The following is a 56,853-nucleotide window of genomic DNA, read 5'->3' as shown; positions in this document are numbered from 1 at the left end:
TCCGCCCCCAACCCGAATGAGCAAGCGCTTGCGTTTACCGCACGACGAGCGCGCCGACGCCACCGTTATAACGCACGGTGATCTTGCGCTCCGCCGCCTCGTAATTGACCGACTGCCACACGCCGCTCTTGCCGAAGAATTCATCCGTCCCGCTCAGGCGGGCGAGGCGCGCTGGGACGCTGATGTCCCCGATGCCCGCTTTGCCTTCCACGCGCACCGCCGCATCCGCCGGGAGATGCACCTGCACCTCGCCGACGCCACCGTGCACGGTGATGTCCGCCGCCGCGCCCTCGCCGATGTCGAGATCGATCTCGCCCGTGCCCGCGCGCACCATCAAATTGACCGTCGCGCCCGCCGGAATCTTCACATCCAGCTCGCCGACGCCCCCGTTGATGCTGGCGCTGTAGAGTTCCGGCGAGGCGGGCAGCACCACATCGATTTCGCCCGTGCCGCCGTTCATGGTGAATTTGCCCGGTTTGAGCGTCGCCAGCGAGAAATCGCATTCGCCGACGCCGCCGTGAATATCCAGATCAATCGGAATATTCGGCGAGAGGCCGACATTCCAGCGCAGTTGATTCTGTTCGCCGCGCTTGCTCAGCCACGTCAGCGCATGGCGGAACCATTCACCCGGTGACGTGACTTGGCTCAGGCTAACGACCTTTTCCGGCGTGCCGTCGTGGGCGAAGCGCATCTCACCGATGTAGGTGATCTCCGCGTCGATCAGCTTGTCGGAATCTTGCAGCATGTAGATATTGGATTCGCCCGCGGACAGGTCGAGACGGACGCGCGCCGAGGTCGCATCGCCGACGACGTCGGTGAAGCGTTCGGTTTTCACTTCGACATCTTCGCCGGAACCGACCGACCGGAAGAATTCGCCGATCTGGTCGCCGAGCTTTTCAAACGAGAACGACCATTCGGTCTTGTACTGCTTGCCGGGCTGCTGATTATCGCTCATGATGGTTTGTGTCTCCTCATATGTTCTAGTGTCGTATACAGATTAGCTGCCCAGGGCGCAGCTGGTGATGAAATTGCGCCCCATCCCTCAGGGGGAGACACATAGGTCTGCCCCTACAGGTGGATATTGGCTACTGGATATTCAGACTGCCGGTGCCGCCGTCGTACTCAATCGTGATCTGCTGCGCGGCCGCGTCAAAGTTGGCCGTTTCCCACGTACCGGAGTCGCCGATGAAGCCGTCTTCGCCGCTCGTGCGGGTGAAGCTGCCCGGCACATTGACGCTGCCCGTGCCCACGGACGCTTCAAGGCGCACGGCCGCATCATCCGGCACGTCGATGGTCATGCTGCCCGTGCCGCTTTGCAGCACCAGACGGACAGCCGCGTCGTCCAGCACGCGGATGTGACCCGCGCCCGTGCCCGTTTCAACGCGCACTGTGTAAGCGTCCGTCATGCTGGGCAGGACGAGATCCACGCTGCCCGTACCGCCATTCACCCGCAAATCGGTGAGTTGGAAGGTACTCAGGTCGAGGTTCATACCGCCGGTGCCGCTGCTCACATCGAGGTCGAGCGGGATGGCCGGGTTGAGGCCGATGTCCCACTGCACACCGTTCAAGGCGTCGCCGCCGAGCCAGTCGAAGAAGAAGATATTGCTGTAGGTGACCGAGCCTTGGCTTTCGAGGTTGACGACGCCCTGCGCGCCATCGGTCGAGGCGTCATAGGTGAGGTCGCCGACATATTCGAGATCGGCATCAATCAGATTGTCCGGGTTGCTGATGGGGACAACGCGCACCGAGGCAACGTTCGCGCTGATATTGACGCGCGCCGACTCCACGCCGTCAAGCGGGGTGCTGTAGGTCGCGGTCTTCACATCGGATGTTTGCGCCAGACCGACCGACGGCCCGACGAGCATGAGCGCGATCATCACGAGCACCGTGCCGCCGATGATCAGGAGTGACAGCCGTTGATTATTCCGCCCGATCAGCAGTTCGACCCCGAAGGCGATCAGGATCAACGGCCAGAACCGGAAGAGAACCGACAAATTCGCTGCCGTGAAGATATTGGCTTCTGATAGAAGCCAGATCACGCCGATGGCGATGAGGATGATAGCCCAGGGCGACGTGCGCCGTGATTGTGTAAGTTGTGACATGCTGTTACCCCCTTGCGAAGTCTTGTCACTATGTGCTTATACGACGCATCGGGGATTAAGTTGCAAAGTCACTGACGGCACATCGGGGGGCCTTCCGGGGGGTAAGTCCAGCGCTGCGCGACCGTCTCGGCGGCGGTCATGGCGCGGAATTCGTTATACACGGCGATCAGATTCGGGCAGTCGCCGAGGATTTCCGCGGCTTGTCCCTGAATGTACCAGCATTCAAAGCGCCGCTCGTCGACGGGTACGTCTTGCATCACTTGCAGCGTCGAGCAGCGGTTGAGCGACGACTGCGCGTCCGCAAACTGCCCCTGCAGGAAATACTCCATGCCGAGTCGGTACCAGCCTTCCGACCAATCCGGCGCGCGCTGCGTGACCTCCGAGCAGTAGCGAATCGCCATGTCGCGTTCGCGCATCAGGCTGGAAAGTTCGCACAGGCGCAGGCGCGCTTTGACGTTGTTCTCATCGTGCACGAGCACGTTGTAATAGGCGACCGTCGCCGCGTCGCTGTCACCGAGCAGCAGGGCATACTGTGCGCGCTCGAAGTAGAGCAGCACGAGGTTCGGGTTGACGGAGATGGCCTGTTCGACCACGCGGACGGCTTCTTCATACGCGCCGAGGTCGCTCTGGCTGATAGCCTGGGCGCGCAGCGCATCCATACGCATCCAGCCCTGCGCTGTGTCGAGCGCGCGAATGCTTTCACGCAGCGCGACTTCAAAGCTGCCAACGCTGCCATAGGCCAGCGCCAGCGCGATCCGGGCGATGGTGTTGTCGGGGTGCTTCTCGAGGATGTCGCGCGCCAAATCCGCCGCGCCCACCGGATCATCAACCGCGACCAGCGCGAAGGCGTGCGCCGCGCGGATATGCGGACTAATCGGATCAATGCGCAGCGCCTCGGTGGTGACTTCCAGCGCCAACTGGCGATCAATCGCCCGGTCGTATTCGCCATAACTGCGATAGATCAACGCGCGGGTGAGCAGCAGCACGGCGTCGGGCTGCGCGGGCAATTGGCTGAGGATCTGCCGCGCAATGCTGATCGTCCCCGTCAGGTCGCCGCGTTCGAAGGCGTTGTAGGCGGCGCGCAGCACATCCGTATCCATACCGGAAATGCTTTCTTCCGGCGGGCGCCAACGCGTCAACCACGCGTACACCCCCGCGCTGATGCTGCCGAGCACGACGATGAGGGCCAGGAACGACAAACAGCCCGCCTGACGACGACGACGGAAGGTGAACCGTGACCGAGAACGTTGGATTCGCATGTTGATTGGTGCCGATTTGCTGGATAACGTGGGATAACTTGCCCTATTGTAACGTGCTTATTACAGGCATGCACGTACAATTTAATCGAAAAGAATCAAGGTTTTCTTGTGGAGTGAGCATGGACTTCGACAACGTTTTTTTGATCACTACGGTTCCCGTCGCCAACGCGGAGGCCGTGCTGCAAGCGCTCGGCGATGCGGGCGCGGGCGAGATCGGTCTGTATACGCACTGCGCCTTCACCAACCCGGGGACCGGGCGCTTTCAGCCGGATGCCGCGTCCAACCCGGCAGTGGGCGACCGCGGGGTGATCAACTTGGTCGACGAGGTGCGCATCGAGATGACCTGCCGGCGCGACCGGGTCAAAGCGGTGCTGGCGGCGCTGCGCGCGGCGCATCCGTACGAAGAACCGGGGATCTATTTGCTGCCGATGTTGAGCGAAGCGGATTTTGAATAACAGACTTGTGCCCCATCCCTATCAGGGAGACCATTGTTTGTAGGGCCGGGTTAGGGTCAAACAAGAACATTGTACTGAGAGGTTTTTGGTAGGACAAGGCATGCCTTGTCCTCTGAATCCTTCTCTAGAAATCAGGACGAGGCATGCCTCGTCCCTACACATGTCACCCTTATTGGACACCCTGTATCTCGCGACCGTTTCGGGCAATCCAACCACGGACGCCCCATTGGGCGTCCCTACAAAACAGTTTCTCAGGGACGCAATGTTGGTCCGCTGCTCCCGACCCCACCGCCCCCCCATCCGGGAGGGACAGAAAGAGACCGTTCTTTCCCCTCTCCTAGAGGAGAGGGGGGGTGAGGTTAGTCGTTTTCGCCCGGCCACCTAGAACGGCATGGTCGAGGTCGGGTCGAACGGGGCATCGTTATAGCGCAGTTCGAAGTGCAGGTGCGGCCCGGACGAATTCCCGGTATTGCCGACCGCGCCGATGAACTGCCCCGCGCTGACGTACTGCCCGCAGCCGACGTTGATCGCCGAGAGGTGGCCGTAAAGCGATGTGAACGGCCCATGCGCCAGCACGATCAGGTAGCCGTAACCCCATGTGCTCCAGCCGCGGAAAATCACCGTGCCGCCGTTGGAAGCGTAGACGGGCGTCCCCTCCGCAGCGGCCAGATCGACGCCCGTGTGGAATGAGCTAAACCCGCGCGTCCACGAGTACGAGCCGATCGGCTTGAGCCAGCCACCGCCGCCGCCGGGATTGGGGACTGCGCCGCACGAGCCAGGATCGCCGGGCGCAAACGAGATCGTGCCGCCCGCGTTGCCGTTGCTGGCATCCCCGCCGGAACGTTCGACGACCGGGTTCCAGCTAATCTGTTCCGCTTCGCCGCCGGGGATCATGACCTGCGTGCCGCTGGGCAGCAGCGTTTCCGGCGTGATGCTGGTCAGTGTGCCAAAGTCATTGAACTCCGAGTCGATGATCACATAGGGATCGACGCGGAATTCCTGCGCGATGCTCGCAATCGACCGTTCATTGTTCACGGTGATGAACGCGCCGTCGACCGGAGGGATGTTGATCGCGCGTCCCGGTCGCAGCCCGCCGATAATGTCCCGCGAATTGGCCCACGCGACGCTCTCCGGCTTCAAGCCGAAGCGGTCGGCGATGGCGTAAATGGTATCGCCGGATTCGACCGTGTACTGCACGACTTCGCTGCGGGGGCGTTCCGGCGCAATGGTGAACGGGTTGTAGTCGTTGCGCACGACTTCCAACCCGAGATCCGTCGTCAAAGATTGCAGCGGCGCATTCAGGAAGATGGCCGCCTGTTCCGGGCTGAGCGTGGGAATCACGCCGCCATCGATCATCGTCTCCGCGCCGCTTGCGCCGGGGTCGGTGGTGGGCGGGATAAACGTCGTGGCCGTCGGGCTGATGACGGTGGCTGCGTCGGTGTTCGGCGTCGGTGTGGGCACGTCCGCGGGCGTCAGCAAAAGCAGCGCCGTAGCCGCGGTCAGAGCCGCCGCACCGAGCAGCGACACGAAACCGACTACGCGCCGCCAGGCGGAGATATCGCTGACGGTTTGCACCCGTCCGGTATCTGCCAGGTGGTCGGGAATCGGTTCATCCGTGTTCAAAAGTGGCATTCGAAAAACCTCGTCTATGCCCAATGTTCGCCCGCTATCCTAGCGCCATGACTCCAACGGCGCAAGGTGATAGATGGCCTACTCCCTCAGGCTGACCGAGCGCACCCTCTCATCTGCTCATGCGTGAATTCACAGTCTTTGACCGTTCGATCATTGAATCGTTAGGCTTGCATAGGCACAAGTCCCCAACAGGAGAGCAGAAATGACGGCTACATCCCCTCAAACCGGTTATGCTCCGATCGATGGTCTGAACATGTATTATGAGCTGCACGGTACCGGCAAACCGCTGGTAGTGCTGCACGGGGCATTCATGAGTACCATCTCGATGGGCGGCCTCATCACCAGTCTGGCGCAGACGCGGCAGGTGATCGCCGTGGATGCGCAAGGGCACGGACGCACCGCTGACCGCGCCGACCGTCCGCTGACCTTCGAGCAGATGGCCGACGATGTCGCCGCGCTGCTGGGCGCGCTGAAGATCCCGCAGGCCGATATTCTCGGCTATTCCATGGGCGCCACGACCGCGCTGGAAGTCGCCGTGCGGCATCCGCAAGTCGTCGACAAGTTGGTGATCCTGTCTGCGCCCTTGATGCCGTCGGGCTGGCGCGCAGGTGTGCTGACGGCTATCGCCTCGCTCACGCCCGATTTATTCGTGGGCAGCCCCATCGAAGCGGACTACCAGCGTTTCGCCCCGCATCCGGAGGACTTCCCGGCACTCGTGACCAAGATCGTGCAGCTTGATACGGCGTCCCATTCTGGCGTGTCCGCCGCGACGATTCAGGCGCTCACATCTCCCACGCTGACCATTATCGGCGACTCGGATGGCATCGATCTCAATCACGTGATCGAGATGTTCCGGTTGTTGGGTGGGGACATCAATGCCGATTTTCGTCCGCTGCCGAAGTCGCAGCTCGCCATAATCCCCGGCGCGCGCCACACCGATATCCTGACGCGGCTGGAACTGCTGACGCCGATGATCGTCAATTTCCTGGATGCGCCCCTGAGTTAACCCCAGCCAGTGTCAAAAGCTTCACCCGCGCGTCTCGGTGAGGGGATGCGGGTCGCCGCAAGCCTCGGTTGTTTAACCCCCACCTCCAAGGGTGGGTGGATTTCGGCGTGCGCCCACTGTTTTCAGCCTGCGATCAGCCTCTGTTCACCAAGCCATAACTTCCAATCGGCGCATGATCGGCTAAAATGACGTCGGTTGCAAACATGCAGTGATGAGGCACTTATGAAATTGGCACGCTTGATCCTCTTGATCGCGTTGATCTCCGCCTTCGCCCTGACCGTGCACGCGCAGGAGGCGACTCCCGAGCCGACCGCTATCGCGTCCCTGCCCGCCAGCGCCCGTTTGGACGGCTTGACGCTGGTCTGGCAAGACATCAACCGCTGTTCGGCGGCGGCGCTCTCCATCCAGATTTCCTATTTTGGCCCGTACGTCTATGACGCGGCGGTGCGCGACCTCAACCCGAATATCGACGATGTCGCCGTGCGCTTTGACGAGATGATCCGCTTTGCCGAAGACTACGACCTCAAGGGCGTCGAACGCATCGGCGGCACGCTGGACATGCTCAAGGCGCTGGTCGCCAACGGCTTCCCGGTGCTGATCGAGAACTCGTACTTTGACGGCGCAGGCGGCTTCAACGATTGGATGGGGCATAACCGCGTGGTCATGGGTTATGACGACGCGCAGCAGGTGCTGCTCACCTACGATCCGCTGCTGGGCGCGGGCGAGGGGCAGGTCGGGCGACCGATTCCGTATGCCGATATTGATGAACGCTGGCGCACCTTTAACCGCGATTATCTCGTGCTGTATCGCCCCGAAGAGGAAGCGCGCGTAATGCAGGTGCTCGGCGATCAGTGGGATGCAGCGGCCAACGCCGAATTCGCGCTGGCGCAGTCGCAGGCTGAACTGGACAGCGGGACCTACGATTCGTTCACTTTGTTCAATATGGGGTCGTCGCTGGTGGTGCTCGGTCGCTACGAAGAAGCCGCCGACTACTTCGATCAAGCGCGGCAAAATGGGCTGCCGTGGCGTATGTTCTGGTATCAGTACGGCGCATTTCAAGCCTACTACAACGTCGGGCGCTACGACGACATGATCGCGCTGGCGCAGGAAGTGATCGCCACGACCGAGGGCGTCGAAGAAGTCTACTACTATGTCGGGCTGGCAGCAGAGGCACTTGGTGATTTTTCACGAGCCGCGAACAATTATCAGGTAGCAGTTTGGCGGAATGAGAACTTCACGCTGGCGGCGGAAGCCTTAGCCCGGGTGCAGGGATCTTAGCTTTTGTGAAATTGTGACAAAAACCACTGGCGAAATTTGGCGAAAACCCCCTGTTTGGCCTTTGTGGAAACATGCTAAGATGCGGCGTCTTTAGTTAACAATCAACAGGATGCTTGATCCCATGACACTGCGTGACTTTCTCGAAATCCCGTATGACGAACTTGAGGCGCTTAACCTTGCCGCCAAGAAACAGCGTCTAGATCGCGTCCCGACCGAACAGATTCGCGACGAACGCCTGAAGTATCTGGCTGACGAAAAGCGCATCAAAGCGGTGACGGTGTGCTTCACCGACCTCGAAGGTCGCCTGCACATGTTGGATTATGACAAAAAGTTCCTGCTCAAGTCGTGGGATAACCTGACGTTCGACGGTTCGTCGGTGCGCGGTTTCTCGGCGCAGGCGGAATCGGATCTGCGTCTGGAAATCGACTGGCCAGCGTTCTACTGGCTGCCCGCCGACATCTTCGGGCCGGGCAAAGTGCTCGTCTTCGGTGAAGTGCTGGAACGCACGGGCGAACCGTACCCTGCCGATATGCGCGCCACGCTCAAGGCCTACATGAAGCACCTGTACGACACCAAGGGCATGGTCTGTAATGCCTCGAACGAAATCGAAGGCTTCCTGTTCAAGGGCAAGAATGCCGAACAGGAATATGTCAATACGGGCAAATTCGAAATTGTGACCACCGGCGGGTACTACCACTCGCTGCCCGGCGACCCCCTCCGCACGTTCATCGACGTGGTGGCGGAAGCGCAGCGCGCGATGGGTTTCGCCAACGAAAAGGATCACCCGGAAGTTGCGCCGTCGCAGTTTGAAATCAACTACTCGTACACCGAAGCCGCAGTCGCCGCTGATCAGGTGCAGTTGTACAAGCTGATCTGCCGTCAGGTGGCGCGCCAGAACGACATGACCGCGTGCTTCCTGCCCAAGCCGATCACCGGCGTGAACGGCAACGGCATGCACACCAACCTGTCCGTCTCGCAGAACGGCAAGAACCTGATGTGGGACGCGAACGGCAACGAAAAGCTGTCCGAGTTCGGCTGGAACTTCATCTACAGCGTGCTCTCCAGCGCCCTCGACATCTGCCTCGTGCTGAATTCGAGCGTGAACAGCTACCGCCGCCTCGACCCGCACTTCGAAGCGCCGAACCAGATCAAGGCCTCGGCGGTCGACCGCGGTTCGATGGTGCGTATCCCCTACGGCAATGAAAAGTCGGCGCGCGTGGAAGTTCGTTCCATCGCTCCGGATGCCAACCCGTATCTGGCGCTGTACAGCATCCTGCGCACGGGCATTGAAGGCGCGATCAACCCGCAGCTGGATCAATCGGCCATCCTGCCCGATAATATCTACGATGCCATCGACTGCTTCGCGAGCAGCAGCTATACAGCTCAACTCCTCGGCGAGGGCGTGCGCGACAAGTTTGCGGCGCTCAAGGAAGCGGCGGCGGATCGGTCCCCGCGTCGTTTGGGGACGCTGATTAAGTCGTCCGAGATCCAATATCACCATGAGGTTCAGAATCAGTTCCTGTGGAATTTGTTCTAAACTAAGCAGCTATCTCGACTTGGAGAGGACGAGGCGTGCCTCGTCCCTACGGCAGCACATGCGTAGGGGCGAGACGGGTCTCGTCCTTTTTGCGCGCCTGCTGAGTTTGCTCATCGCCAGCCTGTTGATCGCGGTCGGCGGCGTCACCGCGCAAACCAGCGACCTGACCGCGGACCACGTTCGGTTGGTCGAAGGCGTCGGCGACTTCGGTCAGCCGACGCTGACGGCGGTCGGCGAGATCGTCAATGCAGGCGCAGAGGCCTACGCGAACCTGTTCATCACCGCGCAGGCGTTTGACGCCAGCGGGACGCAGGTCGCGGAGGGTTACGGTTTCCTCGTCAACCAGTGCAACGTCGGTGTGCCGCTCGACTTCGCCTTGCAGCCCGATCACCGCCAGCCGTTTACTGCCCCGCTGGAACTATTCGAAGCCGACGCATCGATCGAAACCATCGAAGTGATCGTGGAAGGCGAAGCGGTCGAGCCGCTGCCGCCCCCCGCAGCGATCAACGGCATCACCCGGTTGAGCGACGAAGAGATCGCCGCCGTCGAATGGGATGCCAACGGCGAGTTCTTCCGCTTCGGCGTCGGCTGCCCCAGCGAACTGTTCACCGAGTGGACGTGGGGCCGCGTCGATTTGCCCGATCTGGAAGTCATGCCGGAAGCGCACCCCGCCGCCGAGTTTGTGACGCCGGAACTCGCGGAACGCCTCGGCCTCAATGAGTCTGATTTTGCCCGGTCAATGCTGCGTTTTGCCCCCAACGGCGACCGCCTGATCTTTCAGGATGAGATCAACGACGTGATCACCGCCGCGCCGGATGGTCGTTTCGCCCGCCTGCTCTTCAACGATCAGCACAACCGCACGCTGCAAGGCATCCACTGGCTGCCGGAAGAACGCTTCCTCGCATACTACTACGGCGCATATGGCGACCCGGTCGGCTTCTTCACCGCCGACGCGGAAGCGCGCCGCATCAGCCCGGATGTGCGCAACAACCCCTTCTCGGAGATCGTGCCGGGCGCGTCCGTTGATGGTCGACGCGTGGTGCTCGCGGGGACCTTTGACGACGAGCGCGGCTACTTCCTGTACGTGACCAATAACGACTTCTTCGAGCTGCTGTTCAACGCCGAGCCGCCGGGGAACAACTACCCCGCGCCGATCCCGCTGGTGGAGGCGGAGAGCGATCTGGTCGACCGCGTGTACGTCGCACTGGAGACGGATGATGGCGCGGAGCTGGCCTGCTTCAACCGCGACACGGGCGACCTCATCCCACAAACGCCGCTCCCGCTCGATCTGGCGCAGGAAGAACGCGCTGATTGGTGGATCGCGCCGGACGAGCAGAGCCTCGTGCTGGCGGCGACGGGCGCGCACGGCGGTCTATGGTGGATCGACCTCACCGCGCTGCCGGGGTGTGGGTAACGAAAACCTGAGCAACCAAGCTCCTCGTTTGTGCGTATACATGACAAACAAGTGAGGGGATTCAGCACATGGCTCAACGTTCGTGGATGGACGCGCTCACCGATGGGCAGATTCTACGCGACTGGGTGTCGCTCTTCGGCAGTCTGTGGTTCAGCCTGTTCTACATCACGCTGCTGGCGCTGGGCTTCGGCGTTGGCGGCAGCCTGTCGCTCATCCTGATCGGCCTGCCGCTGCTGCTGTTCACGCTGGCGGGGACGCGCACGCTGGCGGCGATGGATCGCAAGCTCAACGCGGCGATCCTCGGCCTTGACGATGAGCCGGATACGTGGGATGACATCGACCCGCGCGGCGCGAATCTCGGCGAACGCTTGGGTATGTACCTCGGCAGCGGCGTGACGTGGCGCAGCCTGATCTATCTGCTGCTCAAGCTGCCAATCAGCGTGATCGCTTTCACCCTCTCCATGCTGATTCTCATCCCGCTGGCCGTCGAAGTGCTCATCCTTGCGCCGCTCACCATCGACATGCGCCTGATCAGCGTGCGGGCGCTGCACTTCAGCGCGGTCAACCTGCACAAGCTCAATACGCTGATCCTGCCTTCCCCCAAAGGCAAGCGCCGCCCCAGTCGTCTCGAACTGGTCGAAGCGGAGGAACCGCGTTACGTGCTGGACGACGACGGCGAAATTTATATGGCGAAGCGCAAGGTGGAGCAGTAAGTGCGCAGCATATGAGTGGCGTTTCTGAGGTTTGCGGACGCGATAAAGAGGATGTCCAAAAAGCACACAGTTATCTCGATAAGAACGGTTTTTGTAGGCCGACGCAGGAGGATATTTCAGAATCGGCGACATGCACAACAGGATGCAGGCTAAGAGACAAAAGCCGTCGAAACAATACAGTAGTGTTCGTGACGCACCAGCAAACGGCGACAATTGAACAACCAAGCGAACGTTCGCGCTGGGGTTGGGTGCGGATAGGGCGGCGCTGAGGTGGGCTGCAGGAGTGAATAGCCGGGAGTCGGCGGTGCTCCCGATTGGCGGTGCTATCACCCCGCGCAGACTCCGTTTTCGCTGTACACTGTGAAGTGCATCTGGATCTCGTATTTGGAGTCGCCGCATGACTCTTGATTATTTCATCCGCGAAGCCACCCCCGACGACGCCGCAGCCCTCATCGCCTATATGAAGACCCTGGCAGATGAGCCCGACAACGGCATCACCTACTCGTCCGCTGCCGAATTCAACTACACCGTCGAAGACGAGCGGGAAATCTTACGGAAGCATCAGGAGGCCGAGAACAGCATGTGGTTGGTCGCCGTGACGCTGGATGACGAGATCATCGCCAGTGCCAACGTGACCGGCGGACCGCGCGTGCTCATGCATACGGTCGGCATCGGCATCAGCGTGGCGCAGGGCTGGCGGGATCGCGGCATTGGCACGGCCCTCTTGGAGATTATCATCGCATGGTGTCAGGCCAACCCGATCATCCGCCGATTGGAGCTCAATGTGTTCACGCACAACGCCCGCGCTATTCATGTCTACGAAAAAATGGGTTTCAAGCATGAAGGAATCCGTAAGGAGGCGTATTACAAAGACAATAAATTCTTAGACGCACATGTGATGGCGATACTTTTCACGCACGATTAGCCATTCTCTGTACGTTCTTGGGAAGAAATTCACATCAGCTTTACCTTTGTCGAGGATTCCGCAACGCTTCTGCCCCTACACTAAGAGTGTAGTGAAGCAGATCGACGGGTAACAGCATGATTCATACCGAACACATCAATCTCCTGCGCGAATTCTTGAAACTCGTCGGGATTCCCGCGGATGTCGCGCCCACCGAAGACCGCCACTGCTTGATCACCATTCCGGCAGAAGCGTACGAAGAACAACGCGCGTATATCAATGCATGGTTCACCCCTATTGCGCTCGAAGAAGACTACATTGTGCTGACTGAACGGATGCGCGGGGCGGGCGATTCGGATTAAGCGTCCCTCTACAGGCTGATATACCGCGTCGGGATCGCGTAGGGGAGTCGTATGGCACTTTTACGGGTTTCGGCGCGTATGTATAACAGACTTGTACAATCCGGGGGACATCATGAGGAGACTGCTACCACTCCTCGCATTTGCATTACTCGTCATCAGTTGTACGCTGGGAACACCTCCGCCGACCGCCACACCGACCACTGAACCTTCCCAAGCGCCGGTATTCATCGACGCGCGCACAAGCACCGCCACCACACCGACCACTCAGCCCGCCGCTACCGCCACCACCGCACCGACCGCCGTGCTGCGCCCCAACTGCGTTATCCGTACCGATTGGTTCGCGTATATCGTCTACCCCGGCGAAACGCTGGGGCGCATTGCCACGCGCTCCGGCACGACCGCGGCAGTGTTGGCGAATGCCAACTGCCTTGCCAACCCAAACCTGATCTACGCCGGGCAGGTCCTGCGCGTGCCCGTGCTGCTGCCCGTCATCACGCCGACCGTGCCGGGGAATCAGAATGCAGGCATCGTCGTGCCCAGCCCGTATGTGCGCATCTACAATGGGCAGTATGAAGTGCTGCCCGATACCAACATCGCGCTCGTCTGGCAGATCACGCCCGCCCGCACCTTCACCCGCGTCGATTTCTTCCTCACGCCGACCGGGACGGGCACGACGCCCACGCTGATCGGGTCGGATACTTACATGGCGGATGGCATCTCGATCAACTTCTTCGTGCCGCGCGGCTTGCTTGGCTATGTGCATGCCATCGCTTACTACGGCAGCGGCATCGTCGGCGGGACGGCGCAGCAAACGCTGATCTACGCAGGCGCAGTCGTCAGCCCGCCGGTGATCGTCGGTGGGACGCTGCTGGATGTCGCGCCCAACCTCGGCCTGAACAATAACACCTATGTGGTGCAGACGGGGCAAACGGTGACCATCAACTGGGCGGCGACCTTCCCGTCAGAAACGCTCCGCGTGGAGTTCTACCTCATCCCACCGGGGCAAACGAGTGGCACGCTGCTCGGCACCGATTACAACCTCGGCGATGGCGCGCAGGCCGTATGGACTGTGCCCTCCGGCGCACAAGGGACACTGCGGGCGCTGGCGATCTATTCCGGCGGCTTTGACCCCGCCGCGAGCAGTGAGTACTACGTCGTCACCGAAGCGGTGCAGTAGCGTGATGAAAACACTCGCCGCTGGGCTGGCCTTGTTTCTGCTCATGGGCTGCGCGCTGACGGATCTGCTGCTTCCGTCGGGCGCGCCCTCCGTGCCACCGATGACGCCGACCTACACGCCTTACCCGCCCCCCCCCCCCCCCCCCCCCCCCCCCCCCCCCCCCCCCCCCCGCCCCCCCCCCCCGCCCCCGGCCCCCCCCCCCCGGAGATCACTTATGCGCCGCCGATTCCCACCTACACCCTGACGCCGATGACGGGCGTGTATCAAGCGTTTGAACAGGGTTTCATGGTGGTTATCGAGGGACAAAACTGCCTTTACGCCTTCGCTGATGGGATTATCATTCCAGAGGCACTCTACAGTTTGGACATGGGCGCGTATCACTACTGCGTCGAATTCGCCGGACTGCCGCCGGTTCCCGCCGACGCGCCCGTCGATCCGTTTGGTCGCGTCTGGGACTACTATCCGGAGATGCGCGCCCGTTTAGGGGTGGCGGTCGGCGCGCCAGAACGCTACCACGCGACCATTCCACGCTCCGAGCCAATTGTGATGGGCGGTGTGTTCTACAGCGGTATGGTGACGCTGCCCGACGGTCGCCAACTCTACTGCGGCACACGCGGCGCTACCGCGGGAAGATGCGAGGTCAGAGCTAAACACCTCACCCGGCAGGACAGGTTTTCGGGCGGAACGGCTCCGTGCGTGGACAGAGTGACGCCGGGCCCCCCCCCCCCGGAAACCGGTGGGGGCGGGGGGCCCCCCCCCCCCCCCCCCCCCTCTCAATTCAGAGAGACCCTTTTGAAGTCCCCTCTCCCTGTGGGAGAGGGGATGGGCGTGAGACCGTGATTACCCGCGGGTGGGTTGAGGTCGCGCTTAATCCGCGATCTGTTCCAGTTCTTCGCCCTTCTTGAGCAGGCGGCGGTAGGTGGCCTGCAAGGTGAGCGCATCCGCCGTGTGGAACGGGAGCGGCGCTTCCACGCCGACCGTGCCGCCCACCCCGAAATCAATGAAGGCTTGCAGCAGCTCGCGGTAGCGCATGTCGCCTTCGTTGAGCGGCACGTGCTCCTTTTCGCCCTTGGCCGTGTAGGCAATCGAGCTCATGTGGAAGTGCATGCGCTTGAGGCCGTCTTCGCCGAGGCCGTCGCGCACCCGCTGGAGCGCGTCCGCGAATTCGTCATAGCTGTTGAACGAGCCATCACCCGTGCGCGCGTGCAGATGCGCCCAATCGATGCACGGCATGACCCCCGGCACATCCCGCGCCAACTGGATCGTCTCGTCGAGCGTGCCGAACATCGCGCCTTTGCCCATCGTCTCCGGGCGCAGCGTGACGTTGACGCCTTCCTCGCGCAATATCCCCGTGATTTCGATCAGCTTTTGCTTGCAGCGCTCGTAGACCTGTTCCGGTGGCTGGCTGTGGTAGCTGCCGGGGTGGAACACGATGTCATACGCGCCCGCTTTGAACCCGGCGCGCGCCGCCGCCAGCAGCCGTGCGTCGCTCTTGGTCATCAGTTCTTCGGTCTGGCTGTTGAGGTTGATGAAGTAGGGCGCGTGCACGCTGAGCGAGATGCCCGCCTTTTCGCTCGTCGCCTTGATCAGCGCGCACGTTTCGTCGGTGACGCGCACGCTCTGCGTCCATGCGATTTCCAGATGGCTCATGCCGAGTTCGCGCATGTGCAGAATCGCGGCGGGTGTGCCGCTCTCGCGGGCGGTCTGCGGAGCCCCGACCGTGCCAAAGCGGAGAAATTCATTCGGGTAGGTTTCCAAAGCGACAAATCCCCATTCCTAGCGTATAGTTGATCAAATTCTAGCACATGGGAGAGAACGTCGTGCTGCATCTCGCCTTATTTCGCCAGCGCGCCCTGCTGATGGCGGCGGCCGCGGTGGTCATTGTGTTCATCCTCTGGAATGTGCCAGCGTTCGATTTCTTGATGTATCCGCTGCGCCTGTTCGTGACGTTTGTGCACGAAGCCGGGCACGGCCTCGCCGCGCTGATCACCGGCGGGCGTTTCGATCATTTTGTCGTCTACTCCAATGGCGCGGGCGTCGCCACGACGAGCGGCGGTGCGCGCTGGTTCATCCTGCCGTCGGGGTATCTCGGCGCGGCGGTCTTCGGGGCGCTCCTGCTCTATCTCGTCAACACGCTGCCTTTTCCTAAAACCCTCGCGCTGACCGTGGCGCTGTTCCTCGCCGTGATCACGCTGCTGTTCACCGATCTGCTGACGACTGCGTTTCTGGTCGGGCTCGGCTTCGCCGTGGTACTCGTGCTGATCTGGCGTTTCGCGGATCGCGGGTTCGCCATGCTGATTCTGAACGTGCTGGCGATGATCACCGCGCTCAACGCCGTGCTCGATCTGTTCTCGCTGGTCGACAACAGCGGCGCGACGCTCGGTAACATCAGCAATGACGCGGCGGCCTTCTCGCGGGAGATCGCGCCGCTGGTGCCTCCGGTCGTGTGGGCGCTGCTGTGGTGCGCCATCGCGGCGGCGCTGCTGCTCGCGGCGATCTACTACGGCATTTTGCGCCGCATCAAGGCAGTGTAAACGTCCAAACAGGACGATAATGGGTAGAAAATGAGCATATGGCTGACTGCGAACACAACCATCTGTCTCGGTTCCCTGAATGTGGGGAATGGCGACCCAGGATAGGTTTTTAAATGTAGGGACGAGGCATGCCTCGTCCTCAGTGGAAAATAGAACCAAAACCGCGCCGAATAGGGTCTCGACTACTTAGTTTATGGGAATGATTTATTGGTGGATTAGCCAATCCAGAGGGGGAAATAGGACGAGGCATGCCTCGCCCCTACAAATCGTATGGCACAGGAAACCCATGTTCCATTGCGAAGTATGAAGAACTTACCCCTGTCATGGATCAAAAGAAAACGCCCAAATCAAACAATTGCTCTTATAAAAAGGTAACCTGATGACCACGTCCAAAACCATGCGCGCCGCCGTCCTCAAAAGCTACAACGGGCTGCTGACCGTCGAGGAGCGCGACATCCCTACACCCCGTTCCGGCGAACTGCTGATCAAAATCGCCGCCTCGCCCATCAATCCCAGTGATGTCATGTTCACCTATGGCATGTACGGCATCCGCAAGCCGCTGCCCGCCATCCCCGGCTTCGAAGCCTCCGGCGTGGTCGTGGCCGTCGGCGCGGGCGTCGACCCCGGGCGGCTCGGTCAGCGCGTGGCCTGCTTCGCCGGGACTGACGACGGTTCATGGGCGGAATACATGCGTGTTCCCGCGACCAATACTTTCCCTGTCGCCGATCACGTCAGCGATGAGCAGGCGTCGATGATGCTCGTCAACCCACTGACCGCCCGCGCGTTGGTCGACATGGTCGAAGGGCAGCACGCCTTCGTGCAGACTGCCGCCGCCTCCGCGCTCGGCAAGATGATCCAGCGGCTGGCCAGCGAACGTGGCCTCGCCACCATCAATATTGTGCGCCGCGGCGAAGCGGTCGCCGAACTGCAAGCGCTCGGGGCGGAGCATGTGCTCAACAGTCACGACGCCAACTTCGAAGAAACGTTTCGCGATCTGGCCAAATCGCTCAATGCGCGCCTGTGCTTCGACGCGGTCGCCGGTGAGCTGACCGGACGCCTGCTGCACCTCATGCCGCGGGGCAGTCGCATGATCGTGTATGGTGGTTTGAGCATGCAGCCCGTAACCATCGGCCTCGACGATTTAATCTTCCGGCACAAGCAGGTCGAAGGCTTCTGGCTCTCCACCTGGATGCCGACGCTCTCACCCGCACACCTCCAGAGCATCTGGCAGGAAGAGCAGACGCATATCGGCGGCACGTTCAAAACAGACGTGCGCGCGCGCTATCCCATCGACCAGATCGCCGAAGCCTTGGCGGAATATTCGGCGCATATGTCCGGCGGCAAGGTACTGATTACGCCGTAATTGCGTCAATTTTCACGCAATCCATCCAAAGACGGATCCGCGCCGGGGCAAACCTGCGTATGCTGTACCTATGCGGACTGCACCACAAGTAGACCGGGGGAAGCATGACGACACGCGCGCTCGTGATCGGCGGGAGCATGGCGGGGCTGTTGAGCGCCCGCGTGCTCAGCGACCACTTCGACGAAGTGACCATCATCGAACGGGATCACTACCCGGAAATGCCCGAGGTGCGCAGCGGCGTTCCCCAGGCCCGCCATGTCCACGCGCTGCTGGCGCGCGGCGAAGAGATCATGGAGCAGTTGTTCCCCGGTCTCGGTCTAGATTTCGAGCGCGCCGGGATGATCAAATATGAGTGGGGCACCGACTCGGCCTATCTCACAGCGGGTGGGTGGCTCAAACGCTTCAACACCGGCATCCACACGCACATGGGCAGCCGCGCGCTGGTCGATTTTGTCATCCGCCAGCGACTGATTCAGGATTGCCAAGTCAAATTCCTCGAAGGGCAGCAGGTCGATGGACTGATCGCCGCGGCGGATAACGGTCGGGTGATCGGCGTGCAGATGACGGAGCGCGGCGGGGCGCGGACGCAAACCACACTCACCGCCGATCTGATCGTCGATGCCAGCGGACGCGGCTCCAAGGCGGCGGACTGGCTCACCAACCTCGGTTACAACGCGCCGGAAGAGAGCACCGTCAACTCCTACGTCGGCTATGCGACGCGCTGGTACGAAAAACCGGAAGATCCCTCTATCGACTGGCGGATCATGTTCATTCTGGCGCGACCGCCGCACATCACGCGCGGCGCAGCCATTTTCGAAGTGGAAGGTGGCCAGTGGATCGCGACGCTCGGCGGCGTGAGCAAAGACTACCCGCCGCTCGACGAGGCGGGTTGGCTGGAATACAGCAAAGGCTTGCCCACCGATGCGTTCTACGAGGCGGTCAAAAACGCCAAGCCGATCAGCGACATTTCCGGCTACCAGCGCACGCAGAATCACTGGCGGCACTACGAAAAACTCGACCGTTTTCCCGATGGCTTCCTGATCGTGGGCGACGCCGTGTGCGCCTTCAACCCGATCTACGGGCAGGGCATGACGATCGCCGCGCTGGACGCGCTCCTGCTGGATCAGACCTGCAAATCCAAGCGCATCGGGACGCCGGGTCTCAGCCTGAAGTTCCAGCGTGACCTTGGCGCGAGCCTGCAAACCGTGTGGCTGATGGCGACCGGCGAAGACCTGCGCTACCCGGCGACCGAAGGCTACACGCCAGACTTGATGACGCGCCTGCTGCAGAAGTATGTGGATCAGGTGGGGCGCATTTTGCCCAACGACGAAGCCGTCGCGCTCGCGTTCATCGACGTGTCGAACCTGCGCAAACCGCCGACCTCGCTGTTCACACCCGCCATTATGGGCAAGGTGCTTCGGCAGGCGCTGACCCCACGGCCGCCCGCCCTCGGCGGACGCGAATCCGCGCCCATGCCGCGGCTGATACATGAGTAAATTGTAATCTTATGTAAGAGTTGGGCGCTCTACGGGTACTATTAAGTGAATACAGTCAACTTAGTTCGCCTCAGGAGTACCCATCATGGCTAAAGCGGTTTGGAAAGACGTCGTCCTCGCCGAAAGCGACCAGACCATCGTCGTCGAAGGTAACCACTACTTCCCGCCGGATTCGGTCCACATGCAGTATTTCACCGACAGCAGCACGCACACCACCTGCCCGTGGAAGGGCATGGCCAGCTATTATTCGCTGGCCGTGAACGGTGAAATCAACAAGGACGCCGCGTGGTTCTACCCGACGCCGAAAGACGCCGCCAAGCAGATCAGCGGGTATATCGCCTTCTGGAAGGGTGTCAAAGTCACCCCGTAAGTGCACAGCCAGTCGACTCAGATCCGAGGGCAGCGGCGGGATGGAAATGCGGTACACTATCCAACATAGCTGAACAGACAAGGGGAAACGGACGGTGTCGAAACGAATCGCGCTGCTGGTGCTGATGGTCATCAGCTTGACCGCTGTGGGCGTGGTCTATACGGCGCTTGAGGCGTCGAGTTCGCTTCAAGCAGTCCCGATCCCCGACGGCATGCCTATCCCGATTCCGCCGCTGGCCGAACTCGTCGGCGACGCGACCGACGATGCGACCGCGACCGCGCGCATCCTCAACTACTACACGGCCAATCACGACGCGCTGGTCGTCGCCTTCAACGAGGCAGACGAAACCCGCTTGCGCGCCCTGTTTGGCATGTATATCGTCCATGTCGACGTACCCTACAATGTCGTCGACGTGCTGCCCGTCACGCTGCTCGACTTCGTGCAGTCGTCGACCGCGCACTGCGGCACGTATTCGCTCGCCCAATCGCAGATCTACGACGCTTTCGGCTTAACATGGCGTTTTGTGCTGGCCGATGGCGGTTGGCATGGCATCATGGAAGTGCTGGTCGGGCGGCAGTACGAGACCTTCGACGCCACGTCAAATGTGTGGGTCAACCTCTCCATCGGCGAGATGATCGCGGGGATGACCTATACCGTCATGGATGAGCCGCGCCGCTACCGCGAGTTCTACGCGCCCGTGCTCGATCCCACGACCAGTGACAGCTTCCGCGTGCATCTGACCGACGAACGCTGTAATCGGTGCAGTGTGCCACAAATCCGCGCGGGCTTTCCGCAGTGGGGGCTGCGCGTCTTTCCGTCACGCTGGGAAGTCGATCGATTGAGCGCGAATTCATAACGATGGATACCGATCAGCTCGTCCGGTTGGCGTTGACCGTGCCCACCGCCAACGCCCTGGCGGCGCTGCGGACGCTGCTCACCTTACCGGATGGGGCGGCCCGCCTCAACGCTGAACTGGCGCGGCGGGATCCACGTGAGCGCGCGGCGTGGGGCCAGCAGCTTGCCGCGGCGGATCCCCGTCCCGGCGTCGGCTTACGCGCCGATGGCTTACCCGATATCCAGTGGATCGCGATTCCCTCGGGCACCTTTCGCTATGGCCTCGGCGATCAGCAGCGCCAACTGGACCTCGCCCCCTTCTGGATCGCCCAGTACCCCATCACCTACGCGCAGTTCGAGGCGTTTCTCAGCGCGCCGGACGGTTACAGCGATCCGCGCTGGTGGGTCGACCTCGTTCAGCAGCCCATGACCACGCAGTGGTTCAAATACGCGAATCACCCGCGCGAGAATGTGTCGTGGTGGCAGGCAGTCGCGTTCACCCGCTGGCTGGATGCGCTGCTGCCCGCCAGCAGCCGCCCGGCCGCCGGATCGATTCGTTTGCCGACCGAATGGGAATGGGAGAAAGCGGCGCGGGGTATTGATGGTCGCGTGTATCCGTGGGGGGATGAGTATCGAGCGGGCTATGCCAACGTCGACGAAGTGAGCGGCGGTCAGGGCGCGACATACCTGCCGCACACGACCGCTGTCGGCTTGTACCCGCAGGCGGCGAGTCCCTTTGGCGTGCAGGATCTGTGTGGGAATGTGTGGGAATGGTGCTTGAATGAGCACGCCCACCCATACAACCTCGGCGTGAGCGGGCAGGCCGTGCGCGTGGTACGCGGCGGCTCATGGGACGATGCGCCGTTGGTCGCGCAGTGTGCGTTTCGGGCGGGCAGCCTCCCCGCCAGCCGTTTCAGCGGGCGGGGATTGCGCGTGGTGCTCGGCGCTGCGCCCGTTATTCCGGAATGAGCGTCGGCAGCAGGTCGTTGTACTGGCGCGTGCCCGTGTCGAAGATGCCGAACCCGGCTCCGAATTCCCAGTAACACCAGCCCAGCCCCTCGGCTTCCGCGGTCTCGCGGACGAAGGCCGTCCACTTGAGCCGCGACGCCTGATCTGCGCGCGAATACGCGCCGAATTCGCCCATCAGCACGGGGATGCCAGTGCGCGCGCTCCAGTCGCCCGCCAGATCCAGCCGCTCCGTGATAAACGCCAGATCGCTGGCGCTGCCCCACAGTGTGCCGAGATACACATCCATCCCTTCGACCCATTCCGCGCCCTGATGCGTGAACTCGAACGGATCGTAGAAGTGGAAGGTCGCCAGCAGGTGATCATCCTGCGGGATGGCCATTTCCAGCAGCCCATCCAGCGAATTCCAGTAGCCCCCGCCGACGATGATCGTGCGCTCGGGGTTGGTCGCGCGGATCGCGGCGATCACCTGCGGCTGCATGGTGTCCCACAGTTCGGGCGTGAGCGCGCTGTTCGGCTCGTTCATCGCCTCGAAGATCAGCGTATCGGGGTAGTCGGCGTAATGCGCGCCGATCTGATCCCACAGCGCCAGCACGCGCCCTAAATGCGCTTCCGGTTCCCACGCCAGTTCATCATAGTGATGAATGTTGAGGATCACCGTCAGATTGGCGTCCAGCGCCCAGCCGATCACCTCATCCATACGCGCGAAAAAGTTCGGGTCAATGGTATAGGGTGGCTCGAAATCCGCGTGCCCAGACCACTTGGTCGGGATCCGCACCGCATCAAAGCCCGCATCGGCGATGGTCTGGAAGTAGTACTCCTCGACGCTCAAGCCCCATTCGCCCTCATTGGGCGCTTCGAGCATGTTGCCAAGGTTGACACAGCGCTCGACAGGCAGCGGCGCGGATGATTGCGCCGAGACCGTCGGCGCAACCCCCACGAGCAGCACGAGCAATACGATTAGTTTGCGCAGCATAGTTCACCACTTTATCTCTGTTGGCGCGATCATCTCATCATAGCGCGGACAGTCGAATTCCGGCTAGGCGATCCACATGAGTAGTTGTGCAACGGATCGTCGCAAAATTGCGTATTATGAACATAACTTCAGGAAATGGGAGCGAAGACCATGCGCGAACGGATGTTAGCCACACTGGGAATCTGGGCAGCCGCGGCGTTCTCGGTTGATCGGCTACTGGCGGCGCTGCGCTATACGGTGTGGACGGAGGGCGCGCCACAAACCATCCCCGGCACGACGGAGCAGATCGTAACGCAGATTGCCAATACCCAATTTGTCGACGGCGGCATGCAGATCGCGATTTTCGTCATCCTCTTTCTAGCGCTGTGCTGTGCAATGGGCGCGACGATCGCCATCTGGGAAAGCGCCAAGAACGACGTGTCTGAACGTCAGGCGGTTGCGTCGGCCCGCGAGAGCGAGAAGATCAAGCGGACGCGGGAAATGCGCGTCAAGCGCTTGCTCAGCGTGCTGGACGAGGAAGAGCTGGCCGAACTGGAAGCGCAGCACCTCAACGAAGACGAGATGACGGTCGCGCAGTTGATGCAGCAGAAGCGCAGCACGCGCGAAATGTAAGCGCGGAGGGCTGTTACCCCCACTGACCTTGGGTCGCCCAAGGCGCAAAGCTTCGTTATGATCAGCAGCTTTACTGACTCGGCGAAACTTGAAATTTGGAGATGACAGTCAATGGGTGCGCAGCGCTGGGAATGGAAGTCCAACCACGAAACAACCACATTCTACGCGGATCACCTACCCATCGGGATCATCCTGCCGTTTACGCATGATCACATCACGGCGACGGATGAGCTCACTCAAATTGGCGCCGGTGTCTTTTCGTGGGTGCGGCACTTTCAGGTCAGCTCGTCCAGCACCAACGTTCGGTTGCTGATGGAGTTCCGAGTCCCCCGCCCCATGACCTACGGGCTGATCCCCTCCGTCTCCTACAACGGCAATCCGTGGGGGCCGGGACAGGATGTCAAAGGCTTCACGGTCGACGGCGAACCGTGGACGTTCGCCTATCACCGGGTGGCGGTGTGCGGCGCGACCTATTCCGAGAATGACGACTGGTCGGTGGCGTTGTTAGCCGCGGAAGGCTTCACTGGCTCCTGTTCGCTGCACCCTGCTGACCAGCAGGTGACGCATCGACTGCTGTGGCCGGAAGTGGAGACGCCGCGCGTGTACAGCGCGCGTGACCAATACGCAGCAGCTTACGAAACGGCTGCCACCCTCGAAGCCGGCGCGGTGATCAGTCTCCACGCGTATCTGGTCTTCACCCCGGTGCAGGAACCGCGTCAGGCGTGGCGAACGATGCTGGATATCGCCTGGCAGCAGCACGAATACCAGCATCAACCGCGGTTTACCTGCGAAGAACTGTGGAACTGGGGTATCCAGTATGCGACAGAGAGCCTATGGGCGGAAGAACGTCACTTCAAGGGTTTCTCTATCGGCTTGGCGTGGGAGGACCACGACTGGTCGCAAAGCCCCGACATGAAATACGAAATTGGTTGGTGTGGGCAGAATGCCTCGCTCGCGAATGCGCTGCTGTTCGATTATCTGCGCAGCGGCAATCAAGCGTCGCTGGACAAAGGGCTGGCGGCGCTCGACTCGTGGGCGGCGTATGCCCCGCTGGCCAACGGGCTGTTCTGCTGCCACTTTGACCCGTTGATTGGTCTTGAGCATCCCAAAGATAACCTGCAGGATGGTTGCAATCTTGGCGGGGCAGCGACCTATTTCTTTGAGGCGCACGAACTGGCGGCACGGTGTGGCGTTGAGCGCCCCGGCTATCAAACATTGGCGTTCGGCATCTGCGATTTCTTCGTCAAACACCAGTTTGAAGACGGAAATTTAGGTCGCGCGTGGCACAATGACGGGACCTGTGCGGCGACGGACGGTACGACCGGGTGCTTTCTCGTGCCGCCGCTGCTCACGGCTTTTCAGCTTTCGGGCCAAGACGAGTATCTCACCGCGGCAAAACGCGCCTTCGCCTTCTACATGGCCGGGCTGATCAAGCAGGGGTTCACCGCCGCCGGAGCGCTCGACACGCATTGTATTGACAAAGAATCGGCCATCCCGCTGCTGCGTTCCGCCCTTATGCTCTATCGCCTCACCGGAGAAGCTGAATACCTCCAACACGCCGAACATGCCGCCTATTATCTGGCTTCGTGGCAGTGGCAGCACACGGTTCACTATGCGCCGGGTACGGCATTGGCGGAACTGGCCTACGACACATTCGGCGGAACCTCGGTTTCGACCCAGCACCACCATATCGATCCCTACGCCCTGTCGTTTCTGGATGCCTGGCTCCAACTTGCCGATCTGACAGGAAATCCGGTATGGAAACAGCGTGCGCAGGCGGTGTGGTCGAATGGGATGCTGGGCGTATCCGATGGCCAACTGCGCGTCATGGGCAAACTACGTCCGGTTGGCAGTCAGGATGAGGGTTTCTATCACACACGGTGGGGCAACCCATTCAATGTGTCCCAGTGGTTGGTAGCGTGGCCCACGGCATTTCGTCTAGAAGTGCTGCGCAGCTTGACGGACTGGTCACTGCTCGACGCGGCCAAACCATAACACTGCGAACGAATCGTTCCAACTTTGGTTTACGCTGAGGCACCGTATAATCACTTGAAATCGGCCCCTCTGAGCGTGTCAAAAACCCCATACTTCCTAGCCTAACAGGGGATATGCTTCTCAATGAAACGAGGGTTTCCTTCGCCCACGCAAGCGGGGAGGAGAAGGAGAGGCGTTGCGAGCGATATTGTCTCCCCGCCCTGAATTCGGGGCGGGGGTGGGGTCAGAACGCGGCCTTATTCGAAATTGAAGGTTCCGACGAAGGCATCCAGCGCGGCCAGCGACGGCGCGAAGTCGCTCGGCGCGGCCTGTTCCAGCGCAGCGATGGTCTCCGTAACGTACTGCGGCCACTGCCCATAGAACACATCCGGCTCAACGGGTTCCGGTTCGGTCGGGAACATCGGCGCGGTGATCGGGAAGCTCGCCGAAATGTACCACTCTCCATCCGCGCTCACCCCCTGGAAGGTGTAGGTGAACATGTTCGCGAGGAACGGTTCCGGCGACGCATTGCTGTACGTGATGTAGGCAATGCCGCTCACGTCTGCGCTTTCGACATAGTGCAGCCGCGCCCGCAGAATCTGCCCATGCGGCAGGGTGGGGATGTACGGCAGCACGTCGAAATACGCGCCGGTTTCGTCGCGCCGATCCCACTGGCTGAGGTCGGGGCGCTCGGCGATCAGCGCCTTGAGCGCGTCCGCCTGCATCGCCAGCCACGGATAGTCCGCGAGTTCGGCAACGTTATACAGGCGCACCCCGGCGATGCTGTCAAAGGCGGTGTCCGGCAGCCCCAACTCTGTGTAGAAATCGAAGCGAACGTGCGGCGCGTCCGCGAAGCCGGGGCCAAATTCCGGCGAGTCGCCGGGATACTGAGTGATATTCACGTTCGCCGCGAACGTGGGGTCGAGCGGAAAGCTGAAATCGGCCACCGTGACGGTCGGCGGTTCGCTTTCCTGCGCGAAGGCGGGTGTCACTGCCAGCAGCAGCAAGCTGATGATCAGCGTCCATTTATGCAGCATGAGGTTCATACTCCTTACATCGACGGCTTAGCTGTCGATTCGATTGATACTTGGCATTAAATGACAAACTTAATTCCCACACATGGGACAAAAGCCGTAGGTAGGCTGAGCGTAGGCGCAGCGTCATGGGCGCGTAGGGGCGCATGGCCGTGCGCCCCTACCCCCTCAGATTCGACTGTTTGCCGGATACGGCGCTCAGGGCACCGATTCGTGGAGCACTCACAGGAAAGTGTTACAGGCCAGAAATTCGGATATAAAATATTATTTGAGCGTCCTTTTTGGGGCGCCAAACCGAAAGGATCGATACTATGGCATCTGTGGAAGAACTCAAACGGGTGGCTAAACGGTTCGCTGTCGATGCATGGAACGGCGATGTTGCGATCTTTGACGAAGTCTGCTCTCCGGATTATCACCTCGGAGATCTGACTCTGGCGGACTTGAAACAAGCGATTCTGGCGTATCGTCAAAGTGTCCCCGACCTTAAGGCCACCCTCGGCGACATGATCGCCGAAGGCGACACGGTCGCCTACCGCTGGACGATGAGCGGCACCCACGGGGGCACGGGCAAACCCGTCAGCGCGACCGGGATCACCATTCTGCATTTCCGTGATGGTAAAGTGTTTCGTGATGAATTTGAGTCCAGCAGCAAGAGCTTTGAGGAACAGGTTTCGTAGGAACGAGGCATAAAAGCAGCCTCACCCTCGACCCCGCTCCCAGAGGAGAGAGGGATTGAGGGTTGAGGTCAAACAAAAACAGTTCACAGCGAACAGTATTTAACTGTCCACTGTGAACTGTAAACTGAAAACCTCTTATTCCCTACGGGAACGCCGGACAGGTCTCGCCCTGTAACTGCATGACGCGTTCCGACGGGATGTACACATTCTGCACCAGCGTGCCCTGCACGTCCACATTGACCTTGAACCACAGATTGCCCCCCGCATCGCGCTCCTGACCAAGGATGCTGATCACGGTGGAGGCCGGGATCTGCGCGAACGGATTCGCGGCTAAGTCCGGCGTGGTGCGCAGGTTGGTGTTCTGCACGGCAAACCCACGGCAGATGTAGCGCGGCGTCGGCGTGACCGAGGGCGTATCGGTGGCGGTGAAGGTGGCCGTCGCCGTGTAGGTGGAGGTCGGCGTGTCACTGGCCGTCGGCGTGCTGGACGGTGTGAAGGTTGACGTGGGCGTATCGCTCGCGGTCGGCGTCGGCGAGGCGGTGGGCGTGCTGGACGGCGTGAACGTCGCGGTCGCGGTCGGCGTCGGCGAGGGGAAGAAGACCGCTTCCCACGTCGGGCGCGTGAACCACGCCATCAGCAGAATGATGATGATCGCCACGCCGCCGATGCCCGCCAAGCGCAGTTGATGGCGCTGGCGCAGCGCGCGGATTTGCGACTCGATGCGGTTGACTTCCGAGCGCCGCCCCAGGATGTTGAACGGCTCATCGCGCATGGTTTGCAGCAGCGCCTGCGCCTCTTCGATGTCGCCATCTTCCACGGCGGCGACGGCGCGTTCGATGTAGCGCGTGAGCAGATCATTGACGACCGCGCGATAGCGGCTGTCCTGCGCATAATTCATCAGGCTGCTGAGCATGGAGCGCGCTTGCAGCAGTTCGTTATCGTAGTTCTGCGCGATATGCTGCGCCGCTCGTTCGACCACCTGCCGCGCCCGCTGCATATCGGCGGCGGAAGCGCGCGCGGTCGAGAGCATTTCGCCCATCGGCTGATCGCTCGGGTCGAGCTTCGCGCCGAGATCGAGCAGGGTCAGCGCCTCGTTGGTGAGCGCCAACCGTTCCTCGACGGTCGAAGCGGATGATGCGCGGCTGAGCGCGGAATTCGCCTGATCGTGTATCTGGCTCTTCAGCCCGTTGAGGCGGTTATTGGTCTCCTGCGAGAGCGCCTGCAAGCGCGCGCTGTTCGGCAGCAACTGTCGCAGCCGCGCGACGATGTTGATGATGTTCTGGAGCTGCGCCACCTGATCGCTGAGCGAGCCGCCGAGCATGCTCAATTGGGCGTTCGCGCCTTCGGTATCGCCCTGAATGCGGCGGATTTTGTCGATGCGTTCTTCCGCCGAGGGATCATTGGCGACGACGCGGAGCGCGCCTTCGTATTTGCGCAGCGCCTCGTTCCACTGGTCGTTCGCCATCAGGCGGTCGCCCTCGTTGATCATTTCGCGGGCGAGCGCGAGATCCTGAATATCCAGCAGCGCCTGTTCGGCGTCTTTCCACGAGAGGATGCCTGCGCGTTCCGCCAGATCCCGCGCTTCGCGGTACAGGCGTTCGGCTTCGTCGTAGTTGCCCGCGCGCACCAACGAATTCGCGCGGTTATAGGATACGCGCGCATCAAACGGGATGCGGTGATCCGGCACGACACCGCGAATCAGATTGTCCTCCGCCTTCTGGCGGTACTCCGACGCGGTCGGGTTGCCTGCCTGAAAGCTCAGGACTTTGTTGGCGAGGTCGACCACGATCTGATAATCGCCTGCATAGTAGGCCTGCGTCATCTCGGAGAGCAGCGAGTCGACATCGCCGGAAGGCGCGGACGACAGGCGGCGCGGTTCCGAGCTGGCAGGCGGCATCGTCCCGGTCGCGCGTAGCGGCGGCACCGTGCTCGCCGTATTCCCGCTATTGCCCGTGGGTATGCGCGGCATTTCTTCCTGCGTCTGGATGATCGGGCGAGAGGGGTGGGAGGTGCATTTACGGAGGGGCGGCGGTGGCGGCGTGCGCACGACTCCGTGCCGCACAAACAGGTCATTGACGCGCTGCTGCGCCTGCGCGCTGTGGCGACCCGCGTCTTCCAGCAGGGCGATTACATCGCCGTCCAGCGGGTTCAAGCCCAAGGCCTCCGCGAGAATATCAATCGCTTCGTCGACGTCATCGTCGTCCCCCGCGATCTCGATGCGAATGCGGGCGCGCCGAATCAAGCCGCGCACCGTCGCTGCGACGGGTGAGGTCGGACTGCTCAGCCGCGCCAGTTCGGCAAATAACCCCTGTGCTGCCGACTCAAGCGGGGTGCTCTTGGCGTCCGAGAGCAGCGCGCGCTCCCGCCGTTCCAGATCGGTGATGGCTCCCGCGTCGGCATCGGGCGGTAAGTTTTGCACAGCCTGGCGTAATTCGTCGATGCGTTGTTGTAAATCGGGCATAGTGACTCCTATCAACCGATAGAAACTTACCGCATTTAACCTATCGTCACAAGATCGGATGCTGCCATGCCGAGAGATCATCGGGTCTGGAGCGAATCATGCCAACCCGGCATGAGGATGAACATCCGTGGCAGGCGGTGACACTCGACGTGAAAAATCTACAAAAATCTGCTAAACTCCTGCGTCATCTTTGTTCAGAAATTCACAGGAAGTAACCTCATGCCGATCACACTTCCGCTCGTCTTGTCGGTGATCACGACGGTGATCAGCGCCATTTTTGCTGGAGTGGTGTTCAAACGCTGGTGGGCGGCGCGCTCGGAAGGCAAACAGCGGCCGCATTTGCTGGCGTGGTCGATTGGTTTAGCGCTGTATTTCATCGGCGCGTTCGCGCAGGTCGTGCTGTCATTCGTGTGGAGCCCCACCTTTTTCGCGCTGTGGTACTGGTCGGGCGCGCTGGCCGTCGCGCCGTGGCTCGGTCAGGGGACAGTCTACCTGCTGGTGCGGCGCGGCAGCATCGCCCGCAACATTCAAATGGCGCTCATCCTCATCTGTGCGATGACGCTGCCCTGGGCGCTCTTCCTCACGCCGATGAACGGCGACGCATGGCGTCCCGGCATCGACATGGTGACGATCATCAATGACGTGATGCAGAAGGGCGGCGTGCGCGGCTTCGTCCCTGTGATGAACATCTGGGGGACGCTGGCGCTCGTCGGCGGCGCGATCTATTCGGCGTGGCTGTTCCGGCGTAAGAACATCATGGCCAATCGTGCCTATGGTAACTGGTTGATTGCCGCGGGGGGGCTGTTCCCGGCGCTCGGCGGCGCGCTCATCCGCCTCAACCTGACTGAACTCAAATACGCGGGCGAGATGATCGGCGTGATTCTGATCTTCATCGGCTTCTCGCTGACCGTGAATGTGCCAGAAGACGCCAAGACGCCCAAGCACCGCAAAGCCGCGGAGGGCACGTCCGCATGATGATCAGCGTCGAACTTTACCTGTTTCTGCGGCAGGCGCATTATTTCGTCAGCCGCGGGATGCTCCTCATCGGCTTGATCGGCTTTGTTGTGGCGATCTACATCGGCTTAATCCGGCATGGCGACGTGACGCCGTGGTTTCGGCGGGCCGTGTATGCCGTCGCCGCTCTGACTGTGGTCGAAGCGAGCATGGGCGCGCTCATGTATTTCGGTATCAACGCGCGCCCACATGACGAAGTCCACCTGATCTACGGCCTCGGCGCGATTCTCTCGCTGCCGTTCTTCATCTTTGTGGAGAAGACTGCCACCAAACGTCCGGCGATGGGCAGCTATATCTGGGGCTTCGCGCTGATCGCCGCGATCACTGTGCGCAGCATCATGACCGGCGCGGCGGGATAAATACGGCCTTCCCTTCTTTGAGTTGACTCTATAGGGCAGCGGGGGAATCGAAGGAAGGCGCAAGCGCCTCCCCGCAATGCTCAAAGTAAGCTGCCGAATGTTCTTGTGTTGGGGCAGACCGATGTGTCTGCCCGGTTGTGAGCGCGCACACAGGTGCACCCTACATCCGTTCGTGGATTTTTTTCGAGAACCTAATTTGGTCCATTACCGACCAACTCAGAACCATCTCGCAGATTGAACATACACGTCATCGCAGCCCGCTCAGTTTCTGTGACAATCTGCTCTGTGGACTGATCGCTTATTGCCATCAACCCGAGAAACCCTTGCTTCACCTTGACGCTTGCCAATTTGAAGCCAATGCTTATCCGTAACTGCCGTTTTCTAGAATGTCCCGCTTCTGCTTGACGACCGCCAACGTGCGCTTGAGCAGTCGTAGTTTCGCTTGCGCTGGCCGTTCCTCGCTCAATTGCAGGCCCGCATCCTTCACCCGGTACCGCTGCTGCCTGCTTATAGATTAAGCCTGGTGTCAGCTTGAGGTCGCGCTCGATCTTGACGACGCCCTGCTTGGCTTCCGCTACCATCCCCAGCACATCTCGTTTGAACTCATTCGTGTCTTTCTTGTAACCTATCGCACACCTCACGCTCAGCCTAACGGACATTTCCGGTGTCCGCCAAATTGGGGTAAGGTCATTGAAGTCAAAAAGTACGCTGGCTCGATACCGTCTTCACCATCGGATAACCTCATTTAGAGGTCAGGTTGAAACCTGCTGCCCACAGACTCGCCTCTCCTCAGTCTGCCGATCATCCCCTATAATCGAGAGCGATAGAAATACGCGGATTAGAGGCGCACCCATGTTAGACAAGCTGGCGGGCATCGAGACACGGTACGAAGAACTCGAACGGCTGTTGAGCGACCCCGAGGTGATGAACGACTACACCAAGATCGCCGAGTACAGCAAAGAACGCTCCAATTTGCAGGAGATCGTCGATGCATTCCGCCTGTACAAAGGTCAGGCTCGATGAGCTGGAAGGCGCGCGCCTCATGGTCGCCGATGAAAGCGACCCGGATCTGCTGGCGATGGCGGGCGAAGAAGTCGCGCAGCTCGAAGCCAGCACTGACAAGCTCTACGAAGAACTGAAAGTCATGCTGCTGCCCAAAGATCCCCGCGATGAGAAGAACGTCATTATGGAAATCCGCGCGGGCGCGGGCGGTGATGAATCCGGCCTGTTCGCGGCGGATCTGTTCCGCATGTACAGCTACTATGCGACGGCGCGCAACTGGAAGATCGACGTGATCGACCAGAGCGATACTGGCGTCGGCGGTTTCAAGGAAATCAAGTTTGAGATCGCGGCAAGGGCGCGTTCAGCCGTCTGAAGTTCGAGAGCGGCGTGCATCGCGTGCAGCGCGTGCCCGAAACCGAATCGCAGGGGCGCGTGCACACCAGCACCGTGACCGTCGCCGTGCTCGCGGAGATGGACGAAGTCGACGTGGCGCTCAACATGAACGACGTGCGCGTGGACGTGTATCGCAGCGGCGGCGCGGGCGGACAGTCGGTCAACACCACCGACTCGGCGGTGCGCTTCACGCACATCCCGACCGGCATCGTCGTCGCGGTGCAGGACGAACGCAGCCAGTTGCAGAATAAAGAGAAAGCGAAGGCCATCCTCATCGCGCGGCTGTACGAAATCGAAATTGAACGGCAGCGCAGCGCGCAGGAGAACGAACGCCGGAGTCAGGTGGGCACGGGCGACCGCTCGGAGAAGATCCGCACCTACAACTTCCCCCAGAACCGCGTGACCGATCACCGCATCAACCTGACCAGCTACAACCTGCCCGCGGTCATGGAAGGCGGCATCGACGAATTCATCGACGAGTCGATCACGCGCGATCAGGCGGAAAAGCTGGCGGCGGGCGAAAGCATCGCTTAGAGCGAGGACTGAGGACTAAGGACTGAGGACTAAGCAAGTCCTCAGTCCCGTTCATCTACAGATAGCCGGATTTAGCGTCAAATCGTAAAGTGCAGAGATGCCCGGCTCCAGTCCTCAGCACTCAGTCCTCAGTCCTATTGTGCTTCGATCCCATCAGCAATCGTATTGATCACGCCGCCATCCACATGACCGGGCGTCTGGTATTCTTGCGGCGAGGGCGCGCCGTCACCCGGGAACAGCAGGTGATTCAGCGTGGGGAACGTTGCGAACGTCACGTCATCCCGACTCTCTAGGCCCGCCTGCCACAGTACCAACTCATCCGCGACCGTCACCTGATAATCGCGTTCGCCCTGAATGAACAACATCGGCAGGTCGAGATCTGCCGCCGTTGCCACCGGATCATAGCCCTGCAAATCGAGATAGTAGATGGGCATCGCGCCGAAGAGCAGCGTATCATCGTCGGCGTCTTCTTCCGTCAGCGCGTTGATCTGATCGGAAAGTGCCTGCATAGCGTCAATGGCCTGCTGATCCGCCGCGCTGACCGTCCCGTCGAGTTCGGCGAGATAGCGCGTTTGATCGACGATCGCATCCTGGATCGGACGCGCAAGGGGCGCCAGATAGATCAAGCCAGCGATGTTCGCCGCTTGAGCGGCAATGCGCGGCAGAATATACCCGCCCAGACTATGACCCGCCACATAGATGCGTTCCGGGTCGATGCCTTCGGTGCCGCGCAGCAGTTCCAACGCCGCCAGCGCGTCTTCAGTATATTCAAAGTCAATCGTGAGCGCCGTTGGATCGCTGCCAGCGCCGTGAATCAGCGTGCGCTTGTCAAAGCGCAGCACGGCGATTCCCTGTGTGGCCAGCCCCCACGCCAGGTCACGGAATGGCTTGTTGCTGTACAGGGTTTCGTCGCGGTCATTCGGGCCAGAACCGGACAACAGTAAGACGGCGGGTACGAGGCCATCCGCCGCTGGCATGGAAAGCGTGCCCGGGAGCGGGTAAGCGCCATCGGCATTGATCATCACCTCGGTTTCGCTGAACACGGCGGTATCGGCGTAGGGCGGATCGCTGAACGTCGGCACGGCGGTTGGCTGGAGTGACGACTGCGCAAAGCGCAAACCGCTGATTTGATTGTCGGCGTTGTACGTCACGAGCAGATCGAGCGGGATCAGTTCGAAGTTTAAGTGGAGAATCGCCGTGTTGCTGTCGGCAGCATAGTCGGTTGCGATCAAGCCTTGAAAGTCGCCAACCTGCTGCACCAAATCTCCCCACGCGCCTTCTAGTTGCTCGGCGGTCAGCGCGGCCTGCACTTCGGGGCTGAACTGCTCGTAAATGCCCGCGAAATCGCCGTTGATGAGTCGATCCAGTACCGTTTGCGCCTGCGCGACCGTGGGTTCTTCGGTTGCTTCCTGCGCGAATACCCCGAAGGGCAGCGCCAGCAGCAGCGCCAGTGTTATTACGATAAGCCGTTTCATAAAGCCTCCTACAATGTCTTTGCCTCTGGCAAAGGCCCAAAACAAAAACGCACCGTCATTATAGCGGTGCGTCTCCGTAGAGGGGCGTCTTTGCGCCGGAATTTGACGAATCTTTGACCTGCCGACCTCACCCCGTTTCGCTTCCTCAACCGTCCCACTAGAACCGGCTTTGTAGGGACGCGCTTCTGCGCGTCCGGGGGTTTCTCTTAGATGACCCGAGGACGAGGCATGCCTCGTCCCTACAGATGGATCCTAGCCAGCGCCCCTCACCCGCTTGCGCAGCAAGCGGGGGTATGGCAATATCAGCCGCTGCCAGCGCGGCTGTGCGACGCGACTTCGGTGATAATGCCTTCGGTCGACCTGTTGCGGATCGCCAGCTTGACTTCGCCGATGGCGCGCGTCACCTGAATATCACGCGGGCAGGCAGGCGTGCAGTTGTAGATCGTGCGGCAGCGCCACACGCCGTTCGGCTGGGACAGCACGTCGAGGCGTTCTTTCGCGCCTTCGTCGCGCGTGTCGAAGATGAAGCGGTGCGCCTGCACAATCGCTGCCGGGCCGACGTATTCGCCGTTGGTCCAGTAGGACGGGCAGGAGGTCGTGCAGCACGCGCACAGAATGCACTTGGTCGTGTCGTCGAACTTTTCGCGGTCTTCCTGCGTTTGCAGTCGTTCGCGGCCGTTGGCGGGCAGCGCGGTGTCGTTGATGAAGAACGGCATCACGCGCTTGTAGTTGTCGAAGAACGGTTCCATATCGACGACGAGGTCTTTGAGCACGGGCAGACCAAGGATCGGCTCGATCTGTATCTTGACGGGCTTATCGCCGTCGATGAATTCGCGCGCCAGCACCTTACAGGCCAGTCGGTTGACGCCGTTGATGCGCATCGCGTCGGAACCGCAAATGCCGTGCGCGCACGCGCGGCGCAGCGTGAGCGTGCCATCCTGCTCCCACTTGATGCGGTGGAGCAGCTCGAGCACGCGGTCGTTCGCCTCGACTTCGCTCAGGGTGAATTCCTGAAAGTACGGGCGCTGCTTGGTCGGGTCTTCCGGGTTAAACCGCCGGATACGGAAAGTCACATTCATGAGTATGCTCACCTCTCTAAGAGATAGTAATGAGTGACGAGTGATGAGTAAGAACAGATCAACTCATTACTCGTTACTCATTACTTCGTCTAGTACGTTCTCACCTTGGGTTTGAAGCGTTCGTCGGTTTCTGCCAGCGACATATCGACCTTCTTGTCGCAGTTGACGATCGGGTTCTGCGCGCCCTTGGCATACACTTCTTCGGTTTCCGGTTTGGTCAGCAGCGAATGCACGAGCCAGTTTTCGTCGTCGCGCTTCGGGTAATCCTCGCGGCTGTGACCGCCACGGCTTTCGGTACGGTTCAGCGCGCTGATGGTCGTCAGTTCCGCCAAGTCGAGCAGGCAGCCCAGCTCCCACGCTTCGACGAGGTCAGTGTTGAACTTCTGGCCCTTGTCGTCGATGTGGATGTCGGTATTGTAGCGGTGCTTGAGTTCACGCAGTGTCTCCAGCGCGGCCTTCATGCCTTTTTCTTCGCGGAACACGCCGACATCGGCCATCATCGTCTTCTGCATGATCTGGCGCAGTTCGCCGGGGCGGGTCTTGCCCTGGCTGCTGCGGATGCGTTCGAATTCCGCGGTGACTTCTTTTTCCGGCGACGCAGGCAGCGGGACATAATCCGCCTTCTTGACGTATTCGGCAATCGCCTTGCCGCCGCGCCGACCGAACACGATGAGGTCGACCAGCGAGTTCGTGCCGAGACGGTTCGCGCCGTGGCAGCTCACGCAAGCGCATTCGCCCGCCGCGTACAAGCCGGGGATGACCGTCCAGTTTTCATCGCTGACCGCGGCACCGTCCACGTTGGTCGGAATGCCGCCCATCGCATAGTGCGCCGTCGGCTGAATTGGCATCGGTTCCTTGACCGGATCGACGCCGAGATACACGCGGCAGAATTCGAGAATGTCGGGCAGCTTCTTCTCGACATCTTCTTCGGTGATGCGGCGCGTTTCGCCCGCTTCCGCGAGGTAGCGATTGACCGTCGCCGGAGTCACGTCAAGGTAGACGTAGTCTTTGCCCTTGATGCCGTTGCCGTCGCGAATTTCCAGATAGATCGAGCGGCTGACCACGTCACGGCTGGCGAGGTCTTTGATGTTCGGCGCGTATTTTTCCATGAAGCGCTCGCCGCGCCCATTGATCAGCACGCCGCCTTCACCGCGCACGCCTTCGGTGATGAGGATGCCCATCTTGTAAATGCCGGTGGGGTGAATCTGATAGAACTCAAGGTCTTGCAGCGGGACGTTGCGGCGATAAACGACTGCCGCGCCGTCGCCCGTCAGGCTGTGCGCGTTGCTCGTCACCGACCACACGCGCCCCCAGCCGCCCGTCGCGAACAGGGTCGCTTTGCTGTGGAAGATGTGCAGCTCGCCCGTGCCGAGTTCCAGCGCGACCACGCCGACGACCGTATTGCCATTGCGGATCAGGTCGACCATGTGGAATTCGTCAAAGAAGGTCACGTTGTGCTTGATGCACTGTTGGTAGAGCGTCTGCAAAATCATGTGACCAGTCCGGTCGGCGGCGTGCGCCGCGCGCCGCACTGGGGCTTTGCCGAAGTTGCTGGTGTGACCGCCGAACCGGCGCTGGCTGATCTTGCCGTCATCCGTGCGGTCGAAGGGCAGGCCCATGTGTTCCAGTTCGATCACGGCGTCGATGGCTTCTTCGGTCAACACCTTGACCGCGTTCTGATCCGCCAGATAGTCACCGCCTTTGACCGTGTCATAGGCGTGCCACAGCGGGCTGTCTTCTTCGAGATTGCCGAGCGCCGCGCCGATGCCGCCCTGCGCCGTGCCTGTGTGACTGCGGGTGGGATACAACTTGCTGATCACGGCGACTTTCGCGCCGCCTTTGGTGGCATACAGGGCAGCCATCAAGCCAGCGCCACCCGCCCCGACGATCAGCGCTTCGTATTGATGTGTCTTCATAGGATAACCTTTAACTCTGATCCCTAATGTCGTTCGCTTAAGTTAAAAGTTAAAAGTCGAAAGTTAAAAGTCAGCGTTGTGCCCTTTTAACCTTTAACTTTCAACTTTCGACAGGTCATTCGCCTACATGCAGCAGGCCGAGATTTTCGGCGGCTTGCGTCGCGGCGCGGACAGCATCCATTTCAATCGAGCCGATGAGCGCCAGACCGCCGACCGTGAGCAGCACCACCCCGGCGATGATGCACAGGATGACCGCCGCGCGGCGGAACAAAGCACTGCTCTGCGTGTAATCGGTCAGCACGTAGCGCAGACCGTTGAAGCCGTGCAGTGTCACCAGCGCCAGCAGCGCGATATCATAGATGCGCCACAGGGCGATGGGACCGAGCAGGTAACCCCAGCGTTCCGCCACATATTCCACCGCCGTGCCGGATTCGTTGATGCCGTTGGCGAGCGTGTTAGCCGCGTCAGCGACGATGGGCACACCGGCCACGCTTGCGCCAGCGACCGTAATGTCGAACACGCCCTGAATGATGTGCGCGATCGCCAGATGACCGAACACGAGCGGGACGATGATCAAACCGCTCAAGCGCATGAACGCCCACCAGAAGCGTTCAATCGGCGCGCCGGGGCCTTTGCTGACGCGCCCGGGCTTCTGATTGCCCGACACCAGACCGATCAACGCGGAAGCGAGGATGGCGACAATCGCCGCGCCGGCAATGCCGACCGCGAATGGCAGTTGTTCCGCCAGCACTTCGGTGATGGGCAGCACCACGCGCCCGGACGAATAGAATTCGAGCACGTGCGTGAACATCAACAGGAAGACGGGGATGAGAATGATCACCGTGCCGCCGAGGACAAACCATGCGGCGCGCGCCTGATGCTTCCACAGAACCGGACGCGCATCAAAGATGGCGATGCGCAGGCCGTTCAACGCATGGTAGATCACTGCCGCCACGAGGCCGAATTCGCCGATGGTGAACAGCGGGCTCTGGTACGCGGCAATGGCTTTGACATACAGTTCCGGGTAGAAGACCGCCCACGACGTGTCGATGACGTGCAGTGTCAGGAATAGGACAACGCCTAAGCCTGAAAGACGGTGGAGTACCCAACTCCACTGACCGATCCCGCCGCGATACCGCAGCGTCTCCGTGACGGTGTAGACTAACGAGGTCAAGGTGAATAGCTCCTCATGAACAGTGGTATTTTTCGAGGTGGCGGCTTGTGGTCCAGCGATGCCGCCGAACGCGGCTTGCACTACGGCATGATATGCGGGGGATTATAGCACCTGCCTCAGTGAGAGCAAAAAACAAACCGCTCAATTTTCATTAAATTTAGTAAATTCTAAACGTTGTGAACGTAGCTTTCGCTAGCGCGACTTCCCCGTGAGCCTGACGGTGCCGGAACCCCGCGGTTTTTCATGACATTTTTCACGGATTTTTCGTGAGTCCCCCGGTCTGGTTGATCCACAATCACCCTATAATGACTTAGGCACGAACCTGTATTTATCTAAAAGTGAATAGCCGGAAGAAAGCACATGAAACGACTCATTCTGCTCGTTACGCTGATGCTCGTCCTCTTCGCCGCTACGGCCGTCCCCACCTTCGCGGATGGCAGTGTGTTTTTCAGCGGCACGCTCGATATTTCCAGTCCCGCCATGGTCGATCGCCCGGACGGTTGTGGCGCGCTGTACGGCGGCTCAGGCCCCTTCTACTACACCACGCAAACCGTCAATCTGACGGATGCCGCCTATTGGGGTTTCTACGATTTCTACAGTTGGGTCGACATCGTCGTCATCATCTACCCCGAAGGCGGGTTTGATCCTTTGAATCCGCTGGCCAATTGTGTCACCATGCTGGACTATGCGCAGTCTCTGTCGCTCACGCCGGGCAGCTATACCTTTGTGACCACCAGTTACGACGACGGTGGCACCGGCAGCTATGAGTTCGCCTTCGGATACCCCGGTTTGGCCAACTTCAGCGCAAGTGAGTGGCTCGATATCCTGCCGGACGGTCGCCCCGACGATGATGGCAACGGCTGCACGCAAATCGCGGACGATCCCGCCGGCTATCTGTACGGTTATGAGCCATTCACGCCGGAAATCAGCGGGGTTTACACCTACTACGATCTCTACGAAGAAGAAGAAACGATCGACATCTGGTTCAGCATTTATCAGGGCGGCTTTGAAGCGACCACCCCGCTGGCCAACTGCCTCGCCAACTTTGACGACGATGGCCAGATCTATTTGCAGGCGGGTGTGACCTATATCATCATGATTTCCACGCTTGAACCCGGCGAACCGTGTGGCTGCTACAGCGAAGGTGTTGCCTTCCTCTTCATGACGCTGGGCAGCGGTTCCGCGTCGGTCGATGCGTGCATTTACCCGCTGCCAACCAACGCGGTCGTGTACCAGATTCCGGCGGGCGCGCCCGTATTCTACCAACCGGATCTCGCGACGCAGCTCCCATGGGCGCTCCCGGCGGGGACGTGGTACATCACCGACTTCAGCGGCGACTTCGCGCACGTGTGGATCGCGTGTACTGGCCAGCAGATCTGGGTGCCGACCAACGCGGTGTATATCCCGCAGTAACGCGGTGTACGACCTGCAACTCGCCTCTCCGCACGGAGGGGCGAGTTAGGGTGAGGTCAACAGACTCTCGATTTTGAAGTGATCGCCTGTGCAGTATGTCCGCTACGACGCGTTGGAGCACGAATGCGCTTGCTCGACGTATTGGCGCGCATCGTCGACGCTGCTGAATATGTGGATGGCGTGCGGTTTACCGAGCACCGCGATCATGTGCACGGCTTGCTGCATGTGGGGTTCGCTGGCGACAAACAGCAGTTCTTTGACCTGAGGTAACTGTGAGGCTTCGGCAAATTCGACGCGCGCGGTCGTCCCGATGAACGAAACACGGCTGAGATCGATGAGCGCGTAGAACGTGGCGGGCTGGCCTTGCGCATAGCGGCGCAGCGAATTCATCCACCGTCGCGCGTCATTCTTATGGATTTCTCCGTACAAACCGACTGAAAAGATCATGGCGCTTACACTATCTAATCGATTTCATGTCTGATCATCAATGTAAACGAAAGAGTATGAATTTTAAGTTAAGATTTTCAAACAACACGAACTGAAGTCAACGTATCTGCAATTTATCTCCACCACTGGGGCGTTTACTCAACTCTCAAGTCTGCGGGCGCGACTCAATCCGTATACTCGATAGTACACGGTCGGCGATTCGCTCAGGCAGCGGGAGTGACAGGCATGCACGTACTGGTCATTGGCGGCGCGGGGATGTTGGGACGCGCGCTCGCTCGTTTGCTCCACCAGGCAGGTCATCGGGTGACGAGCTTTGATTTGCTGCCCTGTCCGGAAAGCGGCGTGACCTCGCTGAGTGGCGATGTGCGTGATGCCGAGGCTTTGCTGGCCGCCTGTGCGGGCATGGACGCCGTGATCCACACCGTAGCCTATGTCAATCAACTGCCCACTCGTCAACCGCTCATGTATGACATCAATGTGCTTGGCGTGCAGCAGACGATTGACGCGTGCCGGGCGAACCACGTACCGCGGCTAATCTACACGGGCTCGATTGACGCGGTGTTTGACGGCACGCCGATCCGCGCTGGTGATGAAACACTGCCGTATCCGGCGCAGCATCTCGATTACTACAGCGAGACGAAAATGCTCGGCGAACAGGAGCGATCGCCGCCAACAGCGAGCAGCTCGCCACCTGTTCGCTGCGCATGGCGGGGCTGTATGGCGAACACGACAAGCACCGTTTCCCGAATGTCATTCCCCGGTCGACCGCTCGGGGCGCTTTACACGCATCGGCGACGGGCGCGCGCGCTTCAATCACGTCTATATCGACAATGCGGCCTATGCGTTTGCGCTGGCTGTCGACCGATTGCACGTGGGCAGCGCGCTCGCCGGGCAGTGCTACTTCATCACCGACCACGCGCCGGATAATTTCTTCGATTTCTTCGAGCGCTACCTCACCGCGCTCAACCTCACCTATCAGACGACCACGCTCCCGGCGGGCGCCGCCCAAATCCTCGCGCAGGGGAGTGAACTCACCTACAGGCTGTCGGGCGGCAAGGGCAAGCCGCCCATCCTCAGCCGCTACACCGTCGCCGCGACCAGCCGCGATTTCTGGTTCAATCACGACAAAGCCGCCCGCGATTTCGGCTATGCGCCGATCATCAGCGCGGAGGAAGCGTTCGAGCGCACGCTGGCCTGGGCGCGCGAGACGCTCATCAGCGGGCGCTGATCCCCTGCGCTGTGCGCAACCAGTTTTACATGCATTACCCAACATGCATCTATACCGATGGTTAGGCAGGACTCATCTGATCGGGTATGATCGGCGCTGGTGGTGAGAGCAGCGATCGGCACAGGCATGATTCCCGAAACGACCGTCATCGGCAACCGGTATCGACTTCACGAGCGCCTGGGCGCAGGGGGGATGGGCGCGGTCTTCCGCGCGGAAGACCGGCTGACGGGGCAGATGCTGGCGCTCAAGCGCGTTTCGCTGCCCGACGCCCCCGAAGAGGACACGCTCGATCATCTGCGCGTCGCCCTCTCGCATGAATTTCGCACGCTGGCCTCGCTGCGCCACCCTAACATCATCAGCGTGATCGATTACGGCTTCGACGCGCAGCGCTCGCCCTACTTCACGATGGATCTGCTGCGGGACGCGCGCACGCTGACCTCCGCCGGGCTCGGCGCCCCGCCGTCGGAGCAGGCGCGGCTGCTGGCGGAAACGCTGCGCGCGCTCGCTTACCTGCATCGGCGCGGCGTCATTCACCGCGACCTGAAGCCGGGGAATGTGCTGGTTGAACCGAGCGGGCGCGTCAAAGTGTTGGATTTCGGCCTCGCGCTCGAAAAGAACATGCCGAACGACAATACCACCGGCATGACCGGGACGCTCGCCTACCTCGCGCCGGAATTACTGACCGATTCTTCTCCGTCGATCCTCTCCGACCTGTATTCGGTCGGCGTGATGGCGTACGAAATGTTCGTCGGTCAGTTCCCGTATAACATGAAGAACGCCGCGCAGCTCATCAGCCAGATTTACAGCCACATCCCGGATGTCTCGCCGCTCCCCGAAAAGATCGGCGCGGTGCTGGCGCGGCTGCTGGTCAAAAAGCCGGAAGAACGCTTCCAAACGGCGGATCACGCGCTGGCGGCGCTGGTTGAAGCGGTCACCGAGCCACTGCCGCCGGAAAGCCTCGAAATCCGCGAAAGCTACATCCGCGCGTCGACCTTCGTGGGGCGCGAAGCCGAAATGACGCTGCTCAGTCAGGCGCTCGATACCGCCTTCGGTGGGGCGGGATCGGCGTGGCTGGTTGGCGGCGAATCCGGGGTGGGCAAGTCGCGCCTGCTGGAAGAACTGCGCATTCAGGCGCTCGTCAAAGGGGCGCTGGTGCTGCGCGGTCACATGTCGCAGCCCAGTCCCCCCTATGAACTGTGGCGCGACGTGGTGCGGCGCCTGGTGCTGAGCACGCCGCTCAGCGACCTGGAAGCGGGTGTGCTGCGCGCCATTGTGCCCGATATCGACGCGCTGCTGGGGCGCACGCCGCCCGAAGCGCCGCCGCTCGATGGCCGCGCGTCGCATCAGCGCCTCGTGCTGACCATCGCCGACATGATTCTGCGCCAGGAGCAGCCCGTGCTGCTCCTGCTCGAAGATTTGCAGTGGGCGGAAGAAAGCCTCGACGTGCTGGAACAACTGCTGACCTTCGCCAGCGAACGGTCGTGGCTGATCATCGGTTCGTACCGTGACGACGAAGCGCCCAAACTACCGGAACAGATCGCCGGGGCGCGCGTGGTCAAGCTGGCGCGGCTGAGCGACGCCGAGATCGCGACGCTCAGCGAGGCGATGCTCGGCGAAGCGGGTAAGCAGGAATTTGTGCTCGACCTGATCAAGAAAGAGACCGAGGGCAACACCTTCTTCATCACGGAAGTCGTGCGCGTGCTCCTCGACGAATCCGGCGGCATGAGTGAAGTCGGGCGCGCGACGCTGCCCAAGAGCGTGATAGCAGGTGGCATTCAGGATGTGGTGCGGCGGCGCATGCTGCGCGTGCCCGCGTGGGCGCGTCCGGCACTGCGGCAGGCGGCGGTGGCCGGGCGCGAGATCAACCTTAAGCTGCTGCCCGCGCTCGGCGTGACCGATGTCGAAGCGTGGCTGACCGCCTGCGCCAACGCCGCGGTGATCGAGGTGGCGGATGGCGCGTGGCGCTTCGCACACGATAAGCTGCGCCTGTTCCTGCTCAAAGAGATCGCGCCGGACGACTTCAAAACGATCAATCGCCAGATCGCCGAAGGCATCGAAGTGACCTATAAAGACGATCCGGCCTATGCCGAACGGCTGACCGAACACTGGCGGCAGGCGGGCGAACCGGGCAAGGCGTTCACGTATGCGCTGCGGGCGGGCGAATACCTCATCCGCTTGACGGCGGAATACGACCGCGCCGAACGGCTGCTGCATCTCGCGCTGCACTTCGACCTTGACCGAACCCGCGTATTCGCGCTGCTCGGCGAGGCCGCGCTGCGCCGCGGTCAGTTTGACCTAGCGACGGATCACTATCAGGTGGCGCTGACGGGCGCGGACGCCCCCATGCGCACGCGCATCTACAACGGCCTGAGCGAGATCATGCGGCACAAGAGCGAATGGGAACTCGCGACACAGTACGCCCAGCAAGCACTCGATCTCGCGCGGCAGCAGACCGATATTGCCAACGAGGCCACCAGCCTGAGCAACATCGGCAGCGTGCTCGTCTTGCGCGGCGACTTCAAAGGCGCGAAAGAGGTCTACGAGCAGGCGCTGGCGATCCAAACGGAGCGCGGCGACCGGGCAGCGGTGCTCGGCAACCTTGGCATCACGCTCTACGGTCTGAGCGAATACCAGCCCGCCATCAAACTGCAAGAGGAGAGCCTCGACCTCTACCGCGAGGTCGGCAACCGCCGCGGCATCGCGCTGACCTACAACCGCCTCGCGACCGCCTACTATCAATTGGGCGAATTCGACCGCGCGCGCGGCTACTACGAAGACAGCCTCGGCATCATGCGCGTGATCGGCGATCCGATCGGCATGTATGACTGCCTCAACAACCTCGGCATGCTGCACTATGGCCGCGGACGCTACGAAGAAGCGGAAACGCGCTTCGGTGAAGCGCTGCGCGTCGCCCGGCAGTTGGGCGACAGCATCCGCGCGGCGCGGGCGCTCAACAACCTCGGCGCGAGCCTCAAAGAGCTCGGGCGCTACGGCGACGCCCGCGCCCACATGGAAGAAGCGATCAGCATCAACCGCGCGAGCAACGACGAACGCGAACTGGCCTATGCGCTCAACAGCCTTGGCGATTTGCTCGTGGCGCAGGGACGGCACGCCAATGCGCGCGCCGCCTACGAGGAGAGTCTCGCGCTCGCTGTGCGGCTGGATGACCGTATCATCCGCTCGATTAATCTGGCGTCGCTCGGGCTGATTCACGCGCGCTTTGGCGGCTATCGCGCGGCTTATCTGGTTTTGGCGGAGGCGCTGCGCATCGCGCTGGACACGAAGACCAAGCCGCGGATGGCGCATGTGCTGCTCAACACCGCGCGGGTGCTGCATCAGCAGGGGCGCGACCGCCGCGCGGCAGAGATTGGCGGGGTGATCGAGACGCTCGGCACGCTGGAAGGCGAGCACGACCCGACCTATCAACAGCTCAAGCAGGAGGTACGCCGCGAAACCGAGTGGTGGAGCAAAGGGCGCGCCGCCGCCCCGGAAACCGCGATTGCCGACCTTATCGCCGAATTGGAAGCGTGATCAGCGCGGCAGTTTGCCCCAGATGATCTTATCGGTGAGCATGCGAATCGTCATGGGACGATCCACGCTGATCTGACACGAAAGCCGCGGATAGCCGCCAGCCTTCGCCAGTTTGTCATGCCAGTGGATCGGCTCGGGTTCACCCGCCTCGAACTGCACGCCGCAGGTCGCGCACAGACCGCGCCCGCCGCAGTTGACGGAACGCGTGACCGCGCCATAGGGAGAAAATGCCAGCTTCCAGCAGCGCGCGCCGCAAATTCGCGCCCGCAGGCACGGATAAGCGGCGCGTTTCGTCGTCGATCAGAATGGTGAGTTCGTGCGTCTGCGTCATGGAATCCAGTCTGCGCTCAACAATAGCCAGCAGCGGACACGCGGTTGCGCGTCCCTACCCTTATCAATTGTCACAGAATAGCGGATTTACCCGCCCAGACCAATCAGCACCCGCATGTAGGGTGCGGAGGTCGGACGCAAGCCCAATTCTTCCGGCTCGACGCTGAGATCACCTTGCCACCCGCCCGCGGGCTGCCACTGCCAGCCGATCTGCGCGCCGATCATTGGGCGGAACGAGCGGCTGAAGGGGATGCGGACTTCGAGACCGACGCCCGCGACGAGGTTCGCGCCGCCCGAGCCTAGACTCACGCCGCGCGACGTGTTGTTCTTGGGGCGCACGCTGACGCCGGAACCGCGCCCGCCCACACCCACCAGCGGATACACGCGCAGCCACGCGGAATCGATGAGCAGCCAACCGAACACGCCGAAGCCCCCGCCCGAGCCCACGCTGCTGATCAAGTAGGCGTCTTCCGCCGTGCTGCCGCCGCCTTCGCCCTGACCGCCAACCACCAGTCGCCCGATTTGACTGTAGCCACCACCGCCGATGGCCACGTTCAGGTCACTGTCCGGCGCGGGATAGCCGTGCTGGCGCAGCCCGCTGCCCATCGCGACATAGTCTTCGAAGCCATTACTGCCCACCGCGAGGTAGCCGGTCACGCCGGAACGCTTAGTTTTGGTTGTCAGGAGCAGTTTGATCAAGCCCTTGATGATGGTGAACGCGAGCATAGCAACTCCTTGTGATTTTTGGAACAAGTGTAACGCGCTCTCGTTCCTGTGCCAATTTGTAGTATCCTTAAGGGGTGATGGAGAGGGTGTAAGGCAATGGACATTCTTGGTGTTGGTGGTTGGGAACTGCTCGCGATCCTGCTGATTATGGTAGTTGTGGCTGGCCCGAAACGCATGATCGCGTGGTCGTATCAGTTAGGGCGGTACGTCGGGGTCATCCGCAAAATGTGGGTGGAAACCGCCAAGCAGTTGCAAAAGGAATTCGATGCGGCGGGGGTGGATGTCAAAGTTCCGCAGGAACTCCCCCGCGTCAGAGCATCGCCAAAGAGATCGGCCGCGCCGCCGCCCCGCTCACTAAGCCGCTCGAAGAGACGATGCAAGAAACAAAGGTGACCGCCGCCGATGTGCGCCAGCCGCTCACGCCGCTCAAGCCCGCGGATATCAAAGCCCCGCGCCCAAATCGATCAGCGCCCCGCCGCCACCCGCCGAAGCGAATGGCAACGGCACGGGCAGCAGTGCTGATTTCGGCACATGGTCCAGCGGCGACAGCGAACAGCAATAAGCCGTTCCTCAACTGATAAGTAAAAACGGACGAGAAGCCTCTCGTCCGTTTTGTGTTCCTCAAGATATGCGAACGCCCACGGGCGCTGGATCTCAGCCCGCGGCGAGTTGAATGACCTGCCCCGTGCCCGGTTCGCTGTAGGCCGCGTTCAGCGTGACATACAGCACGCCATTCGCATCCTGCGCGATGTCATAGGGGAAGTTGAGGTCGGTGACCAAGTCGGTGATGACGCCATCCGGGGAAATGGCCACGACCGTGCCTGAATTGGGAACCCAACCGGTATCACTCACGCCCGACGACATCTGCACGGCGTAGACCGTCCCATCCGCCGCGACGAACACATCGGTGACCGCCGTCAGATCGTTGTAGGTTTCAACCAACGCGCCATCCACCCATTTTTCGATGCGCGCCGTGCCCCGGTCAAATGGGAAGGCCGACAGGAAGCTCACGTACACGCTGCCATCGTCCGCCACATCAACCGCGGTTGGCACGGGCAGATCTTCCCACGCTTTGACCAACTGTACGCCATCGGCTTCCGTCCAGCTCAGCAGCGAATTGCCGCTCGAATCGGCGATGTAGACCGTGCCATCGGGCGCGATCGCCATGTCGTTCGGGTTCGACACCACTTCATCGTTGTCGGGGTTGTTTTCGGCTTCAAACGCGCCAAGATCGACGAAAGCGATTTCTTCCAGAGTTTCGCGATCATAAGCGACGATCCCACTGGTATGAGTCGCATCATCATCATCGTCCGCGCCGAGCGAGAGCAGCACCCAGATCGCATCTTCGGTGACGGCCACATCTGCCGCGCCGATGATGCTCTGGAAGTAGCCCATGCTCATGAGGCCGCCGATCAATTCGCTCGGTTCTTCCGCGCCCTGCTCAAGCGTCCATACGCCGCTGGAGTAACCATAGGCCACCGGGCCAAAATCGCCGGGCGCTTCCTGATCGCCCCCGTTGCCCGCATCGACGACATAGAGCGTGCCCGCGTCATCAAAGTAGATCGCGCGCGGGTTTTGCAGGCCATCGACGATCACGTTGTCTTCCTGCGCGAAGACGGAGGTCGCGACGACCAACAGAGAGAGCAGTAGTACCAGTGCGAAAACTTTACGCATAGATTTCCTCCAAACAAGCGTTATCTCAACGAGGTTAACGCCGAGATCATTCTTGGTAGATGTTAGGACTTCGTGAGAGAAGGCTGACAAACTGCTGGCTATTGCCGACGAGCCCGTTATATATGACGATGGTTTTATGGATAAACTTGTAGAGAGAGACCGATTGAGTAGGTTTGAGACGACTGCCGCCCCCGCCCCCATTTCGCTTGCCTGATGCCTTAGCAACCAGCTCTTTTGGACACCTCGCTGCGCACGGCTTTTACCCGAACGCTTATCCGTAACGGATGTTGCTCTGTGGGAAACGGTGAGAAATGGACTGGCACACGAACGCAATTTTCTACGAACTGTATGTACGCGCTTTCAGTGATGGCAATGGGGATGGTCACGGTGACTTCACGGGGCTGCGGCAGAAACTAGATTATTTGCAGTGGCTGGGCGTCGACTGTATCTGGCTGCTGCCGATCAACCAGTCGCCGCTCAAAGACGACGGTTATGACGTATCCAGCTACTATGGTATCCACCCAACGTATGGTCAGCTTGAAGATTTCACCATGACGCTGGAGGAGATTCACCGCCGGGGGATGAAACTGATTGTCGACATGGTGATGAATCACACCTCCGACCAGCACCCGTGGTTTCAGGAGGCGCGCCGCACCAAAGACTCGCCCATGCGTGACTTCTACGTGGTCGGACGACACGGAGAAATACAAAGAGGCGCGCATCATCTTTATCGACACGGAAGGCTCCAACTGGGCTTACAGCGCGACCACGGGCGAATACTACTGGCATCGCTTCTACAGCAGCCAGCCCGACCTGAACTACGACAACCCACGCGTCCAGGACGAGATGTTAAAGGCTATCAAGTTCTGGCTCGACCTCGGCGTGGATGGTTTCCGTTTGGACGCCGTACCCTACCTCTATGAACGCGAGGGCACGAACAGCGAAAACCTTCCGGAAACGCACGTTTTTCTGAAGAAAGTGCGCCAGTTCGTCGACGCGCATTACTCGGACCGTCTGCTGCTGGCAGAAGCCAATCAATGGCCGCAGGATTTGCTGCCGTATTTCGGGGATAGCGACGAACTCCACATGTGCTTCCATTTCCCGATCATGCCGCGTCTGTATATGGCCATCGCGAAAGGGGATCGCACCCCCGTACGCGGCATCTGGGCGAACACGCCCGAGATTCCCGAGGACGGCCAGTGGGCGACTTTCCTGCGCAATCACGACGAGCTCACGCTGGAAATGGTCACGCCAGAGGACCGTGAATTCCTGTGGAATTACTACTCACCGGATCACCGGGCGCGTCTCAATCTCGGCATTCGCCGCCGCCTAGCGCCGCTCATGGGCAACGACCGCCGTAAGATCGAGCTGATGCATTCGCTGCTCTTTACCATGCCCGGCGCGCCCGTCATGTATTACGGCGACGAGATCGGTATGGGCGACAATATCAACCTGCCTGACCGTAACGGCGTACGCACGCCCATGCAGTGGGAAGACGCGCCGCACGCCGGGTTTTCCAACACGCAGTCCGACGCGCTCTACGCGGATGTCATCCGCGATCCGATCTATGGCTTCCAAAACGTCAATGTCGTGGCGCAGCAGGCCGATCAGACTTCGCTCCTGCACACCATCCGCCACATGCTCCTGATGCGTAAGGCATTGCCGTTCCTCGCCAAAGGTAAGCTGACCTGGCTGGAAGACACACCATTTTCGTCACTGTCGTACTGGCGCAATACGCCGGACGGACGCCTGCTCGCGCTGCATAATCTGGCGGATGAACCGCTCACGATCAATCTACCGGAATGGGATACACTCGAGAATGTGTTACAGCCTGATGTGGCGGTGACATCGGAGTTCACCCTGCCGCCGTATGGCTATGCGTGGCTGCGCCCGAAAGCGTAGTCCTACAGGGATGCGGGGCTGCGCGTCCGTCAAAAACATGGATTGCCGCGGATGTCCAAACGGGCGTCCCTACATAGATGATGGAAAGATAGCATGAATACCATGAGTTTTGATTTTCAATCCCGGCGGTCGATGGTGGTGGGGCGACGCGGCATGGTCGCCACGAGTAACCCGCTCGCCTCGCAGGCTGGGCTGGCGATTTTGCGCGCGGGTGGCAACGCTGCCGATGCGGCCATCGCCGCCGCCGACGTCCTCAATGTGACCGAGTTCGGCTTCGACCGGATCGGCGGGGGATTGCTTCGCGCTGTTCTACGACGCCAAAACCAAGCAGGTTACGGCGTTGAACGGGAGCGGACGCTCGCCCGGGCAGCTCACCGCCGACTATCTGCGCTCGCGCGGCCTGTCCGAGATCCCGATCCGCTCGCCGCATGCGATCAGCGTGCCGGGGGCGGCGGCGGGCTGGGAAGATCTGCTGCAGCGGCATGGCAGCATGGCGCTCGCGGACGTGCTGCGCGATGCGATCCATTACGCCGAAGACGGTTTCCCCGTGCATCCGGTCTTCGGGGCGGGGTGGAAACGCGCCGAGTCGTTCTTGCAGACCAGCCCGCACACCGAAGATTATCTGCCCGATGGCCGTTCCCCGGAGGTCGGGCAGATCGTCAAGCTGCCGGGTTTAGCGCAGACGCTGCGCGCGGTCGCGGAAGGCGGCGCGGCCGCTTTCTATACCGGTCCCATCGCCGACGCGATTGTGCGCACCGTACAGGAACAGGGCGGCGTCCTGACGCACGACGACCTGAAAAATCACCGCTCGACATGGGACGAAGCGATCTCGACGATGTATCGCGGGGTGCGCGTGTACGAATGCCCGCCCAACGGGCGGGGGGATCGCCGCGCTGCAAGCCATGAACATTGCCGGAGAGTTTCAACTGTCTGGTCTGCCGTGGGACTCGCCCGAGCGCCTGCATCTGATGGTCGAAGCCATGCGCCTCGCTTTCGCCGACGCGCGCCAGTACGTCGCAGACATGGCGACCAATCCCGCGCCGCTCGACTGGCTGCTCAGCGATGCCTATGCCGCCGAACGCCGTAAGCTGATCCACGCCAACAGCGCCATGCAGCCGCCGGATTATGGCAGTCCGATTCGCTCGTCGGACACAGTGTATCTCAGCGTGGTCGATGGTTACGGCAACGCCTGTTCGTTCATCAACAGCCTGTATACGGGGTTCGGCACGGGGATCGTCGCGCAGGGGACAGGTGTGTTCCTGCAAAGTCGCGGCGCGCTGTTCTCGCTGGAAGCGGGGCATCCCAACGAACTCGCGCCCAACAAGCGCCCGTATCACACCATCATCCCCGCTATGGCGACCCGCGACGGCGACCTGTGGGCGTCGTTCGGCGTGATGGGCGGCTTCATGCAGCCGCAGGGACACTTTCAGGTGATCAGCGCCATGCTCGACGATGGGCTGAATCCGCAGGAAGCGCTGAATCGCCCGCGCTGGTGTCTGGAAGACGGCACGGGCGGCAGCGTGCTCGCGCTTGAGGACGGCATCCCGGTCAAGACGATGGCGCGCCTTGCCGAGCTGGGGCACCGCGTCCGCACGGTATCTGGTGCCGGTCGCGGGCTGTTCGGCGATGGGCAGATCATCCGCGCGGAGGGCGGCGTGCTCTACGGCGGCAGCGATCCGCGCAAGGACGGCCTCACGGCCGCGTTTTAGATGAAAATTAACCGCAGAGGGCGCAAAGCACGCAGGGGTAAAGCGATTTCCTCTCTGCGCTCTCCGCGGTCTCTGCGGTTTAGTTTTCTACTTTTCTTCTCTGTGTTCTCTGTGTTCTCTGTGGTTCAGCATTTTCTACTGCACCATGAAACCGGGCAGGCCGCTGACCGGCGTGCCCGGCGTCGTCCAGATCAGAGTCCACGCCGCGCCGGAATTCTCCGACTGCCCGGTGAACAGCGTCTGCACCTGATCGCCGACGCGGTATTCCAGCGTCATCGTGTTGCCGACCTCCGGACCGGAGGCGCGTAGAGGTAGCCGGAGCCCGCCGGGGCGCTCGCCACCTGCGAAAAGCCGGTCGTGGTCGCGAGTTCGGTCACATTGCCGGCGCGATCCAGCGCGATCCAGCGCAGGTCGTTGGACTCGCTCGGGTTACTCTCGTCAAACGGTTCGAGCAGGGAGAGCGCCAACCGCTGCCCATCCTCGATGAATTCGGTATCGGCCAAAATCCAATCGGGCTGTGATAGATCGTCACGACTTCGCCCGCTGCATCGCGCATGCGCACGACGTTGCTCGCCGGAATCGGGCCGCCGGGGTTGCCGACCGGGAGCGTCGGGTCGTTATCCAACCACACGACATCCGTGCCGCTCACCGACAAGCCCCAGCGCCACCAGTCGTCGAACGGCTGCAGCGCGGACGAGTTCAGATCCCACAGGAACGCGGGTTCAATCGGCGCGCCTTCTGACCCCCAGATCACGCCCGTGAAGATCACCTGATTGTTGTCGAAGTAGCGCACGTCTGGCATGATGGCGAAGTCGTTGAGCAGGCCGAGGTTGGTCGCGTCGGGATCGAGCGGACTCATAGACGCCATGAGACTGCCGCTGTCAGCGTCGAGGATATGCAGCTCCCAGATCGGGCGTGACACGTCCGCGTTCGGGTCACCGCCGAAGTAGTTGACCGTGCCCACCGTCAGCATCGAGTTATCCGCGCTGTATTCCAGCCAGCAGCCGAGCGCCTGCCCGACCGTCTGCTGATAGAGCGGCATACCGTTCGTCGCATCGACCACGTTGAGCGTCGCCACGGAGTTCGCCTGGCTGTAGTCAAGCGCGCAGTAGGCCAACGTGTTGCCGTCACTGGTGAAAGCGGTATCCGCTTCGCCGAGGAACGCGCCTTCCGGCAGATTCAGCGGGATCGCCGTTTGCGTCCCGTCGAGACCAACGCGCACCAGTTCGCGCGTCACGCTGTTGAAGAGATACGCCGACCAATTCGCCTGCGCGGAGACCGCGTCGACCGCCAGCAGAAGCGCCAAGCTCAGAGCCAGCCATTTCAACCCACGCATACAACCTCCTGAACGAGAAAAAGATTGGGGAGAGCTTACAGTGGAGAGTTTACAGTTCACAGTCAAAATCACTGACTCATCGACTGCATGGCAACGACGCGCCTGCATCTGGCTCCCCTCCCGATCGGGGTGGGGAAACAGCGGACGCGATCAAGAGGCTGTCTAAAAAGCACACAGTCATCTTGATGAGAGAGGTTTTGTAGGGACAAGGCATGCCTTGTCCTCTGTATCCTTCTCTAGAAATTAGGACGAGGCATGCCTCATCCCTACCGATGACACCTTTATTGACACCCTCTCAATCGCGCCCCTCCGAGAAAACGGCGGTGGGTAGGGGACGCAATTCATTGCGTCCGCTGGCCCAAAAACGATTCAGGTCGTCTAGCATGTCTCGACCCGGTTGGATGGGCGAGGCGCGATCGCACGTTCAACCGTGAACTGACTCTGCGAACTGATCACCGCTAGCCACCTTCCAGCAGCGATTTTTGCGTCGGAAGGCGGTGTTTTGCCAGCTCTTTGAGCCAGCGTCCGGAATCGGCTTTGCGCTTGTCGTTCGCCTTCTCGAACAGCGTGTTCGCGGCGAACATGAGCTCGGCGGCGCTGGCATATTCGCCGCCTGATAGTGCGTCAGCGCCAGATAGTAGAGCGTTTCCGGGCGGTCAGTTTTGGCGTGGTAGGCCTTCGTGAAGTGTTCGAGCGCTTCGTCCCACTTCTTGCGCTTGTAGGCGATCGCGCCGCGCCCATAGTGCGCCAGCATCTCGTAGGAGAACAGGCGCAGCGCCTCGACGAAGTCGGCTTCCGTTGCTCGTACTCGGCATCTTCGAGGAAGAGCAGCCCGCGCGCCGCGTAGTATTCATGCTGTTGCCCGGCAGCGCGTCGATGGCCTGCCCAGTTGATCCTGGGCGTTATCGAGATCGCCCTTTTTGTAGAAGTCGAGCGCTTGCTTATAGGCTTCCGTCCGCTTCAAGCGCGTCAGCCCCAGCCGCTGATAAGTCGTGGCATACCGTCCCTCCCCGTCAGGTATACTATATTGCAGAATGGCGTACATTTCGATCAATAGACCGCCGGATTTGGACAAAAACATGGATTTGAACTGAATCAGGAACAAAAGATGTGGCAGCGCATCGTGCGCGAGTTTTGCGGAAGCGAAGTCAAACCCCACGCCGCCGAAGTCGACGAAACCGGGCAAGCTCCACTGGGACGCGATCCGCAAAATGAAAGACATCGGCTTGAACAGCCTTCGAAGTGCCGGAAGCGTTGGGCGGCACGGAAGTCGATACGATCAGCATTGTGATTGCTATGGAAGAACTCGGGCGCGCGTGTGGCTCGACGGCGCTTTCGCTGGCGGCGCACAACGGCCTCGGCTGCGCGCCGATCAAGCGCTGGGGCACACCGGCACAGCATGAACAGTGGTTCCCCGGCTGATCTCTGGCGAGGTGCTCGGCGCGCTGGCGCTGACCGAACCGGATGCCGGGTCGGACCTGCTCAGCGGCGTGCAGACGTTGGCGCGGCGCGAGGGGGACGAGTGGGTGATCGACGGGTCGAAGGCGTGGATCACCAACGCGGGCATTGCCCCGGTGATCACGGTGCTGTGCCGCACCGACAAAGATGCAGGCGCGCGCGGCTTCAGCATGCTGCTGGTCGATACTAAGTCGCCGGGGCTGACCATTCACCCGCCGGAGAAGAAGATGGGTTTGAAGGGCTCGCCTACGCACATGCTCAGCTTGGACGGCGTGCGCGTCCGCCGATGCGGTGCTCGGTGAAGTGGGGCGCGGCTTCCGCCAGACGATGGCGACGCTCGATAACGGGCGCATCGGCATCGGCGCGTTGAGCGTCAGGCTGGCCAGGCCGCCTTCGAAGAGGCGGGTCAAGTACGCGCAGCAGCGCCGCGCCTTCGGCAAGCCGATCGGCGAGCATCAGGCGATCCAGTGGATGATCGCGGATGCGGCGCTGGAAATCGACGCCGCTCGCCTGCTGGTCTATCGCTCCCGCATGGCTCAAAGATCAGGGCAAAGACTTCACGAAACAGGCGGCGATAGGAAGCTCATGGCGACCGAGGTCGCGGAGCGCGTGTCCCGGAACGCCATCCAAATTCATGGCAGTTACGGCTACAGCCGCGAATTCCCGGTCGAGCGCATCTATCGCGATCAGCGCCTGAGCGACGATCGGCGAAGGCACGAGCGAAATTCAGCGCATGGTGATCGCGCGGCGCGTGCTGCAGGAGTTTTCGTAGACTTGTAAGGCGGTTGTTTATTATCCGGCTGTCCCGACGTTTGTAGCCGAACGGTCCATAGGTGCCCAGTTTCGACCTCTCTATACTCGCGGGGAACACATACGAGGGGGTGACGATGGGACAGACCGTGCTTTTACAGGGGCAAACTGGCTTTACCGGTGGGCATTTGGCGCGCCGTTTGATAGCGGACGGGCAAACAGTGCGGTTGCTCGTCCGGCGACCCGTCGCGGAGTTTCCGTCCGCCGAGAGTGATCGGCGATGTGCGCGACAAGGACGCCGTCCGGCAGGCCATGCAGGGCATCGATACGGTCTACCACATCGCGGCGTTCTACCGTCAGACCAATGTCTCTGACCAGGAGATGCGCGACATTAACGCGTGCGGCACGCAGAATCTGCTGGAGGCGGCGACCGAAGCGGGCATCCGGCGCTTTGTCCACTGTTCGACGGTCGGCGTGCATGGCGACTGCAAGGACATCCCCACGACCGAAGACTCGCCCTACAATCCCGGCGATATCTATCAGGAAACCAAGCTGAAAGGCGAAGAGATCGCGCAGCGCTTCCGTGACCGTCTGCCCGTGGTCATCTTTCGTCCGGCGGGCATCTACGGCCCCGGCGATCTGCGCTTTCGTAAGCTGGTTCGGGATCAAAAACCGGGCCCTTCGCCGCGATCGGCTCCGGCGAAACCATCTCTATCAGATGGTGTACATTGACGATCTGGTCGACGGTATTCGTGCTGTGGATCTGGCGCCGACGCGGTCGGGCGCATCTATATTCTCGCGGGGCACGAAACGGTTACGCTGAACACGCTGGTCGAGCTCATCGCCGACGCGCTGCCCGTCCACGCCGCGCCTGCATATCCCGCTCGCGCCCGGTCTATGCGGCCGCATTCGCGGTCGAAATGGCGTTCGCCGCTCAAGATTGAGCCGCCGCTGTTTCCCGGCGCCGCATCGACTTCTTCCGCAAGGCGCGCGCCTTCGATATCTCGCGGGCGGTGAATGAGTTGGGGTTCGCCCCGCGGGTCAATCTCCGGCGAAGGGCTGCGGCGCACCGCCGACTGGTTCGACCGCCAACGGGTATCTGAGCGGACAGCGCCGCTCTTCGTCAAGACGTTAGTGATGCATCCCTACGAAGCATTTTCTCCTCAGATTTACGCCTAATGCACCCAAATGCAGTAACTTGTCCCTATCCTCTCTGGAGAGGGACGGGGGGAACCTTGGAAGTGTTCCGTGAGGTGAGTCCCGTCCCCGCCTTCCCATGTCTGCCTGTGCATTCTCACCGAAAAACAGGGGCGGACTTGTGGACTACCAGATTTGCAAGTTGTCGCACATTTAATTATGATCGCGCATTCATAGTAGTAGATGAGCCGCGATTGTGAGGGGGTGTCATGGTGTACGCGCCCGATTTCTTGACTTTACCAAGGTCAACGCGCTGGCGGTGGAAGACGATCGCCTGCAGGATGGCGATTACTGGCGTCATGATGCGCCATTTGGGATCAAGTCCTACATCAACACCACGGGCGAAGGCGTGGTCGAACTGGCGCGGGCGATGAAGCCGATCCCGGATATTGTGTTCCTCGATCTCCAACCTGCCCACGACGAGCGGCTATGAAGTCATTAAGCAGATTCAGCCGACGAGAAGCTCAAGAAAGTGTTGGTGGATCGCCGTCACCGCACAGGACGCCGACGTGGAAATTCCTAAAACGCGCCGCGGCTTCGATGGTTACATCGGCAAGCCGATCAGCCGATCACGCTTCCCGCGCCAACTTGGCGCATCCTCTCCGGTGAACCTGTCTGGGAAACGTACCTGCAACTCAGGGAAAAGTTGGCTTGGACTAGCGAGAGAGGAGGAGTGGTTTCCTCCTTTCCTCCCCCCGCAAAGCGCCAAACAAACTCAAGCACTTGACGCTGTCTAGCGGCATAGCAAGGGGGCCCATTAAGACAGCGGGAGTATGTGCGCAGGCACGTCCGAGACAACCAGCAGGCCGAACAACCCGCCGCGTACCAGTCATCCACCAGCACCTAGATTACTGTAGTGAAAGGTGTCCGAAGTCCATACTTGCTCTCTGTTGGCGCTTGAGAGCATAACTCGACCCTGGATACTTCCGCATTTTGCGGACAAGCCTCGAAGATCATCCTGCTAACCACGGATGCGCGAAGCGCGTCCCTACAAGAGGACGATTGTTACTAGTGTCCCGTCTTCGGGCTTTTCGGAGAGGGATCGGGGGTGGGGCTGAGTATTTTCACCA

Annotated in this window: 54 protein-coding genes and 6 pseudogenes; 38 read left to right on the top strand and 22 right to left on the bottom strand. The window is 60.9% G+C overall.

Going from position 1 to position 56,853, the window contains the following annotated elements:
- Positions 1–34: 34 nt before the first annotated feature.
- The 3 genes from IPK17_RS09095 to IPK17_RS09085 form a co-directional block, all read right to left on the bottom strand.
- A complete protein-coding gene (locus IPK17_RS09095; RefSeq protein ID WP_343417375.1) occupies positions 35–955 on the bottom strand; it encodes a toast rack family protein in 921 nt (306 codons plus the stop codon).
- 130 nt (positions 956–1,085) lie between these two features.
- Positions 1,086–2,102, bottom strand: a complete 1,017-nt coding sequence (locus IPK17_RS09090) for a toast rack family protein (protein ID WP_343417374.1) — start codon at positions 2,100–2,102, stop codon at positions 1,086–1,088.
- Positions 2,103–2,170: 68 nt separating this feature from the next.
- A complete protein-coding gene (locus IPK17_RS09085) occupies positions 2,171–3,301 on the bottom strand; it encodes a tetratricopeptide repeat protein (protein ID WP_343417373.1) in 1,131 nt (376 codons plus the stop codon).
- Between the two features lie 179 nt (positions 3,302–3,480).
- Between IPK17_RS09085 and IPK17_RS09080 the strand changes: the two genes are divergently transcribed.
- Positions 3,481–3,816: a YqfO family protein gene (locus IPK17_RS09080; protein WP_343417372.1), complete on the top strand. Its 336-nt coding sequence runs from the start codon at positions 3,481–3,483 to the stop codon at positions 3,814–3,816.
- 381 nt (positions 3,817–4,197) lie between these two features.
- On the opposite strand, the gene IPK17_RS09075 is transcribed toward IPK17_RS09080, so the two are convergent.
- Positions 4,198–5,448 carry a peptidoglycan DD-metalloendopeptidase family protein gene (locus IPK17_RS09075; protein WP_343417371.1) on the bottom strand — a complete coding sequence of 417 codons (1,251 nt, stop codon included), beginning with the start codon at positions 5,446–5,448 and terminating at the stop codon, positions 4,198–4,200.
- Between the two features lie 202 nt (positions 5,449–5,650).
- Here IPK17_RS09075 and IPK17_RS09070 point away from each other — a divergent pair, with 202 nt between their 5' ends.
- From IPK17_RS09070 to IPK17_RS09035, 8 genes are all read left to right on the top strand, one after another.
- A complete protein-coding gene (locus tag IPK17_RS09070; RefSeq protein WP_343417370.1) occupies positions 5,651–6,454 on the top strand; it encodes an alpha/beta fold hydrolase in 804 nt (267 codons plus the stop codon).
- A 222-nt stretch (positions 6,455–6,676) separates the two neighbouring features.
- Positions 6,677–7,732 carry a C39 family peptidase gene (locus IPK17_RS09065; protein ID WP_343417369.1) on the top strand — a complete coding sequence of 352 codons (1,056 nt, stop codon included), beginning with the start codon at positions 6,677–6,679 and terminating at the stop codon, positions 7,730–7,732.
- Positions 7,733–7,853: 121 nt separating this feature from the next.
- Positions 7,854–9,269, top strand: coding sequence for a glutamine synthetase family protein (locus IPK17_RS09060; protein WP_343417368.1), 1,416 nt, complete (start codon positions 7,854–7,856; stop codon positions 9,267–9,269).
- Between the two features lie 58 nt (positions 9,270–9,327).
- On the top strand, positions 9,328–10,683 hold the full coding sequence (locus tag IPK17_RS09055; protein WP_343417367.1) for a hypothetical protein: 1,356 nt from the start codon (positions 9,328–9,330) through the stop codon (positions 10,681–10,683).
- Between the two features lie 68 nt (positions 10,684–10,751).
- Positions 10,752–11,396 carry a sensor domain-containing protein gene (locus IPK17_RS09050; RefSeq protein WP_343417366.1) on the top strand — a complete coding sequence of 215 codons (645 nt, stop codon included), beginning with the start codon at positions 10,752–10,754 and terminating at the stop codon, positions 11,394–11,396.
- A 397-nt stretch (positions 11,397–11,793) separates the two neighbouring features.
- Complete coding sequence (locus IPK17_RS09045; protein WP_343417365.1) at positions 11,794–12,321, top strand: GNAT family N-acetyltransferase; 528 nt, start codon at positions 11,794–11,796, stop codon at positions 12,319–12,321.
- Positions 12,322–12,437: 116 nt separating this feature from the next.
- Positions 12,438–12,662, top strand: coding sequence for a hypothetical protein (locus IPK17_RS09040; protein WP_343417364.1), 225 nt, complete (start codon positions 12,438–12,440; stop codon positions 12,660–12,662).
- A gap of 112 nt (positions 12,663–12,774) precedes the next feature.
- On the top strand, positions 12,775–13,839 hold the full coding sequence (locus tag IPK17_RS09035) for a LysM peptidoglycan-binding domain-containing protein (protein ID WP_343417363.1): 1,065 nt from the start codon (positions 12,775–12,777) through the stop codon (positions 13,837–13,839).
- Positions 13,840–14,706: 867 nt separating this feature from the next.
- Here IPK17_RS09035 and IPK17_RS09030 read toward each other — a convergent pair.
- Positions 14,707–15,597, bottom strand: coding sequence for a TIM barrel protein (locus IPK17_RS09030; RefSeq protein WP_343417362.1), 891 nt, complete (start codon positions 15,595–15,597; stop codon positions 14,707–14,709).
- 62 nt (positions 15,598–15,659) lie between these two features.
- On the opposite strand from IPK17_RS09030, the gene IPK17_RS09025 reads away from it, so the two are divergent.
- The 6 genes from IPK17_RS09025 (at position 15,660) to IPK17_RS09000 (ending at position 21,405) form a co-directional block, all read left to right on the top strand.
- Positions 15,660–16,373, top strand: coding sequence for a M50 family metallopeptidase (locus IPK17_RS09025; RefSeq protein WP_343417361.1), 714 nt, complete (start codon positions 15,660–15,662; stop codon positions 16,371–16,373).
- A gap of 379 nt (positions 16,374–16,752) precedes the next feature.
- The gene (locus tag IPK17_RS09020) at positions 16,753–17,736 is read left to right on the top strand and encodes a zinc-binding dehydrogenase (protein ID WP_343417360.1); all 984 of its coding nucleotides are present in this window, start codon (positions 16,753–16,755) and stop codon (positions 17,734–17,736) included.
- Positions 17,737–17,840: 104 nt separating this feature from the next.
- A complete protein-coding gene (locus tag IPK17_RS09015; RefSeq protein ID WP_343417359.1) occupies positions 17,841–19,232 on the top strand; it encodes an NAD(P)/FAD-dependent oxidoreductase in 1,392 nt (463 codons plus the stop codon).
- A gap of 85 nt (positions 19,233–19,317) precedes the next feature.
- On the top strand, positions 19,318–19,602 hold the full coding sequence (locus IPK17_RS09010; protein ID WP_343417358.1) for a DUF427 domain-containing protein: 285 nt from the start codon (positions 19,318–19,320) through the stop codon (positions 19,600–19,602).
- Positions 19,603–19,696: 94 nt separating this feature from the next.
- Entirely contained in the window at positions 19,697–20,458 is a 762-nt protein-coding gene (locus IPK17_RS09005; protein WP_343417357.1) for a hypothetical protein, read from the top strand.
- Between the two features lie 2 nt (positions 20,459–20,460).
- Positions 20,461–21,405 (top strand): formylglycine-generating enzyme family protein, encoded by a 945-nt coding sequence (locus IPK17_RS09000; protein ID WP_343417356.1) that lies wholly within the window; start codon positions 20,461–20,463, stop codon positions 21,403–21,405.
- Here IPK17_RS09000 and IPK17_RS08995 read toward each other — a convergent pair.
- Complete coding sequence (locus IPK17_RS08995) at positions 21,392–22,378, bottom strand: glycoside hydrolase family 5 protein (RefSeq protein ID WP_343417355.1); 987 nt, start codon at positions 22,376–22,378, stop codon at positions 21,392–21,394. The genes IPK17_RS09000 and IPK17_RS08995 overlap by 14 nt on opposite strands.
- Positions 22,379–22,528: 150 nt before the next feature.
- Between IPK17_RS08995 and IPK17_RS08990 the strand changes: the two genes are divergently transcribed.
- Entirely contained in the window at positions 22,529–22,990 is a 462-nt protein-coding gene (locus tag IPK17_RS08990) for a hypothetical protein (protein ID WP_343417354.1), read from the top strand.
- Positions 22,991–23,101: 111 nt separating this feature from the next.
- Entirely contained in the window at positions 23,102–24,985 is a 1,884-nt protein-coding gene (locus IPK17_RS08985) for a hypothetical protein (protein WP_343417353.1), read from the top strand.
- Between the two features lie 236 nt (positions 24,986–25,221).
- Here the strand turns inward: IPK17_RS08985 and IPK17_RS08980 are convergent, their stop codons facing one another.
- Entirely contained in the window at positions 25,222–26,001 is a 780-nt protein-coding gene (locus tag IPK17_RS08980; protein WP_343417352.1) for a hypothetical protein, read from the bottom strand.
- A 308-nt stretch (positions 26,002–26,309) separates the two neighbouring features.
- On the opposite strand from IPK17_RS08980, the gene IPK17_RS08975 reads away from it, so the two are divergent.
- A complete protein-coding gene (locus IPK17_RS08975) occupies positions 26,310–26,675 on the top strand; it encodes an ester cyclase (RefSeq protein WP_343417351.1) in 366 nt (121 codons plus the stop codon).
- Positions 26,676–26,817: 142 nt separating this feature from the next.
- Here IPK17_RS08975 and IPK17_RS08970 read toward each other — a convergent pair whose 3' ends face one another.
- A complete protein-coding gene (locus IPK17_RS08970; RefSeq protein ID WP_343417350.1) occupies positions 26,818–29,136 on the bottom strand; it encodes a hypothetical protein in 2,319 nt (772 codons plus the stop codon).
- 219 nt (positions 29,137–29,355) lie between these two features.
- On the opposite strand from IPK17_RS08970, the gene IPK17_RS08965 reads away from it, so the two are divergent.
- The 3 genes and pseudogenes from IPK17_RS08965 to IPK17_RS08955 all read left to right on the top strand — a co-directional run.
- Complete coding sequence (locus IPK17_RS08965) at positions 29,356–30,111, top strand: hypothetical protein (protein ID WP_343417349.1); 756 nt, start codon at positions 29,356–29,358, stop codon at positions 30,109–30,111.
- Complete coding sequence (locus IPK17_RS08960; RefSeq protein WP_343417348.1) at positions 30,108–30,509, top strand: hypothetical protein; 402 nt, start codon at positions 30,108–30,110, stop codon at positions 30,507–30,509. The genes IPK17_RS08965 and IPK17_RS08960 overlap by 4 nt, the downstream gene beginning before the upstream one ends.
- Before the next feature lie 191 nt (positions 30,510–30,700).
- Positions 30,701–30,880, top strand: a pseudogene (locus tag IPK17_RS08955) (IS982 family transposase); the annotation flags it as partial.
- Here IPK17_RS08955 and IPK17_RS08950 read toward each other — a convergent pair.
- Positions 30,871–30,996, bottom strand: coding sequence for a hypothetical protein (locus IPK17_RS08950; RefSeq protein ID WP_343417347.1), 126 nt, complete (start codon positions 30,994–30,996; stop codon positions 30,871–30,873). The pseudogene IPK17_RS08955 and the gene IPK17_RS08950 sit on opposite strands and share 10 nt — an antisense overlap.
- 365 nt (positions 30,997–31,361) lie before the next feature.
- Here IPK17_RS08950 and prfA point away from each other — a divergent pair.
- Positions 31,362–32,438: pseudogene (gene prfA, locus IPK17_RS08945) on the top strand (peptide chain release factor 1).
- 134 nt (positions 32,439–32,572) lie between these two features.
- Here the strand turns inward: prfA and IPK17_RS08940 are convergent.
- From IPK17_RS08940 to sdhC, 4 genes are all read right to left on the bottom strand, one after another.
- Positions 32,573–33,913: an alpha/beta hydrolase gene (locus IPK17_RS08940; protein WP_343417346.1), complete on the bottom strand. Its 1,341-nt coding sequence runs from the start codon at positions 33,911–33,913 to the stop codon at positions 32,573–32,575.
- A gap of 302 nt (positions 33,914–34,215) precedes the next feature.
- Positions 34,216–34,992: a succinate dehydrogenase iron-sulfur subunit gene (locus IPK17_RS08935; protein WP_343417345.1), complete on the bottom strand. Its 777-nt coding sequence runs from the start codon at positions 34,990–34,992 to the stop codon at positions 34,216–34,218.
- Between the two features lie 89 nt (positions 34,993–35,081).
- The gene (gene sdhA / locus IPK17_RS08930; protein WP_343417344.1) at positions 35,082–36,908 is read right to left on the bottom strand and encodes a succinate dehydrogenase flavoprotein subunit; all 1,827 of its coding nucleotides are present in this window, start codon (positions 36,906–36,908) and stop codon (positions 35,082–35,084) included.
- A 115-nt stretch (positions 36,909–37,023) separates the two neighbouring features.
- Entirely contained in the window at positions 37,024–38,082 is a 1,059-nt protein-coding gene (sdhC, locus tag IPK17_RS08925; protein WP_343417343.1) for a succinate dehydrogenase, cytochrome b556 subunit, read from the bottom strand.
- A 360-nt stretch (positions 38,083–38,442) separates the two neighbouring features.
- Here sdhC and IPK17_RS08920 point away from each other — a divergent pair, with 360 nt between their 5' ends.
- Positions 38,443–39,495 carry a hypothetical protein gene (locus tag IPK17_RS08920; protein WP_343417342.1) on the top strand — a complete coding sequence of 351 codons (1,053 nt, stop codon included), beginning with the start codon at positions 38,443–38,445 and terminating at the stop codon, positions 39,493–39,495.
- Positions 39,496–39,597: 102 nt separating this feature from the next.
- Here the strand turns inward: IPK17_RS08920 and IPK17_RS08915 are convergent, their stop codons facing one another.
- On the bottom strand, positions 39,598–39,942 hold the full coding sequence (locus IPK17_RS08915) for a hypothetical protein (protein WP_343417341.1): 345 nt from the start codon (positions 39,940–39,942) through the stop codon (positions 39,598–39,600).
- Between the two features lie 225 nt (positions 39,943–40,167).
- Between IPK17_RS08915 and IPK17_RS08910 the strand changes: the two genes are divergently transcribed.
- From IPK17_RS08910 to IPK17_RS08900, 3 genes are all read left to right on the top strand, one after another.
- Complete coding sequence (locus tag IPK17_RS08910; protein WP_343417464.1) at positions 40,168–40,869, top strand: NAD-dependent epimerase/dehydratase family protein; 702 nt, start codon at positions 40,168–40,170, stop codon at positions 40,867–40,869.
- Positions 40,766–41,170 carry a Rossmann-fold NAD(P)-binding domain-containing protein gene (locus IPK17_RS08905; RefSeq protein ID WP_343417463.1) on the top strand — a complete coding sequence of 135 codons (405 nt, stop codon included), beginning with the start codon at positions 40,766–40,768 and terminating at the stop codon, positions 41,168–41,170. Before IPK17_RS08910 ends, IPK17_RS08905 begins: the two co-directional genes overlap by 104 nt.
- A 99-nt stretch (positions 41,171–41,269) precedes the next feature.
- Positions 41,270–44,701 (top strand): serine/threonine-protein kinase, encoded by a 3,432-nt coding sequence (locus IPK17_RS08900; protein WP_343417340.1) that lies wholly within the window; start codon positions 41,270–41,272, stop codon positions 44,699–44,701.
- Here IPK17_RS08900 and IPK17_RS08895 read toward each other — a convergent pair.
- Both IPK17_RS08895 and IPK17_RS08890 read right to left on the bottom strand, forming a co-directional pair.
- A pseudogene (locus tag IPK17_RS08895) lies at positions 44,702–45,032 on the bottom strand (2Fe-2S iron-sulfur cluster-binding protein).
- Between the two features lie 86 nt (positions 45,033–45,118).
- Complete coding sequence (locus IPK17_RS08890) at positions 45,119–45,757, bottom strand: hypothetical protein (protein ID WP_343417339.1); 639 nt, start codon at positions 45,755–45,757, stop codon at positions 45,119–45,121.
- A gap of 96 nt (positions 45,758–45,853) precedes the next feature.
- On the opposite strand from IPK17_RS08890, the gene IPK17_RS08885 reads away from it, so the two are divergent.
- Together IPK17_RS08885 and IPK17_RS08880 are read left to right on the top strand one after the other, a co-directional pair.
- Positions 45,854–46,150 (top strand): twin-arginine translocase TatA/TatE family subunit, encoded by a 297-nt coding sequence (locus tag IPK17_RS08885; RefSeq protein ID WP_343417338.1) that lies wholly within the window; start codon positions 45,854–45,856, stop codon positions 46,148–46,150.
- The gene (locus IPK17_RS08880; protein ID WP_343417337.1) at positions 46,132–46,335 is read left to right on the top strand and encodes a hypothetical protein; all 204 of its coding nucleotides are present in this window, start codon (positions 46,132–46,134) and stop codon (positions 46,333–46,335) included. Before IPK17_RS08885 ends, IPK17_RS08880 begins: the two co-directional genes overlap by 19 nt.
- Before the next feature lie 76 nt (positions 46,336–46,411).
- Here IPK17_RS08880 and IPK17_RS08875 read toward each other — a convergent pair whose 3' ends face one another.
- A complete protein-coding gene (locus tag IPK17_RS08875; RefSeq protein ID WP_343417336.1) occupies positions 46,412–47,431 on the bottom strand; it encodes a ScyD/ScyE family protein in 1,020 nt (339 codons plus the stop codon).
- Between the two features lie 311 nt (positions 47,432–47,742).
- Here IPK17_RS08875 and IPK17_RS41005 point away from each other — a divergent pair.
- The 4 genes and pseudogenes from IPK17_RS41005 to IPK17_RS41000 form a co-directional block, all read left to right on the top strand.
- Positions 47,743–48,060, top strand: a pseudogene (locus tag IPK17_RS41005) (alpha-amylase family glycosyl hydrolase); the annotation flags it as partial.
- A 43-nt stretch (positions 48,061–48,103) separates the two neighbouring features.
- On the top strand, positions 48,104–49,333 hold the full coding sequence (locus tag IPK17_RS08865) for an alpha-amylase family glycosyl hydrolase (protein ID WP_343417335.1): 1,230 nt from the start codon (positions 48,104–48,106) through the stop codon (positions 49,331–49,333).
- 201 nt (positions 49,334–49,534) lie between these two features.
- A pseudogene (locus IPK17_RS40440) lies at positions 49,535–49,618 on the top strand (hypothetical protein); the annotation flags it as partial.
- A 55-nt stretch (positions 49,619–49,673) separates the two neighbouring features.
- Positions 49,674–51,042, top strand: a pseudogene (locus IPK17_RS41000) (gamma-glutamyltransferase family protein).
- Between the two features lie 135 nt (positions 51,043–51,177).
- Here IPK17_RS41000 and IPK17_RS08850 read toward each other — a convergent pair.
- The 4 genes from IPK17_RS08850 to IPK17_RS08835 form a co-directional block, all read right to left on the bottom strand.
- Positions 51,178–51,318, bottom strand: coding sequence for a hypothetical protein (locus tag IPK17_RS08850; protein WP_343417333.1), 141 nt, complete (start codon positions 51,316–51,318; stop codon positions 51,178–51,180).
- A 97-nt stretch (positions 51,319–51,415) separates the two neighbouring features.
- Positions 51,416–52,378, bottom strand: coding sequence for a hypothetical protein (locus tag IPK17_RS08845; RefSeq protein WP_343417332.1), 963 nt, complete (start codon positions 52,376–52,378; stop codon positions 51,416–51,418).
- A 424-nt stretch (positions 52,379–52,802) separates the two neighbouring features.
- Positions 52,803–53,132, bottom strand: coding sequence for a tetratricopeptide repeat protein (locus IPK17_RS08840; RefSeq protein ID WP_343417331.1), 330 nt, complete (start codon positions 53,130–53,132; stop codon positions 52,803–52,805).
- A gap of 96 nt (positions 53,133–53,228) precedes the next feature.
- Positions 53,229–53,459 (bottom strand): hypothetical protein, encoded by a 231-nt coding sequence (locus IPK17_RS08835; RefSeq protein WP_343417330.1) that lies wholly within the window; start codon positions 53,457–53,459, stop codon positions 53,229–53,231.
- Positions 53,460–53,486: 27 nt separating this feature from the next.
- Between IPK17_RS08835 and IPK17_RS08830 the strand changes: the two genes are divergently transcribed.
- From IPK17_RS08830 to IPK17_RS08810, 5 genes are all read left to right on the top strand, one after another.
- Positions 53,487–53,669, top strand: a complete 183-nt coding sequence (locus IPK17_RS08830) for a hypothetical protein (protein ID WP_343417329.1) — start codon at positions 53,487–53,489, stop codon at positions 53,667–53,669.
- Positions 53,621–53,800: an acyl-CoA dehydrogenase family protein gene (locus IPK17_RS08825; RefSeq protein ID WP_343417328.1), complete on the top strand. Its 180-nt coding sequence runs from the start codon at positions 53,621–53,623 to the stop codon at positions 53,798–53,800. The genes IPK17_RS08830 and IPK17_RS08825 overlap by 49 nt, the downstream gene beginning before the upstream one ends.
- Entirely contained in the window at positions 53,785–54,138 is a 354-nt protein-coding gene (locus IPK17_RS08820) for an acyl-CoA dehydrogenase family protein (protein WP_343417327.1), read from the top strand. Before IPK17_RS08825 ends, IPK17_RS08820 begins: the two co-directional genes overlap by 16 nt.
- On the top strand, positions 54,128–54,616 hold the full coding sequence (locus tag IPK17_RS08815; protein WP_343417326.1) for an acyl-CoA dehydrogenase family protein: 489 nt from the start codon (positions 54,128–54,130) through the stop codon (positions 54,614–54,616). The genes IPK17_RS08820 and IPK17_RS08815 overlap by 11 nt, the downstream gene beginning before the upstream one ends.
- Positions 54,617–54,856: 240 nt before the next feature.
- Positions 54,857–55,318, top strand: coding sequence for an NAD-dependent epimerase/dehydratase family protein (locus IPK17_RS08810; protein WP_343417325.1), 462 nt, complete (start codon positions 54,857–54,859; stop codon positions 55,316–55,318).
- A 56-nt stretch (positions 55,319–55,374) separates the two neighbouring features.
- Here IPK17_RS08810 and IPK17_RS08805 read toward each other — a convergent pair whose 3' ends face one another.
- The gene (locus tag IPK17_RS08805) at positions 55,375–55,713 is read right to left on the bottom strand and encodes a hypothetical protein (RefSeq protein ID WP_343417324.1); all 339 of its coding nucleotides are present in this window, start codon (positions 55,711–55,713) and stop codon (positions 55,375–55,377) included.
- A 329-nt stretch (positions 55,714–56,042) separates the two neighbouring features.
- On the opposite strand from IPK17_RS08805, the gene IPK17_RS08800 reads away from it, so the two are divergent.
- Positions 56,043–56,216, top strand: coding sequence for a hypothetical protein (locus tag IPK17_RS08800; protein WP_343417323.1), 174 nt, complete (start codon positions 56,043–56,045; stop codon positions 56,214–56,216).
- The last annotated feature ends 637 nt before the right edge of the window (positions 56,217–56,853 follow it).

Source organism: Candidatus Flexifilum breve (assembly GCF_016713355.1).
Note: the sequence above shows the minus strand (reverse complement) of the source record. Positions and strands in the feature narration are given on the sequence as shown.

Excerpts from the sequence above, each read along its gene's own strand:
- IPK17_RS09095 (WP_343417375.1), bottom strand. The coding sequence starts at position 955 with ATGAGCGATAATCAGCAGCCCGGCAAGCAGTACAAGACCGAATGGTCG.
- IPK17_RS08890 (WP_343417339.1), bottom strand. The coding sequence starts at position 45,757 with ATGCTCGCGTTCACCATCATCAAGGGCTTGATCAAACTGCTCCTGACA.
- IPK17_RS09055 (WP_343417367.1), top strand. The coding sequence starts at position 9,328 with ATGCGTAGGGGCGAGACGGGTCTCGTCCTTTTTGCGCGCCTGCTGAGT.
- IPK17_RS09065 (WP_343417369.1), top strand. The coding sequence starts at position 6,677 with ATGAAATTGGCACGCTTGATCCTCTTGATCGCGTTGATCTCCGCCTTC.
- IPK17_RS09015 (WP_343417359.1), top strand. The coding sequence starts at position 17,841 with ATGACGACACGCGCGCTCGTGATCGGCGGGAGCATGGCGGGGCTGTTG.
- IPK17_RS09075 (WP_343417371.1), bottom strand. The coding sequence starts at position 5,448 with ATGCCACTTTTGAACACGGATGAACCGATTCCCGACCACCTGGCAGAT.
- IPK17_RS08965 (WP_343417349.1), top strand. The coding sequence starts at position 29,356 with ATGCCGATCACACTTCCGCTCGTCTTGTCGGTGATCACGACGGTGATC.
- IPK17_RS09010 (WP_343417358.1), top strand. The coding sequence starts at position 19,318 with ATGGCTAAAGCGGTTTGGAAAGACGTCGTCCTCGCCGAAAGCGACCAG.
- IPK17_RS08910 (WP_343417464.1), top strand. The coding sequence starts at position 40,168 with ATGCACGTACTGGTCATTGGCGGCGCGGGGATGTTGGGACGCGCGCTC.
- IPK17_RS09060 (WP_343417368.1), top strand. The coding sequence starts at position 7,854 with ATGACACTGCGTGACTTTCTCGAAATCCCGTATGACGAACTTGAGGCG.
- IPK17_RS08885 (WP_343417338.1), top strand. The coding sequence starts at position 45,854 with ATGGACATTCTTGGTGTTGGTGGTTGGGAACTGCTCGCGATCCTGCTG.
- IPK17_RS08940 (WP_343417346.1), bottom strand. The coding sequence starts at position 33,913 with ATGAAACGGCTTATCGTAATAACACTGGCGCTGCTGCTGGCGCTGCCC.
- IPK17_RS08915 (WP_343417341.1), bottom strand. The coding sequence starts at position 39,942 with ATGATCTTTTCAGTCGGTTTGTACGGAGAAATCCATAAGAATGACGCG.
- IPK17_RS08975 (WP_343417351.1), top strand. The coding sequence starts at position 26,310 with ATGGCATCTGTGGAAGAACTCAAACGGGTGGCTAAACGGTTCGCTGTC.
- IPK17_RS09020 (WP_343417360.1), top strand. The coding sequence starts at position 16,753 with ATGACCACGTCCAAAACCATGCGCGCCGCCGTCCTCAAAAGCTACAAC.
- IPK17_RS08970 (WP_343417350.1), bottom strand. The coding sequence starts at position 29,136 with ATGCCCGATTTACAACAACGCATCGACGAATTACGCCAGGCTGTGCAA.
- IPK17_RS08990 (WP_343417354.1), top strand. The coding sequence starts at position 22,529 with ATGCGCGAACGGATGTTAGCCACACTGGGAATCTGGGCAGCCGCGGCG.
- IPK17_RS08850 (WP_343417333.1), bottom strand. The coding sequence starts at position 51,318 with ATGACGCTGGAATACCGCGTCGGCGATCAGGTGCAGACGCTGTTCACC.
- IPK17_RS09080 (WP_343417372.1), top strand. The coding sequence starts at position 3,481 with ATGGACTTCGACAACGTTTTTTTGATCACTACGGTTCCCGTCGCCAAC.
- sdhA (WP_343417344.1), bottom strand. The coding sequence starts at position 36,908 with ATGAAGACACATCAATACGAAGCGCTGATCGTCGGGGCGGGTGGCGCT.
- IPK17_RS08960 (WP_343417348.1), top strand. The coding sequence starts at position 30,108 with ATGATGATCAGCGTCGAACTTTACCTGTTTCTGCGGCAGGCGCATTAT.
- IPK17_RS09070 (WP_343417370.1), top strand. The coding sequence starts at position 5,651 with ATGACGGCTACATCCCCTCAAACCGGTTATGCTCCGATCGATGGTCTG.
- IPK17_RS08980 (WP_343417352.1), bottom strand. The coding sequence starts at position 26,001 with ATGCTGCATAAATGGACGCTGATCATCAGCTTGCTGCTGCTGGCAGTG.
- IPK17_RS09050 (WP_343417366.1), top strand. The coding sequence starts at position 10,752 with ATGGCTCAACGTTCGTGGATGGACGCGCTCACCGATGGGCAGATTCTA.
- IPK17_RS08995 (WP_343417355.1), bottom strand. The coding sequence starts at position 22,378 with ATGCTGCGCAAACTAATCGTATTGCTCGTGCTGCTCGTGGGGGTTGCG.
- IPK17_RS08835 (WP_343417330.1), bottom strand. The coding sequence starts at position 53,459 with ATGTTTTTGTCCAAATCCGGCGGTCTATTGATCGAAATGTACGCCATT.
- IPK17_RS09000 (WP_343417356.1), top strand. The coding sequence starts at position 20,461 with ATGGATACCGATCAGCTCGTCCGGTTGGCGTTGACCGTGCCCACCGCC.
- IPK17_RS08875 (WP_343417336.1), bottom strand. The coding sequence starts at position 47,431 with ATGCGTAAAGTTTTCGCACTGGTACTACTGCTCTCTCTGTTGGTCGTC.
- IPK17_RS08845 (WP_343417332.1), bottom strand. The coding sequence starts at position 52,378 with ATGCGTGGGTTGAAATGGCTGGCTCTGAGCTTGGCGCTTCTGCTGGCG.
- IPK17_RS09090 (WP_343417374.1), bottom strand. The coding sequence starts at position 2,102 with ATGTCACAACTTACACAATCACGGCGCACGTCGCCCTGGGCTATCATC.
- IPK17_RS08985 (WP_343417353.1), top strand. The coding sequence starts at position 23,102 with ATGGGTGCGCAGCGCTGGGAATGGAAGTCCAACCACGAAACAACCACA.
- IPK17_RS08880 (WP_343417337.1), top strand. The coding sequence starts at position 46,132 with ATGCAAGAAACAAAGGTGACCGCCGCCGATGTGCGCCAGCCGCTCACG.
- IPK17_RS08920 (WP_343417342.1), top strand. The coding sequence starts at position 38,443 with ATGAAACGACTCATTCTGCTCGTTACGCTGATGCTCGTCCTCTTCGCC.
- IPK17_RS08935 (WP_343417345.1), bottom strand. The coding sequence starts at position 34,992 with ATGAATGTGACTTTCCGTATCCGGCGGTTTAACCCGGAAGACCCGACC.
- IPK17_RS09035 (WP_343417363.1), top strand. The coding sequence starts at position 12,775 with ATGAGGAGACTGCTACCACTCCTCGCATTTGCATTACTCGTCATCAGT.
- IPK17_RS09040 (WP_343417364.1), top strand. The coding sequence starts at position 12,438 with ATGATTCATACCGAACACATCAATCTCCTGCGCGAATTCTTGAAACTC.
- IPK17_RS08840 (WP_343417331.1), bottom strand. The coding sequence starts at position 53,132 with ATGCTGGCGCACTATGGGCGCGGCGCGATCGCCTACAAGCGCAAGAAG.
- IPK17_RS09045 (WP_343417365.1), top strand. The coding sequence starts at position 11,794 with ATGACTCTTGATTATTTCATCCGCGAAGCCACCCCCGACGACGCCGCA.
- IPK17_RS08830 (WP_343417329.1), top strand. The coding sequence starts at position 53,487 with ATGTGGCAGCGCATCGTGCGCGAGTTTTGCGGAAGCGAAGTCAAACCC.